A 55,401-nucleotide genomic window follows, 5' to 3' on the forward strand; every position below is an offset into this window, starting at 1 on the left:
GGAGGACGAGGCCCTGGAGGGCGTCGAGTACCGCGAGTCGCTCAAGCCTCTCCTGGAGGACCTGCCGCCCCGGGAGAAGCGGATCCTGCTGCTGCGTTTCTTCGGCAACATGACGCAGTCGCAGATCGCGCAGGAGGTCGGCATCTCGCAGATGCACGTCTCCCGTCTGCTGGCCCGCACGCTGGCGCAGCTCCGGGAGAAGCTCCTCGTCGAGGAGTAGGACCCGTCTTACGCCTCGCCGCGACGGCCGATGCCCAGGGCCTCGGTCGTCGCCGGGTTCACCAGCAGGACCAGGCCGGACACGGCGAGGACCGCGAGGGCGATGCCGGCCGGGATCATGGCGCTGTTCGCCTGGAGGAGCTGCCAGGCGACCGGCAGGGCCAGGATCTGGGTGATGATCGCCGGGCCGCGGCTCCATCCCCGGCGCAGCAGCAGGCCTCGTGCCGCGGCCCCCGGGATCAGACCGAGCGCGATCAGCGTCGCTCCGCCGGTGACCGCCTGGGTGAGGCTGTCGGGGTTTCCGGTGAGACCGGTCACGAGCACGTACACGCCCCCGATCACCAGCGCGAGGGCCTCGATCCCGGCCACCGCCGCGGCGGCGGTCAACCGGACAGGGCGGGAAGTCTGCTCCGTACTGCTCATACCTGGCAGGGTAGCCGGGGCCGGGTGGGGGCCTGTCCGGCAGGTGGCCACGACTGGGATCGGTACCGCCGGGTAGGTACGCTGGCGGTCATGCGCGCACTTCTTGTGGTCAATCCGGCAGCCACCACGACCAGTGCCCGCACGCGTGACGTACTCATCCACGCGCTCGCCAGCGAGATGAAGCTGGAGGCCGTCACCACCGAGTACCGCGGCCACGCCCGCGATCTCGGTCGCCGGGCCGCGGACTCCGAGGACATCGAGCTGGTCGTCGCCCTGGGCGGTGACGGCACCGTGAACGAGGTCGTGAACGGGCTGCTGCACGACGGGCCGGACCCCGACCGGCTGCCCGGTCTCGCGGTGGTCCCCGGTGGTTCCACCAATGTCTTCGCCCGCGCGCTCGGACTGCCCAACGACGCCGTCGAGGCGACCGGTGCGCTGCTCGACGCGCTCCGTGAGCGCCGGACACGCACAGTGAGCCTGGGGCTCGCCTCCGGGACCCCTGGGAGCGATGACGAGGCGGTGCCGGCCCGCTGGTTCACCTTCTGTGCCGGGTTCGGTTTCGACGCCGGTGTCATCGGGCGGGTCGAACAGCAGCGGGAACGCGGCAAGACGTCGACCCATGCCCTGTACCTGCGCCAGGCGTTCCGCCAGTTCCTCGGGGAGTCGAACCGGCGGCACGGAACGATCACCCTGGAGCGCCCCGGCGCGGACCCGGTCGAGGACCTGGTCCTGTCGATAATCTGCAACACCTCCCCCTGGACCTACCTGGGCAATCGCCCGGTGTACGCGTCTCCGGAGGCATCCTTCGAGACCGCTCTGGACGTCCTCGGACTGAGCCGTCTCTCGACCCCCGCGCTGGCCCGGTACGCCACCCAGCTGCTCACTTCGAGCCCCGAGCGCGGCCCTCATGGCAAGCACGCCCTGTCTCTGCACGATCTGACGGACTTCACCTTGCATTCGAAGGTTCCGCTCCCTCTGCAGATGGACGGAGACCACCTCGGACTGCGTACGAGCGTGACGTTCACAGGCGTTCGCCGTGCACTGCGTGTGATTGTGTGAGTGGAAGGGCCCAAAGTCCTTTCACTCGAACGTTTAGGCTGCCATCCACCCCTTAGAAGTACGGCTGTGACCTAGTCGACACCGAGGAATCAAAAAAAACTTTCCGGAAGGGGTTGTATCCGCTGCCGAGGTTTGCGAGTCTCTTCTTGGCGATCGGGACGGCCCGCAAGACCGGCCTCCACTGAGAGCCAGAACCCCTCCTCAGTCCAAGGACCACACCAGTTCAACTGGCAGTCGGCCCTTCACTTACGGGGGGATTCGTGAAAGCGTTCACATTCACAAGCAACCAGCTTATAACACCCTAGAGAGGTAGCAGCCATGGACTGGCGTCACAACGCCGTTTGTCGTGAGGAAGACCCCGAGCTGTTCTTCCCCATCGGCAACACCGGTCCTGCGCTGCTGCAGATCGAGGAAGCCAAGGCCGTCTGCCGCCGCTGCCCCGTCATGGAGCAGTGCCTGCAGTGGGCGCTCGAGTCCGGCCAGGACTCCGGCGTCTGGGGTGGCCTCAGCGAGGACGAGCGCCGCGCGATGAAGCGCCGTGCCGCTCGCAACCGGGCGCGCAACGCCAGCGCCTGAACACCCTGACAAGCCTGAGGCAAGCGGCGCGTACATCGCGTACGCAATCACCGCCCCCGAGCCGCAGCGCGCAGCAGTAACCCACAGCATTCGAGCCCCGGACCGATCTTCTCGGTCCGGGGCTCGCTGCTGTGCTCCGGCCGTGCCGGCCACGAACTCCGGCGGCGCCGCCTACGACCGCGGCGGCGCGGTCACTTCTGCGGCTGTACGGGGATGTCGAGGACGACCTTGGTCCCGCGCTCCGCGCCCGGCTGCATGTCGAAGGTGCCGCCGAGCTCCCCCTCGACCAGCGTCCGCACGATCTGCAGGCCGAGGTTGCCCGCCCGCTGCGGGTCGAAGCCCTCGGGCAGACCGCGGCCGTCGTCCCGGACCGTGATCAGCAGCCGGGCGTCGGCGCGGGGTTCGCCGCGGACGGCCGTGACCTCGACCGTGCCCTGCTCCCCCTGTGCGAAGGCGTGCTCCAGGGCGTTCTGCAGCACTTCGGTGAGAACCATGGACAGCGGGGTGGCGACCTCGGCGTCGAGGATGCCGAAGCGGCCGTTGCGCCGGCACGTCACCTTGCCCGGCGAGATCTCGGCGACCATCGCGATCACGCGGTCGGCGATCTCGTCGAACTCCACGCGCTCGTCCAGGTTCTGGGAGAGCGTCTCGTGCACGATGGCGATCGAACCGACCCTGCGTACGGCCTCGTTGAGGGCCTCGCGGCCCCGGTCGGAGTCCATCCGGCGCGCCTGGAGACGCAGCAGCGCGGCCACGGTCTGGAGGTTGTTCTTCACCCGGTGGTGGATCTCCCGGATGGTCGCGTCCTTGGTGATCAACTCGCGCTCGCGGCGGCGCAGTTCGGTGACGTCGCGGAGCAGTACGAGCGAACCGATGCGGGTGCCCTTGGGCTTGAGCGGGATCGCCCGCAGCTGGATCACTCCGCCGCTGCCCTCGACCTCGGCCTCGCGGGGGGCGTAGCCGGAGGCCAGTTTGACCAGGGCTTCGTCGACGGGGCCGCGGGAGGGGGCGAGTTCGGCGGTGATCTGGCCGAGGTGCTGACCGACGAGGTCGGCGGCGAGGCCGAGACGGTGGTACGCGGAGAGGGCGTTGGGCGAGGCGTACTGGACGATGCCGTCGGCGTCCAGGCGGATCAGGCCGTCGCCGGCGCGCGGCGAGGAGTCCATGTCGACGGCTTCCCCGGGGAAGGGGAAGGCGCCGGCGGCGATCATCTGGGCCAGGTCGGAGGCGGACTGGAGGTACGTGAGCTCCAGCCGGGACGGGGTCCGCACGGTGAGCAGGTTGGTGTTGCGGGCGATGACGCCGAGGACGCGGCCCTCGCGGCGGACGGGGATGGACTCGACCCGTACCGGGACCTCCTCGCGCCACTCGGGGTCGCCCTCGCGCACGATCCGGCCCTCGTCGAGGGCGGCGTCGAGGAGCGGGCGGCGGCCGCGCGGGACGAGGTGGCCGACCATGTCGTCCTGGTAGGAGGTGGGGCCGGTGTTGGGCCGCATCTGGGCGACGGAGACGTAACGGGTGCCGTCGAGGGTGGGGACCCAGAGGACGAGGTCGGCGAAGGAGAGGTCGGAGAGCAGCTGCCACTCCGAGACCAGCAGGTGCAGCCACTCGAGGTCGGACTCACTCAGAGCGGTGTGCTGGCGTACGAGGTCGTTCATGGAGGGCACAGGTGCGAGCGTACCTGCGGAATTGAGGCGCGATGAACCTGGATCTCGCGGCGTTCGTGTTGGAGGATGGGCCGGTGAACACCCCGCGCATGTGGATGGACAGACAAGAATGGTCTAGTCCACAATGGCAGGGCACATCACCATGAAGACCTCCGCCCTCCCCGCACAGGAGGGTGGACGAGGTACCCGGCGCTCTCTGCCCTGACTGCGCCGAGACCTCCCATACGGCCGCGGGACCGCATACCCCCGGCCGGGCAACTCCGGGCTGCGGTGCCGGACGGGTTGAGGGTCCCGTCGGGCGCCGCGGCCCGCGGGTGTTTCCGGGGGCGTTTCAGCTCGCGGCCGGTGCGGACGGCCAGGCCACCATCGCCGCCTCCGCCACCGCCTCGAGCTCCGCCCGGGTCGCCCCGTCGCGCGCCTGCTGGGACATGCCCTGGAGGACCGCTCCGTACAGCCGGGCCAGCGTGCCCGCCTCGGTGTCCGCAGACAGCTCGCCCGCGTCGACGCCCTGCCGGATCCGGGTCTCGAAGGACGCCAGGTTGCTGTTGCGTCGCTCACGCAGCGCCCTCTCGACCTCCGGGGTGGAGCAGTTGATCGCCGCGGAGATCATCAGGCAGCCGCGCGGGTGGGCCGGGTCGGTGAAGACCTCGGCCGCCTCCCCGAGCATCCGGGCGAACGCACCGCGCGCCGTCGGCTCCTGCTCGAAGGCCCGACCGCCGTACGCACCGTACGAGACGGCGTACGCCTCCACGACCTCCTCGAACAGCGCCTTCTTGTCGCCGAAGGCCGCGTAGAGGCTGGGCGCGCTGATGCCCATGGCGCGGGTGAGGTCGGCCACGGAGGTCGTCTCGTACCCGTGCTCCCAGAACGCCATCGTGGCCTGCTCCAGCGCCGTGAGGCGGTCGAAGGAGCGGGGGCGGCCGCGCGGTTTCGTCGTCATGGCGCCAATTCTATAGCGAGCGTTACGAAACGATGCTACGGTTCTTTCTGTAACGACCGCTAGGAAATTAGGGGGGCGCCCCATGAGCGCGCTCAAGGGGAAGACGGCACTGGTCACGGGCGGCAGCCGGGGCATCGGGCGGGGTGTCGCTGAGCGACTCGGCCGGGACGGGGCTCGGGTCGCGGTGCACTACGGAGTCAACGAGGCAGCGGCGAAGGAGACGGTCACGGCGATCGAGGCGGCCGGCGGCGAGGCGTTCGCGATCGGCCAGGAGCTGGGGGTACCGGGGGACGCGGCGGCACTCTGGGAGCGGTTCGACGCCCACGCGGACGGGCTCGACATCCTCGTCAACAACGCGGGGATCGGGGCCTCGCGGCCGTTCGCGACGATCGAGGAGGCGGAGTACGACCGGCTCTTCGCGGTCAACACGAAGGCCCCCTTCTTCCTGGCACGGCTCGGCGCCGACCGGATGCGCGACGGCGGCCGGATCGTCAACATCTCCACGGGCCTGAGCCGGGCGGCGATGATGCCGGACGCGATGGCGTACGCGATGTCGAAGGGTGCGCTCGACGTGTTCACGCGCTACCTGTCCAAGGTCCTCGGCGGGCGGGGCATCACGGTCAACGCGGTGGCACCGGGAATCGTGGACACGGACGTCAACGCGGACTGGCTGCGGGGGAACGACGAGGCATGGGCAGGCGCGGCGGCACTGTCGGCGCTCGGGAAGGTCGGCACCGCCGCGGACATAGCCGATGTCGTGGCCTTCCTGGCCTCGCACGACGGCCGCTGGGTGACGGGGCAGTGGATCGACGCCACGGGAGGCTCCATCGCCTGACCGGGGGCCGGTCCCCGGTGGCCGCGAGAGCCTCGCCGTTCGACGATGGGGAGGTCCCGTCCGCCCGCTGGAAGGGCCTGAGCAGACGCCCTCCGCTCTGCTAGATTGGGCTTTGATTGGTCTATACCACCAGGCCCCTCACCAGCCCCTCATCAGATCGGCAGGCAAAGCGTGGAAGTTGTCATCGTCCCGGACGCCACGGCAGGCGGAGAGCTCATCGCGGACGGCATCGCCGGCCTCCTGCGCCGCAAGCCCGACGCGCTGCTAGGCGTTGCCACGGGTTCGACTCCGCTGCCCATCTACGAGGCCCTGATCGCCCAGGTCAAGGCCGGTTCCGTGGACGCTTCGCGCGCCCGGATCGCTCAGCTCGACGAGTACGTCGGACTGCCCACGGGGCACCCGGAGTCGTACCGCTCCACCGTGCTGCGCCAGGTCGTGGAGCCGCTCGGACTCTCCGAGGACGCCTTCATGGGGCCCGACGGCGCGGCCGAGGACGTCCAGGCGGCGTGCGAGGACTACGACCGGGTGCTGAAGGACGCCGGCGGGGTGGACCTGCAGATCCTCGGCATCGGGACCGACGGGCACATCGGCTTCAACGAGCCGTGCTCCTCGCTCGCCTCCCGGACCCGGATCAAGACGCTCACCGAGCAGACCCGGGTCGACAACGCGCGCTTCTTCGACAACGACATCGAGCAGGTGCCGCACCACGTCATCACCCAGGGCATCGGCACCATCCTGGAGGCCCGCCACCTGGTCCTCCTGGCCACCGGCGAGGGCAAGGCCGACGCCGTGGCGGCGACCGTCGAGGGCCCGGTCGCCGCTCTCGTACCGGCCTCCGCGCTGCAGCTGCACCCGCACGCCACCGTCGTCGTGGACGAGGCCGCCGCGTCCAAGCTGAAGCTCGCGGACTACTTCCGCCACACCTTCGCCAACAAGCCCTCCTGGCAGGGCATCTAGGGCCACGCCCCCGTACGACGAAGGGGCCCGGCACCTGGTTCAGGTGCCGGGCCCCTCTCGTCGTACCGGTCTCAGACCCCGGCGATGGCCTCCGCCGCCGCCCGGCCGCAGACCCGTGCGGCGCCGTGCGTGGCGATGTGCAAGGCGCCACGGGGTGCCGCCCGGTTCAGGCCCATCTCCACCACGACCGTGTCGGGACGGGCCGCGAGGAGGCCGTCCAGGGCCTCGGCCATCCACGGGTGCCGGTGGGCATCTCGTACCACCGCGACGATCCGTCGCTCCCCCGCCGCGGCGAGGACCGCGTCCACCGCGGGCTTGTCGTACGCGCCCGTCCCGGTGCCCGGCAGCAGCCGCTCCAGCTCCGCCGCGACGCCCCACGGCGTCTCGTCGCCGACCGCGATGTTGGCGACCGGGGTGAAGGCGGCGACATAGGGAGCGCTGGTCATCGGCGTGTAGGGCCGCTCCCCCGTCGTCGTCCTCAGCGCCCGGCGGGCGGCGACCAGTCCGATCTCGGTGCCGGGCGCGGTCCCCTCCTGCACTGCCGCGCCCGGCCCCGATACAGCCCCCCTGGCCCGGTGCGCCTGGGTCCAGGCCGCCAGGGCGCGTACACGCGCCGCGGCGTCGGCCAGCCGCTCCTCGGGCAGTTCACCGGTCCGTACCGCGTCGACCAGCGCGTCGCGCAGCCGCAGTACGGTGCCCTCGTCGGCCAGCCCGCCGCCGACGCAGATGGCGTCGGCGCCCGCGGCGATCGCGAGGACGGATCCGCGCTCGATGCCGTACGTCGACGCGATGGCCTGCATCTCCATGCCGTCGGTGACGATCAGCCCCTGGAAGCCCAGCTCCTGGCGCAGCAGACCGGTCAGGATCTGCGGGCTCAGGGTCGCCGGACGGTCCGGGTCGAGCGCGGAGAGCAGGATATGCGCGCTCATCACCGCTTGGGTACCCGCGGCGATCGCGGCGCGGAAAGGTACCAGCTCACGGGCGTGCAGTGTGTCCAGATCCACATCGATCCGGGGCAGCGCATGGTGGGAGTCCACGTTGGTGTCGCCGTGCCCGGGGAAGTGCTTGGTGCAGGCGGCGACGCCGACGGCCTGGAGGCCCTCGACGTACGCCACGGTGTGCCGGGCGACCAGTTCGGGGCTCGGGCCGAAGGAGCGGACGCCGATGACGGGGTTCTCGACGTTGGAGTTCACGTCGGCCGAGGGCGCCCAGTTGAGGTCGACCCCGCACGCGGCGAGCCGGCGGCCGAGTTCCTCGGCTACGGCCCGGGTGAGGTGCACGTCGTCGACCGAGCCCAGCGCGTAGTTGCCGGGGAAGGAGGAGCCGTGCCGGACCTCCAGGCGCGTGACGTCGCCGCCCTCCTCGTCGATGGCGACGAGGACGTCGTCCCGCTCGGCCCGCAGCCGGGCGGTGAGCGCGGCGAGCTGCTCGGGAGAGGCGATGTTCCGGCCGAACAGACCGACGGAGGAGAGCCCCTCGCCGATCCTGCGGAGCAGCCAGTCGGGAGCGGTCGTGCCGACGAAGCCGGGCTGGAGGACGGTGAGCGCGTCGCGGGTCAGGGTGTCCGATGCGCTGACGAGAGTGGTCATGAGGCGGCGTTATCCCTTCACCGCGCCGGCCGTCAGGCCGGCGGCCATCTTGCGCTGGACAAGGAGGAAGAGGATCACGATGGGAACGGCCATCATCGTGGAGCCCGCCATCATCGGGGCGTACTCCGTGCCGTTCTTCGTGATGAAGTTGCCGAGCCAGACGGTGGCCGTCTGGTTCTGCTGGCTCATCAGCATCAGGGCGTAGAGGTACTCGTTCCACGCCTGGATGAAGCCGTAGACGGAGGTGGCGACCATGCCCGGGGCGAGCAGCGGGAAGACGACCCGGATGAAGGCGCCGGTGCGGGTGCAGCCGTCGACCTGCGCGGCCTCCTCCAGCTCCTTGGGGATGTTGACGATGAAGCCACGCAGCGTCCACACCGTGAAGGGCAGGATGAAGGTCAGGTAGGTGATGATCAGGCCGGTGATCCTGTCGTACTGGCCCAGGTCGTTGAGCATCAGGAAGACCGGGATGATCATCGCGACGAGCGGGACCATCTGGACGGCGAGGATGCCGACGATCACGATCTTGCGGCCGCGGAAGGCGAAGCGGGAGATGGCGAGCGCCGCCAGCATGCCGACGACGATGCCGATGACGACGACGACCGACGAGACGACGAGGCTGCGGGTGACCGGTCCCCAGAAGTCCGCGATCTCCAGCGCACGCTTGAAGTTCTCCAGCGTGAAGGTGGAGGGGAAGAAGTGCGGGTCGGGGTCGATGGCGTCCTTCGCAGGCTTGAACGCCGTGTTCACCATCCAGTAGACGGGGAAGCCGACGACGACGAAGACGAGGAGCCCGAGCAGGTTCCAGCCGAGCTTGCACGTGCGGCGGCGGGTGACGGCGGGGGCGGCGGTGGTCGTGGTCACTCCACCTCTCCGATCTTGAGCATCTGACGCATGTACACGGCGACCACTCCGAGCAGCAGCAGGACCGTGACGAGCGCGATCGCGGAGCCGGTGCCGTAGTCGTTGACGACGAACGCCTTGTCGAACGAGTACGTGGTGAGCAGCTGGAACTCCGCCTCGGGGTGGCCGTTGCGCATCACGTAGACCTGCGGGAAGACACCCATGTCCCAGATCACCGAGAGCGTCGTCAGCATGACGATGATCGGCTTGAGGATGGGCAGGGTGACGAAGCGGAAGACGCCCCAGGCTCCGGCGCCGTCGAGGCGGGCGGCCTCCTCGAGCTCCTTGGGGACCTGGGTGAGACCGGCGCTCAGGGTGATGACGACGAAGGGCACGGCGCCCCAGACGACGAGCAGCATGATCACGGCGAGACCCTGCGGGCCGCTGGCGAACCAGTTGTGGCCGATCATGTCGACGCCCGGCAGCCTGCTCAGCAGCCAGTTGAGAACGCCGTAGTCGGCGTCGAAGAGCCACTTGAAGATGGCGGTGGCGACGATGATGGGCATGCCCCAGCTCGCCACGAGCACGATGTTGATGAGGGCCTTGACCCAGCCGGAGACCTTCTGGAGCAGCAGCGCGATCATCATGCCGAGGACCATGGTGAGGACGACCGCGCCGGCCGTGAAGAGCACGGTGCGCAGGACGACGGTCCAGAACTCGCCGTCACCGAGGATCTTGGTGAAGTTGGCGAAGCCGGCCGACTCCGCCTCCTGGAAGCCCCAGAGCTGCGGCTGTCCGAAGTGCTGGAAGGAGAGGGTGACCAGGCGCAGGAGCGGATAGCCGAGCACCAGGAGCAGGACGAGCAGGCACGGCGCGAGCAGGAGCCAGGGGACTCCGCCTCCGCCGTTGGTGGGCTTCTTCCCCGGCTTCGGGGCACCGGCCCCCGGGCCGGCTGGTGGCGATTGCCGCACCGGCGGCACCTTCGCGGTGGTTGTGTCTGCGGCACTCATCCCGTGCTCCTCAGCGATCCCTCTCGTGGTACGGGAAGCAGGGCCCCGTCGCGGTGACGGGGCCCTGCCCATAGGTCACTTGGTGTTGATGACCTTGTCGATCGCGGCGTCCGCGTCCTTGGCGGCGGCCTCGACCGACTTCTTGCCGTTGGCGATGTCGATCAGCATCGTCTTGAGGATCTGGGCCTTCTCGACCTGGCCCCAGCCCGGAGCGGTCGGGACGAACCAGCTGGACTCGGCGGCCGTGGCCGCGACCGTGGTGGCCGGGTCGGCCTTCAGCGGGGCGAGCGCGGTCTTGTTGTTGGGCAGGTTGCCCTTGCCGACGAGGCCCTTCTGGCCCTCGGTGCCGGTGTAGGCGTTGATCCACTCGGCCGCGAGGCCCTGCGCCTTGGACTTGACCGGGATGGCCAGGTCGGAGCCGCCGAGGAAGACCGGGAGGTTCTTGCCGGACGGGCCGGGCATCACGAAGTTCTCGAGCTTGTCCTTGAGCCCGCCGACCTTGTCGCTCTTCGGGTCGGCCGCGGTGGCGCCTTCCCACGCGGCGGCGAAGATCGTGGCGGAGTTGCCCTGGCCGAAGACGACCGGGCGGTCCGCCTCGTCCTTGGTCTTGTCGCCGTGCATGTACTTGTCGACGATCGTCTTGTACTCGTTGAGGCCCTTGACGGACTCCGGCGAGGACAGGTTCGCCTTCCAGGTCTCGCCGTCCTGCTTGGCGATCGAGCCACCGGCGTCGAAGACGAAGGACATCGCGGCGTACCAGTCGGGCGACGGCTGGTACCAGGCGCTGAACTTGTCGCCCTTCTTCTTCTGGATGGCGTCGAGCGCGGCGGTCAGCTCGGCCCAGGTCTTCGGGGCCGCCTTGACGCCCGCCTCGGCGGCGACGTCCTTGCGCCACGTGCCGATACGGCCACCGGCGTAGTAGGGGACACCGTAGGTCTTGCCGTTGTAGGTGACCGAGTCCTTGAGGGCGTCCAGCCACTGGCCCGAGTTGTCGAACTTCGAGGCGTCGACCTCGGCGAAGGCACCCTTCGCCATGTAGCTGATCATCTCGGAGTTGCCCATCTCGACAACGTCCGGGGCCTTGTCCGTGGCGAGCACCGCGTCGAGCTTGGTGTTCTTGTCCGGCCAGCCGTAGTACTCGTGCTTGATCTTGACGCCCGGGTGCTTCTTGGTCACCGCGTCGTCGGCGGCCTTGACCAGCTCGGGCCAGTTGTTCTGGGCGTCGACCGTCAGCCAGACGGTGAGCTCCTTGGCGTCGCCGCCGGCGTTGTCCCCGCTCTTGTCGGAACCGCACGCAGCGATGCTGACCATGATGCCCGCGACGCCGATCGCCGCGATGAGCTTGCGCTTCACGCCACCCTCCTCAGGGATGCCTGCAACCCCCCCACCGCGCGAAGACATACGTCGAGTAGTGCTCGTGGGGCTGGGACCTGGTCTTTAATGGTTTAGACCAGTACCCGGAGCTTGGCCTAGACCTTTAGGGGTGTCAAGGGTGTATAAGAAGGGCAGTCGCGTCCGTTATCGGACCGACACCTGAGGGAGGGCGACGACCCGTGACCGGTCCGTGCCACCATGTGAGCCGCGACAGACGGAGGAGCCGGTGACGGCAGCAGCACAGGAGTCGGGAAGGCAGGCCATGGCCACGGACGCGGGCAGTAACGAGAAGGACAGCGGGGTCACCACCCGTACCGCGCGCGTGCCCAAGTACTACCGACTGAAGCGGCACTTGCTCGACATGACGGAGACCCTGCCGCCCGGCACACCGGTCCCGCCGGAGCGCACGCTCGCCGCCGAGTTCGACACCTCGCGCACCACCGTGCGCCAGGCACTGCAGGAGCTGGTCGTCGAGGGCCGGCTGGAACGGATCCAGGGCAAGGGCACCTTCGTGGCCAAGCCCAAGGTGTCCCAGGCACTCCAGCTCACCTCGTACACCGAGGACATGCGGGCGCAGGGCCTGGAGCCCACCTCGCAACTGCTCGACATCGGATACGTCACCGCCGACGACACACTCGCCGGCCTGCTCGACATCTCGCCCGGCGGGCGCGTCCTGCGGATCGAGCGGCTGCGACTCGCGAGCGGCGAACCGATGGCGATCGAGACCACGCACCTGTCGGCCAAGCGCTTCCCGGCGCTGCGCCGTTCACTGGTGAAGTACACCTCGCTCTACACGGCGCTCGCCGAGGTGTACGACGTGCATCTCGCCGAGGCCGAGGAGACCATCGAGACCTCCCTCGCCACCCCGCGCGAGGCCGGCCTGCTCGGTACGGACGTCGGCCTGCCGATGCTGATGCTCTCCCGCCACTCGCTGGACGCCCAGGGCGAGCCCGTGGAATGGGTCCGCTCGGTCTACCGCGGCGACCGATACAAGTTCGTTGCGCGACTCAAGCGACCCAACGGCTGACAAAAGGCCCCACAGCGTCCGTCCGTTATCCGGACGGGGGTTCCATGGAGCGGAACCGTCCCCTAGATTTCCTGCGCATTACACAGGTGATCAGCGAGGGGACGGTTCCGTCGTATGTCGGAAGAAACGCAGGGAAGACAACCAACCGTCACACCCGTGCGGGTCGTGGTGGCGCTCTGCCTCATCGCGCCGTTCGTGGCGATGCTCTGGGTGAGCTCGTACGCCAAGGTCGAGCCGACCTTCGTCGGCATCCCGTTCTTCTACTGGTACCAGATGGCCTGGGTCGTGATCTCGACCGCGCTCACCATGGTCGCCTACCAGCTGTGGCAGCGTGACCAGCGCGCCCGCAAGGGAGGTGCGTCGAAGTGACGGACGGCGTGAACGGCGTCGCACTCGCCGTCTTCATCTTCTTCTTCCTGGCCGTCACGGTCATGGGCTTCCTCGCCTCGCGCTGGCGCAAGGCCGAGAACGAGAACAGCCTCGACGAATGGGGCCTGGGCGGCCGCTCGTTCGGCACCTGGGTGACCTGGTTCCTGCTCGGCGGCGACCTCTACACCGCGTACACCTTCGTCGCCGTCCCGGCGGCCATCTACGCGGCGGGCGCGGCGGGCTTCTTCGCCGTCCCGTACACGATCCTCGTGTACCCGCTGATCTTCACCTTCCTGCCCCGCCTCTGGTCGGTGTCGCACAAGCACGGCTACGTCACCACCTCCGACTTCGTCCGCGGACGCTTCGGCTCCAAGGGTCTGTCGCTGGCGGTCGCCGTCACCGGCATCCTCGCCACCATGCCGTACATCGCGCTCCAGCTGGTCGGCATCCAGGCCGTCCTGGACGTGATGGGCGTGGGCGGCGGCGAGAACACGCACTGGTTCATCAAGGACCTGCCGCTGCTCATCGCCTTCGGTGTCCTCGCGGCGTACACCTACTCCTCGGGTCTGCGCGCCCCGGCGCTCATCGCCTTCGTCAAGGACACGCTGATCTACATCGTCATAGCGGTGGCGATCATCTACATCCCGATCAAGCTCGGCGGCTTCGACGAGATCTTCGCCAAGGCCGGCGAGGCGTACGCGACGATCAACCCGGCGACCGACAAGCCGCGCGGCGCGCTGGTGCCGGGCGAGATGGGCCAGTGGGGCTACGCGACGCTGGCGCTCGGCTCGGCGCTCGCGCTCTTCATGTACCCGCACTCCATCACGGCGACGCTCTCCTCGCGCAGCCGTGACGTGATCCGCCGCAACACCACGATCCTGCCGCTGTACTCGCTGATGCTGGGCCTGCTCGCGCTGCTCGGCTTCATGGCGATCGCCGCCGGCGTGAAGGTGACGAACGGCCAGCTCGCCATCCCGCAGCTGTTCGAGAACATGTTCCCGGACTGGTTCGCGGGCGTCGCCTTCGCCGCCATCGGCATCGGCGCCCTGGTGCCCGCCGCGATCATGTCGATCGCCGCCGCGAACCTCTTCACCCGCAACATCTACAAGGACTTCCTGAAGCCGGACGCCACTCCGGAGCAGGAGACCAAGGTGTCCAAGCTGGTGTCGCTCCTGGTGAAGGTCGGGGCACTGGCCTTCGTCCTCACCATGGACAAGACCGTGGCGATCAACTTCCAGCTGCTGGGCGGCATCTGGATCCTGCAGACCCTCCCGGCGCTGGTCGGCGGTCTGTTCACCCGCTGGTTCCACCGCTGGGCGCTGCTCGCCGGCTGGGCCGTCGGCATGGTCTACGGCACGGCGGCGGCGTACGGCGTGGCCAGCCCGACCCAGAAGCACTTCGGCGGCTCGTCCGCCGAGATCCCGGGCATCGGCGAGATCGGCTACATCGGCCTCACCGCCTTCGTGATCAACGTCGTCGTCACCGTCGTCCTGACCTTCGTCCTGAAGGCCGTGAAGGCGCCGGAGGGCGTCGACGAGACCTCGCCGTCGGACTACACGGCGGACGCGGGCGACCCGGGCGTCCAGACCGAGCTGCCCAAGGTCGGTGCCCCCACGCACTGACGCCGAGCTCGCACGGACATCGAGTTCGCACGGACATCGAGTTCGCACCGACACCGAGAAGCACGCGCGGGGCCCGGGATTCCGAACGGAACTCCCGGGCCCTTCGCCGTACCCGGGGCGGACTGCCGGAATGGCCCCTCTGACGCGCCAACGACACAACATGTGGGGGGTGCTTCGGGGAGCGCCCCCCACATGTATGCTCATCCTCGCTGTCCTCGCAGGGGAATCCGGTGGAAATCCGGAACTGTCCCGCAACGGTGTGGTTTCGACGTGCTTGTACGCCGACCGAGTCCGAAGACCTGTGGACAGCGCGCCCGGTCCGTCCGTTCCGGGTGCCACAGACGTCCGGGCCTCGCGGAGTGGGCCGTGGCGCGGCGCTGCCCTGCGTACGGGCGCCCGCCGCCCGCCTCCCCCGCCGGCCCCGAGCCGAGCGAGGGAGAGCCCCCACGTGACCATCGCGCCCGCCGATCCGGCCGCAGCGATCGAGAGCGACGGTAACGAGAGCGACGGACCCGGGACCGTGCTTCTGCGGACCCTGACCGACCTCACCGCCGACCTCCCCGACACCGACCCCGGCAAGGTCGCCGCCGCCGCGCTGCGCGGCCGCAACGCCGGTTCGGACGAGGCCGAGCTGCGCGAGCTGGCCACGGAGGCGGCCGCCGGTCTGATCGCCGAGGACCCCGCGTACTCCCGGCTCGCCGCCCGGCTCCTGACGATCACCATCGCCGACGAGGCGGCCGGCCAGGGCGCCGTCACCTTCTCCGCCTCGGTCGCCGTCGGGCACCACGAGGGCCTGATCGCCGACCGCACGGCCGCGTTCGTCGCCCTGCACGCCGAGCGGCTCGACACGCTGATCGACGCCGCGGCCGACGACCGCTTCGGCTACTTCGGTCTGCGCACCCTCTACTCGCGCTATCTGCTGCGCCATCCGATCACCCGCAAGGTGATCGAGACCCCGCAGCACTTCATGCTGCGCGTCGCCTCCGGCCTCGCCGAGGACGACAGCGTCCGCGCGCTGGACGAGGTCGCTGCGCTGTACGGGCTGATGAGCCGGCTCGACTACCTGCCCTCCTCCCCCACGCTCTTCAACTCCGGCACCCGCCACCCGCAGATGTCCTCCTGCTATCTGCTGGACTCCCCGCTGGACGAGCTGGACTCGATCTACGACCGCTACCACCAGGTCGCGCGCCTGTCGAAGCACGCGGGCGGCATCGGGCTCTCGTACTCCCGTATCCGCGCCCGCGGTTCGCTGATCCGGGGCACCAACGGGCACTCCAACGGCATCGTGCCGTTCCTGAAGACGCTGGACGCCTCGGTGGCCGCCGTGAACCAGGGCGGCCGGCGCAAGGGCGCGGCCGCGGTCTACCTGGAGACCTGGCACGCGGACATCGAGGAGTTCCTGGAGCTGCGCGACAACACCGGTGAGGACGCCCGGCGTACGCACAACCTCAACCTCGCGCACTGGATCCCCGACGAGTTCATGCGCCGCGTCAACGCCGACGCCGAGTGGTCGCTGTTCTCCCCGGCCGACGTGCCCGAACTGGTCGACCTGTGGGGCGACGAGTTCGACGCCGCGTACCGCAAGGCCGAGGCGTCGGGCCTGGCCCGCAAGACCATGCCCGCCCGCGACCTGTACGGCCGGATGATGCGGACCCTGGCGCAGACCGGCAACGGCTGGATGACCTTCAAGGACGCCTCGAACCGCACGGCCAACCAGACCGCCGAGCCGGGCCACACGGTCCACTCCTCCAACCTCTGCACGGAGATCCTGGAGGTCACGGACGACGGCGAGACGGCGGTCTGCAACCTGGGCTCGGTCAACCTCGGCGCGTTCGTGGACACGGCCACCGGGGACATCGACTGGGAGCGGCTCGACGCCACCGTCCGTACGGCCGTCACGTTCCTCGACCGGGTCGTGGACATCAACTTCTACCCGACCGAGCAGGCCGGCCGCTCCAACGCCCGCTGGCGCCCGGTGGGCCTGGGCGCGATGGGCCTCCAGGACGTCTTCTTCCAGCTGAAGCTGCCCTTCGACTCGGCGGAGGCGCGCGCGCTGTCCACCCGTATCGCCGAGCGGATCATGCTGGCGGCGTACGAGGCCTCGGCCGACCTGGCCGAGCGCAACGGCCCGCTCCCGGCCTGGGAGAAGACCCGCACGGCCCGCGGTGTGCTCCACCCCGACCACTACGACGTCGAACTGAACTGGCCCGAGCGCTGGTCGGCGCTGCGCGAGCGGATCGCCGCGGTCGGCATGCGCAACAGCCTGCTCCTCGCCATCGCGCCGACGGCGACCATCGCCTCGATCGCGGGCGTGTACGAGTGCATCGAGCCGCAGGTCTCCAACCTCTTCAAGCGCGAGACGCTCTCCGGCGAGTTCCTCCAGGTCAACTCGTACCTGGTCGACGAGCTGAAGAGGCTCGGCGTGTGGGACGCGCAGACCCGTGAGGCGCTGCGCGAGTCCAACGGCTCGGTGGCCGGCTTCACCTGGGTCCCGGCCGAGGTGCGCGAGCTGTACCGGACGGCGTGGGAGATCCCGCAGCGCGGCCTGATCGACATGGCGGCGGCCCGTACGCCGTTCCTCGACCAGAGCCAGTCCCTGAACCTCTTCCTCGAGACCCCCACCATCGGCAAGCTCTCGTCGATGTACGCGTACGCCTGGAAGCAGGGCCTGAAGACGACGTACTACCTGCGCTCCCGCCCGGCGACCCGGATCGCCCGCGCGGCCCAGGCGTCGACCGTGGCCGCCGCCCCGATCCCCGTGCAGGCGACTCCTGAAGAGGCCATCGCCTGCTCCCTCGAAAACCCCGAGTCCTGCGAGGCCTGCCAGTAATGAGTACCGAGAACAAGAACCTCCTCGACCCGGGCTTCGAGCTGACCCTGCGTCCGATGCGCTACCCGGACTTCTACGAGCGCTACCGGGACGCGATCAAGAACACCTGGACGGTGGAGGAGGTCGACCTCCACTCGGACGTCGCCGACCTCGCCAAGCTGACGCCGGGTGAGCAGCACATGATCGGCCGGCTGGTCGCGTTCTTCGCGACGGGCGACTCGATCGTGGCGAACAACCTCGTGCTGACGCTGTACAAGCACATCAACTCCCCCGAGGCGCGGCTGTACCTCTCGCGCCAGCTGTTCGAGGAGGCCGTGCACGTCCAGTTCTATCTGACGCTGCTCGACACCTACCTCCCCGACCCGGAGGACCGTGCCGCCGCGTTCGCGGCCGTCGAGAACATCCCCTCCATCCGCGAGAAGGCGCAGTTCTGCTTCAAGTGGATGGACTCGGTCGAGAAGATCGACCGCCTGGAGACCCAGGCCGACCGCCGCCGCTTCCTGCTGAACCTGATCTGCTTCGCCGCGTGCATCGAGGGCCTGTTCTTCTACGGCGCCTTCGCGTACGTGTACTGGTTCCGGTCCCGCGGCCTGCTGCACGGTCTGGCGACCGGCACCAACTGGGTCTTCCGCGACGAGACGATGCACATGAACTTCGCCTTCGAGGTCGTGGACACCGTCCGCAAGGAGGAGCCCGAGCTCTTCGACGACGCGCTGCAGCAGCAGGTCACCGACATGCTGAAGGAGGCCGTCGAGGCGGAGCTGCAGTTCGGCCGTGACCTGTGCGGCGACGGCCTGCCGGGCATGAACACGGAGTCGATGCGCGAGTACCTCCAGTGCGTCGCCGACCAGCGCCTCCAGCGCCTGGGCTTCGCCCCGGTCTACGGCTCCGAGAACCCGTTCGCGTTCATGGAGCTCCAGGGCGTCCAGGAGCTGACGAACTTCTTCGAGCGCCGGCCGTCCGCCTACCAGGTGGCGGTCGAGGGCTCGGTGGACCTGGACGAGGACTTCTAGTCCCTTCGCGTTCCAGGGAGTACGCGACGAAGGGCCCCGCTCCGGGGGAGGGGGCCCTTCGTCGTGTGCGAGAACGAGATCAGTCGTTCGGGACGGTCTCGTAGCGCGGGGTCCCCTCGGCCATCTGGCGGAGGGCTTCCTTGCGCTCGCGCTTGGAGAGCTTGTCGATGTACAGGAAGCCGTGCAGGTGGTCCGTCTCGTGCTGGAGGCAGCGGGCGAAGTAGCCGGTGCCGCGGACCTTGATCGGGTTGCCCTGGGCGTCCTGGCCGTGGACCTCGGCGTAGTCCGGGCGGGCCAGCGAGGCGTAGGCGGTCGGGACCGACAGGCAGCCCTCGTTGGAGTCGTCCAGAACACGACGGTCCGCCGGCAGGTCCTGGAGCACCGGGTTGACGACGACGCCGGTGTGCCGCACGCCCTCGTCGTCGGGGCAGTCGTAGACGAAGACCTTGAGGTCCACACCGATCTGGTTCGCGGCCAGGCCCACGCCCTCGGCCGCCTTCTGGCTGGCGAACATGTCGTCGATCAGCGCCGCGAGCTTGTCGTCGAACTCGGTGACGTCCTTGCACTCCCGGTGGAGCACCGGGTTGCCGACGACCGTGATCGGGCGCGCCGTGCCGCGCTCGCGGTGCGCGAGCTCACGCGCCTCGCAGTCCTCCGTGTCGACGACGAACCCGTCGTTGATCTGCTCGTCAGTCTCCTGCTGCGCCATTCCGCCGCACGCCTTCCTCAGAACCCCAGTCGATGGTCCCGTACAGCCTAAGGGCACGGTCCGGAGAGGGTCAGCAGACCTCTTCGAGATCCCGCCACTCACGGCTGTCGGGGCTGTCCGCCACCCAGCCGTCGAGGAGCCCGCGGACCAGGCCGACGGGCGCGGCGATACCGCACTCCCGTTCGGGGACCCAGAGCTCGCCGGGCGAGCGGTGGCCGAGGGGGCCGGGGTGGCCCGGTTCGCTGTGGTCGTGGGGGTCGAGGTGCTCGCCCTCGCCCTCGGCGCTGGGCATGGTCGACTCGGAGCAGGCGCGACAGAGCAGCCGGACCGACGAGGACCAGTCCTCGGCGGCGAATCCGGCGTCGGCGGCGAGCTGCTCCAGGGCGTCGCGGTCGGCCTCGGTGGCGGCCTCCAGGAGGACGACCCAGGTGGGGACGGGCGACGGGGCCCAGAGCTCGATCTCGTCGAAGACGGGGTACGAGGGGCCGGCGGTGGTGGTGCGCTCGCCGTTGGGCACGCCGTCGTGGAGGACGACCTCGCCCCAGCGCCGGCCGGAGGACGGCAGCGGGATGGAGAGCACCTCGATGCGGGCCGGATCGAGCCTGCGGCCCCACACGACCTCGGCCTCGCCCTCCGGGGAGAGCCGGACGGCGGCGCTGCCCAGCTCCATGCCGGCGGGCTCACCGGTGCCGGCGGAGGCTCCGGGCACCTTCAGCCCGTACGCCTGCCAGGCACGGCGGGCCAGCGGCCAGTCCTGGAGCGCGGTGGCCGCGATGCCGACGTTCCACCAGTCGGGGGCGCCGGTCTCCTTGTCGAGGAGCGCGACGGCGCGCAGTCCTGCGGCCCGTGCCTGCTCCCAGTCGTGCCGGAACTTGTGCAGCAGCGCCAGGTTGAACCAGGACTCCGAGAGCCAGGGCTCCAGATCCGCCGCGCGCGTCAGCAGCGCGCCCGCGTCCTCGTACCGGCCGTCGCCGATCAGCGTGAACGCGCGGTCGGTGGCCTGCCGCCACGAGGCGGAGGGCCGATGCCGTACCTTCCCGAAGATCCTCACGATTCCCGCCTGCCGGTCGCTTCACCCTCTTGTTCGCATCCAACCATGCCCGGTTGGACGCGCGCTCATTACCCATGGGTTACCCAGGTGGGACGGGGGCGATGCTCCCCTTCACCCCGCCCCTTGCCAGGACTCTCGCGAGGGATTCCACGACCTCGGGATGGTGGTCGCGGGCGGTGGACAGCCGCAGCCGTTCGAGAGCGGTGAGCGCCCCGCCGGCGCTGTCGCCCGCGAGGTCGTCGTAGGCGTTGACGGTGCGGACGATCCGGGCGGGCAGCGGTTGGTCGCGGTACGGATCGGCCTGCCGTTCCACGACGACGGCCACGGCCGCGGGGACGCCGGTCTGACGGACGACCGCGCCGCCCAGGAGCGCGATCCGGCGCTGTTCCTCGGCCGGGAGGAGGGCCGTGGCCCCCTCGGGGACGGGGTCGACGAGGGAGAGCTGGCCGATGTCGTGCATGAGCGCCGCGTACTCCAGGACGGTCAGCTCGGACCCGGAGAGTCCCAGCTCGCGCCCGACGGCGCCACTGAGCGCGGCGACGCGGTGGGCGTGGCCGGGCGGGGTGCAGCCGGCGATCTCGGTGGCGCGGGCGAGGGAGGCGATGGTCTGCCGGTTGGTGGTGCGCACGGCGGCGTACCGCCGGAACGAGACCTGGGTGAGCAGCAGCGGTACGCAGAAGACGGGCAGCGCCCAGAGCCCCGCGACGGCCACGCCGAGGGCCATGACGGCGCCGGTGGCGCAGACCGCGGAGCCGATGCCCAGCAGGGCCCGTACCTCTTCGCGCAGGAGGGGGCCGAACGGGAGGGGGGCGCTCCCCCTGGCTGCGCCGGGGGCTCCCCCACCCGTGCGCCTGGCGCGACGGGGGAGGGTGCGGGCGCGGAGCATCAGGGCGCCGAGCACGGCGTCGCACAGGGCGGTGAGGACGAGGAGAAGCAGCAGGTAGAGGGCGTAGGAGGGGCCCTGGCCGAGGTAGTGGGTGACGGCGCCGGAGTTGTAGAGCGGCTGGAAGCAGAGGGCGGCGAAGCCGACGGTGAGGATGCGCCGTGCGAGGTGGTCCAGTTCGGGGCCCTTGCCGCGGGCGATGTGCGGGACGATCCCGGCGAGCCCGCCCGCGACGGCGACGGCGACGATCTGGAGGACGCCGTGGGTGGTGGTGCTGCCCCCGTTCTCGCCGAGCATGGCGTACGCGAGGGCTCCCGCGGCGGCGAGCGGCGCGGGCTCCCTCTCCCCGGGCGGGGCGCCCCAGCGGGCGAGCTCGCCGAAGGCGATGAGGACGCCGAAGGCGAGGGCGTTGCCGGGCTCGTCGACCCCGTACCAGAGGGTGGCGGCGAACCCGGCGACGGTCAGGGCGAGCGCCGCCCCGTAGACCGTGCCGACGGTGACGGCCCCCGGCCTCACGGCGGGCCTCACGCCGTGCCCTGGGGGCGGGCGAGGGGCGGCTCGGGGGCGGTGTCGCGCCGCGCGACCGGCCTCGGCGTCGGAACCACCGGAGCCTCCGGAGCAACCGTGCCCGGGGGAGGGGGCTCGTCCGCCGTGACCCCGGTCTGCCAGCCGTGGCGGTCGAGGGCCCGCACCAGCGCCCGCACCATCCGCGGGTCGAAGTGCGTGCCCGCGCACCGCTCCAGCTCCGCCACGGCCTTCTCCACCGGCCGGGCCCTGCTGTACGACCGGGTCGACGTCATCGCGTCGAAGGCGTCGGCGACCGCCACCACCCGGGCGAACTCGGGAATCTGGCCGCCCCTGAGCCCGTACGGGTAGCCGCTGCCGTCCATCTTCTCGTGGTGGTGCAGGATCGCCGCCCGTGCCTCGCCCAGGAAGCCGATTCCCCGGATCATCTCGTGTCCGTACTCCGGGTGCAGTTCGATGATGCGGCGCTCCTCCGGGGTCAGCGGCCCGTCCTTCCTGAGGACCCGGGTGGGTACGCCGAGCTTCCCGACGTCGTGCAGGATCCCCGCGAAGCGGAGGATCTCCAGGCGCTCCTCCTCCATCCCGAGCTCACGGGCGATCAGCACGGAGGCGCGGCCGACGCGTTCGCTGTGCCCCCGGGTGTACGTGTCCTTGATGTCGACGGCCTGGACCAGGGCGCGGATCGTGGCCTGGTGCGCGGCGCGTTCGCGGTGGTACTGGGCGAAGACCCAGCAGGAGATGTACATCGGCAGCAGGACGAAGAGCGCGGCGACGGGTCCGTACGTGCTGCGCCACAGCACCGCCATCATCAGCCCGGCGAGGCCGTGCACCGCGTGCGGGGCGAGGGCCCGCAGGAACAGGCCGCGCCAGGCGGTGCGTGCTGCGAGGCCCTCGGCCGTCCACCGGATCCCGCCGTCGAGGGCGGTCAGGACCAGACAGAAGGTGAGCACGGCGACCCCGGCCGGCAGCAGGACGTACGGGAAGTCGGGGGTGTGCGCTCCGTGCCCGAGGACCTCTTCGCAGCTCAGGACGGTGGCGACGAGCGCGGCGGCCCAGACGGCGAGGACGAGCTGACCGGCCCGCCACACCCGACGCACCCCCGCCGGCCGCTGCTCGACGCGGGCGAGCAGCGCTCCGGGCAGCGCGGTGAGCGCGGCGGCGGAGGGCGGCAGGAGCAGGGCCGAGGTGAGCAGGACGGGAAAGAAGGAGCCGGCACCCATGGGCACGGAGCCGCCCAGGGCGCGGCCGAGCAGCGGGCAGCGGCCGGGCAGCTCGCACACGGCGTACAGGCCGGCGACGAGCGCGACGGTGCCCCACGGGGTCTGTGCGCCGGGGCGCAGGGCGGGCAGGCCGCACGCGGCGGCGCCGAGGAGGGCGCAACCGATGTACACCCGTGCCGCTCGCGGAATCGCCATCACGCCCATCACGCCTGTCACGCTAGCGAGTTGGGCGGCGGCTTCGGGCGGTCGGCAGCCGATTCGCACCATCGGGTGATACAAGCTGATGTATGCATGACGGCTGATATACGCACGCGAGCCGATGGACGCGTGAAAGGCCGCCGCGATCACCTCGCGGCGGCCTTTCACGCAGGATCGGCGGTCACTCCTGGGCGGTCGCCGTGATGTCCTGCTCGGGCACCAGCTGGCCCGAGCGGATGAGGTCGATCCGGCCCATCACCTTGGCCCGCAGATCGGTGGGCACGTCGTCACTGCCGCAGCAGCGCTTGACGAGCTTCTTCACCGCCTGCTCCAGGCCGTACTTCTCCAGGCACGGGGAGCACTCCTCGAAGTGCACCTCGAACTTGGTGCAGTCACTGTCGGGCATCTCATGGTCGAGGAACTCGTAGAGATGATCCAGGACCTCTGAGCAATCCGTCTCGTGCGGCTCTCCGCAGCTCATGAGCCCGAGCCTTTCAGATCGTTCGACGACTCTCCGGCGCCCGCGGGAACGAGCCCGCGGTCGCGAGCGTAGTCCTCGAGCATGCCGCGCAACTGGCGGCGGCCCCGGTGCAGTCGGGACATCACCGTACCGATGGGTGTACCCATGATGTCCGCGATCTCCTTGTACGCAAAGCCCTCTACATCCGCGAGGTAGACCGCGATGCGGAATTCCTCGGGGATCGCCTGAAGTGCTTCCTTCACGTCGGAGTCCGGCAGGTGGTCGAGGGCCTGTGACTCGGCGGACCGCAGCCCGGTCGACATGTGCGACTCGGCGCGGGCGAGCTGCCAGTCCTCGATCTCCTCAGCAGCGCTGCGCTGGGGCTCACGCTGCTTCTTGCGGTACGAGTTGATGAAGGTGTTGGTGAGGATGCGGTACAGCCACGCCTTCAGATTCGTACCCTCGCGGAACTGGTGGAACGAGCCGTACGCCTTGGCATACGTCTCCTGCACCAGGTCCTCGGCGTCTGCGGGGTTGCGCGTCATGCGCAGCGCGGCGGAGTACATCTGGTCGAGGTATCCGAGGGCGTCCCGCTCGAAGCGCGCGTTGCGCTCCTCGGTCGTCTCCTCGGGGCCGTCGTCGGTCCCTGTGTCGGTCCCAGTGACCGGACCCACCTCCTCCAGCGCTGCGGCGAACCCGAATGCGGACCCGCTCGATTCGGAGGATAGACGAGGAACCGCTCCGCCCGCCGCCCGAATAGGGGCCGTCTTGGGCGCGGGCAGCACTGTCCAGTCGAGGTCAGCGGCCTGCGCGCGCTCGGGGCAGATGGTCGAACCCATGCGACGGACTCCCTCTTCCTTGCTCTCACACCGACATGGGTCACAACCGTGGTCGACTGCTCCACATTCCCGCTCGCGTGCTCAGGATTCCCGGAGTGACGCGAGCCACGCGGTGACTTCCTCGACGATCAGACCGAGGGTCTGTTCCGGTGTGACGGGGGCGCGTTTGGCGACGGCGAAGCCGTGATCGCCGTACGGCACCTCGACGAATCCGTACCGCCCTTCGGGGAACTCCGCGGGCTTGCCGAAGGCGTCGTTGCCGCCCTGGACGACGAGCGTGGGCAGGCCCGTCCCGAGCAGTTCGTCGGCCCGGGACTTCTCCGGCTTGCCCGGCGGGTGCAGCGGGAAGCTCAGCGCGAGCACGGCGGTGGCGCCGAGCTCCTTCCCGGTCCGGCAGGCGACCCGGGCGCCCGCGCTGCGGCCCCCGGCGATCACGGGGAGGCCGGGCGCGGCGAGGGCGGGCCAGATCCCGCGCCACCCGGTGTCCAGGGTCTTCGGCGCGGGCGCCACCTTCTTCCCGGCGACCCGCCATGGCTGCTCGACGAGCGCCACGCTCACCCCGTGCGCGGGCAGCGCCCCGGCCAGGGCCTGGAGGTCCCGCGCCTCGATCCCACCGCCGGCCCCATGGCCGAGGGCCAGGACCGCCCACGGCTTCCTGCCGGGGTGCCAGGTGATCCGGGCGTCCCCGGCGTCGGTCGATACGTTCTCGCTCTTGGTCACGCGACCATCCTGCCGCGCGGGGCCGTCCGGGGCGGCGCTCAGAACAGCGTGCCGACCTCCGGGCCCTCCAGTTCCTTCAGGAGTTCCGGGCCGTTGTTGCGGACGTTGCTGACGGCCGTGGCCACCGGGTACGCCCGCATGAGGCCCTCCGGCGGGGCCGCCAGCAGCCCCCGCAGCTCCTCCACGTCCGTGCGGCGCGGGTCCAGCCACGCGTCCCAGCGGTCCGGGGTCAGCATCAGCGGCATCCGGGGGTGGATGTCCGCGAGCGAGCGGGGGCCTTCCGCCGGGGACACGCCCAGCGGCCCCGTCTCCGCCTCCGTGGTGATCACGGAGCAGGTCACCCACCAGGCCGACGGGTGGTCGTCCGGCAGCGTGCGGTCGCGCCAGAACTCGTAGAGTCCGGCCATCGCGAAGACCGAGCCGTCCGCCGGGGTCACGAAGTACGGCTGCTTCCGCGGCCGCTTCTTCTTCCCCTCGACCTCCAGGTCCCGCTCCCCCGAGCCGGTCACCCATTCGTAATAGCCGTCGGCCGGCAGGATGCAGCGCCGCGCGGAGAAGGCCCGCTTGAACGACGGCTTCTCGGCGACCGTCTCCGCCCGGGCGTTGATCATCCTGGCCGCGCCCTCCGGCGTCTTCGACCAGGACGGCACCAGGCCCCACTTCAGTCTCCGCAGCTGGCGAACCGGCCGCGGTGAATCCGCGTCCTTCAGAGGGCGTTCCAGAACCGCGTAGACCTCCTTGGTCGGGGCCACGTTCCAGTCGGGAGCCAGGGTCTCCTCGGGCTCCCACTTCTCGACCTCGAAGGCACCCACCAGGTCCTCGGGCCGACGACTCGCTGCATACCGTCCGCACATACGTGCCACACTGCCACGATCCCCGACCCCGCTGAGGAGCCGATCCAGAAAATGAACGAAGTCCTCGGCACGCAGCCCGCCCCGGAAGAGTGGCTGGTGATCGTCACCGGCGTGGCAGCCCTCCTCGTCACCGTCCCCCGCGCGATATGGCGGCTGTCCCGCAACGCCATCACCATCGCCCACGAGGGCGGCCACGGTCTGATCGCCCTCGTCACCGGCCGTCGGCTCGAGTCCATCCGGCTCCACTCGGACACCAGCGGGCTCACCGTCTCCCGCGGCCGCCCGACCGGCCTCGGCATGATCCTCACCGCTGCCGCCGGCTACACCGCCGCCCCGCTGCTCGGACTCGGCGGCGCCTGGCTGCTCGCCGACCACCGGATCACGCTCCTGCTCTGGCTGGCGACGGCGCTCCTGCTCGCCATGCTCGTGATGGTCCGCAACGCGTACGGGATCTTCACCGTGCTCCTCACGGGCGCCGCGTTCGTCCTGGTCTCCTGGCTGACGGGCCCGGACGTGCAGTCGGCGTTCGCGTACTCCTTCGTCTGGTTCCTGCTCGTCGGCGGGGTCCGGCCGGTCTTCGAACTCCAGCGCAAGAGGCGCCACGGAGGGGCGCCGGACTCGGACGCCGACCAGCTCGCCCGACTCACCCATGTGCACCCGGTGCTCTGGCTCTTCCTCTTCCACGCCGTGTCGATCTGTTCCCTGCTCGGCGGAGGGCGCTGGCTGCTGGGGCTGTAGTCGGTGCGGTCCCCACTAAAGTGAGGGCATGACCGATACCTCCTCGCACGCCGACCTGCAGACCGACCCCTGGCCCGCCCCGTACGCGAGCGGTCCCGTCGACGCGACCGTCACCGTGCCCGGATCGAAGTCGGTCACCAACCGTGGCCTGGTCCTCGCGGCGCTCGCCGCCGAGCCGGGCTGGCTGCGCCGCCCGCTGCGCTCCCGCGACACGCTCCTGATGGCCGAGGCGCTGCGCACGCTCGGCGTGAAGATCGAGGAGGGCGTGGGCCCGGACGGTACGGGCGAGGCGTGGCGGATCATCCCCGCCGGGCTGCGCGGCCCGGCGACCGTGGACGTCGGCAACGCCGGTACGGTCATGCGCTTCCTGCCGCCGGTCGCGGCCCTCGCCGACGGCCCGGTGCACTTCGACGGCGACGCCCGTTCCCACGAGCGTCCGCTGAACGGCGTGATCGACGCGCTGCGCGTGCTCGGCGCCCGGATCGACGACGACGGGCGCGGCGCGCTGCCGATGACGGTGCACGGCGGCGGGGCGCTCGACGGCGGCCCGGTGGAGATCGACGCCTCCTCGTCCTCGCAGTTCGTGAGCGCCCTGCTGCTCTCCGCGCCCCGCTTCAACCAGGGCGTGGAGGTACGGCACGTCGGCGCGAACCTGCCCTCCCTCCCCCACATCCGGATGACCGTCGACATGCTCCGTCTGGTCGGCGCGCAGGTCGACGAGCCGGAGACCGGTGGCGAGCCGAACGTCTGGCGGGTCTCTCCCTCCGCCCTGCTCGGCCGGGACCTGACCGTCGAGCCCGACCTGTCCAACGCCCAGCCGTTCCTGGCCGCGGCCCTGGTCACCGGTGGCCGGGTCACGGTCCCGGACTGGCCGGCCCGGACCACTCAGCCCGGTGACGCGCTGCGCGAGATCTTCACCGAGATGGGTGGCTCCTGCGAGCTGACCGAGGCGGGCCTCACCTTCACCGGCACGGGCCGGATCCACGGCATCGACGTCGACCTGAGCGAGGTCGGCGAGCTGACGCCCGGCATCGCGGCGGTCGCGGCGCTGGCCGACTCCCCCTCCACGCTGCGCGGCGTCGCCCATCTGCGGCTCCACGAGACGGACCGCCTGGCGGCCCTGACCAAGGAGATCAACGAGCTCGGCGGCGACGTGACGGAGACCGAGGACGGTCTGCACATCCGTCCGCGCCCGCTGCACGGCGGGGTCTTCCACACGTACCACGACCACCGCATGGCGACGGCCGGCGCGATCATCGGCCTCGCGGTCGAGGGCGTGGAGATCGAGAACGTGGCGACGACCGCCAAGACCTTGCCCGACTTCCCCAGGATGTGGACCGAAATGCTCGGAGTCTGAGGCATGCGGCGTTACGGGAAGCACACCGACGAGGACGACATCCGCCAGCGGCCCAACCGCAAGGGCAACCGTCCCCGCACCAACATCCGCCCGAAGCACGAGGACGCGGTCGAGGGCATGGTCCTCACCGTGGACCGGGGCCGGCTGACGTGTCTCGTCGACGACCGGGTCGTCCTGGCGATGAAGGCGCGCGAGCTGGGCCGCAAGGCCGCCGTCGTCGGCGACCGGGTCTCCCTCGTGGGCGATCTGTCCGGCGAGAAGGACACGCTGGCCCGGATCGTCCGGATCGGTGAGCGCAGCTCCGTACTCCGCCGTACGGCCGACGACGACGATCCTTTCGAGCGCGTCGTCGTCGCCAACGCCGACCAGCTGGCGATCGTCACCGCGCTCGCCGACCCCGAGCCCCGCCCGCGGCTGATCGACCGCTGTCTGGTCGCCGCGTACGACGGCGGGCTCTCCCCGCTCCTCGTCCTGACGAAGTCGGACCTGGCGCCGCCGGACGAGCTCCTGGAGATGTACGGCGCGCTCGGCGTGCCGCACGTGGTCACCACGCGCGACGAGTTCGTGGACGGGGTCGCCGCCGAGCGGGTGCACGAGCACCTCAAGGGGCGGACCACGGCGTTCGTCGGGCATTCCGGTGTCGGCAAGACGACCCTGGTCAACGCGCTGGTCCCGGCGGACCGGCGGCGGACCACGGGTGTGGTCAACGCGGTCACGGGCCGCGGCCGGCACACCACCACCTCGGCGCTCGCCCTGCCGCTCAACGACAAGGAGGGCGGCTGGGTGATCGACACCCCGGGCGTGCGGTCCTTCGGTCTGAACCACGTCGATCCGTCCCGGGTGATCCTCGCCTTCCCCGATCTCGTGCCCGGCACCGAGAACTGTCCGCGGGCCTGCAGCCACGACGAGCCGGACTGCGCGCTGGACACGTGGGTGGCCGAGGGCCATGCCGACCCGGCGCGGCTGCATTCGCTGCGGCGGCTTCTCTCCACCCGGGAGCGACGCGAAGGCGACTGAGTCGCGCACGTTTGCGGTCGGCTGCTGCTGGTAAGTGCATAATCGCACCAAGTGCGACGAAGCAGTCACCGACGGCGTGGGAGGCACTGACGATGGCGTGGCTGCTGGTGGTGGTCGCGGGGCTCCTCGAGACGGGCTTCGCGGTCTGCCTGAAGCTCTCGCACGGGTTCACCCGGTTCTGGCCGACGGTCGCCTTCGCGTGTTTCGCCCTCGGCAGCTTCGGTCTGCTGACGCTCGCCCTGCGCAAGCTGGACGTGGGTCCCGCGTACGCCGTGTGGACCGGCATCGGCGCGGCCGGGACGGCGATCTACGGAATGATCTTCCTCGGCGACCTGGTGTCGACCCTGAAGATCGTCTCGATCACGCTGGTGATCGTCGGCGTCATCGGCCTCCAGCTCTCCGGTTCGACCCACTGACCGTCCGCCGCCGACGGTCCGGGGGCGACGACGTACGACAGCGCGAGGCGCAGGACGACCTCGCACGATCGCAGCACCTCACCGTCGTCCCGCCCCAGCGCGCTCGCGGCCCGGTCCCGTGCGAGTCCCAGCAGGTCCGCGGGCGAGGGCACCCCGGCATCGGCGCGCCGCTGAGCGGGGACGGCGGAGGCGCGGGCTCCGGGCCGCGCCGGGCGGGGCGTGGGGAGCCGCTCGCCCCAGCAGCCGGTGAGCAGCGCGCGCAGCACCGGACGGGCGACGGCCTCGGCGACGGTCCACTCGGCGACGGCGGCGAGGTTCCGCGCGGGCGGGACGGGTCGGGCGAGGACCTGGTCCACACCATGGAGGTAGGCGTCGGCCTCGCGCCGTACCAGCGCGCGGGCCAGACCCTCCTTGCTGCCGAACTCGTTGTAGAGGGTCTGCCGCGAGACACCCGCGGCGGAGGCGACGTCGACCATCCGGACCGCGGACCAGGGCAGCCCCGCGAGGGCCGCCAGCGCGGCGTCCAACAGGGCCTCACGGGCAGTAGGCATCGTCGCCTCCCGGCCAGAACGGTTCTGCGCTCAGAGTTGACGGGCGGCCACGCACTGTCAAGGGCATCCGTCGGCCCACGTCCCTTCGAGGGATAGAGTTTCGACCATGGCCGATTACCACGATGATCTGCGTCTCGCCCATGTCCTCGCGGATGCCGCCGATGCGGCCACCATGGACCGGTTCAAGGCGCTCGACCTGAAAGTCGAGACCAAGCCGGACATGACGCCGGTCAGCGAGGCGGACAAGGCCGCCGAGGAGCTGATCCGCGGCCAGCTCCAGCGGGCACGGCCGCGTGACGCGATCCTCGGCGAGGAGTACGGCGTGGAGGGCACGGGCCCGCGCCGCTGGGTGATCGACCCGATCGACGGCACCAAGAACTATGTGCGCGGTGTGCCCGTCTGGGCGACCCTGATCGCGCTGATGGAGGCCGGCGACACCGGTTTCCAGCCGGTGGTGGGCGTGGTCTCGGCGCCGGCGCTCGGCCGGCGCTGGTGGGCCGCGAAGGGCGCGGGCGCGTACACGGGCCGCAGCCTGACCTCGGCGACCCGGATCCAGGTCTCGCAGGTCTCCGAGCTCGCCGACGCCTCCTTCGCGTACTCCTCGTTGAGCGGCTGGGAGGAGCGGGGCCGCCTCGACGGCTTCCTCGACCTCACGCGCGCGTGCTGGCGGACGCGGGCGTACGGCGACTTCTGGCCGTACATGATGGTCGCCGAGGGCTCGGTGGACGTCTGCGCCGAGCCGGAGCTGTCCCTCTGGGACATGGCGGCGACGGCGATCGTCGTCCAGGAGGCGGGCGGCACGTTCACCGGTCTCGACGGCCGGCACGGTCCGCACAGCGGCAACGCGGCGGCGTCGAACGGCCTGCTCCACGGCGAACTGCTGAGCTATCTGAACCAGAAGAGCTGACGCGCCCCCCTGCGGGCGCCTCGCGCGCCCCCTTGTTGAGTCCCGCCCCCGATGCCACTCTGAGAGTCCCCCCACTTGTGAACTTGTGAAACCGTTCTCGTTGAAGGCGGGAACGGTTCACGAAGGAGGTGGCTCTTTTCATGCTCGTCCGTGACGCCATGAGCACGGTGGTCCTCACCATCGGTCCCGCCCACACCCTCCGCCAGGCGGCCAGGCTGATGTCGGCGCGCCGCGTCGGCGCGGCGGTCGTCCTCGACACCGACGCCGGCGGCCTCGGCATCCTCACCGAACGCGACATCCTCAACTCGATCGGCGCCGACCAGAACCCCGACCACGAGACCGCGGGCTCCCACACCACGACCGACATCGTCTTCGCCGCCCCCACCTGGACCCTGGAGGAGGCGGCCTCGGCCATGTCGCACGGCGGCTTCCGACACCTCGTCGTCCTCGACGGCCGGGGACCGGTCGGCATCGTCTCCGTACGCGACATCATCCGCTGCTGGTCACCGGCCCACCGGCACGCGGCGCCCATGGCGAGCTGACACGGGAGCGGGCCGGACTTCCGTACGGAAGTCCGGCCCGCTCCTTCTCTCCAGCAAGCGCCCTCAGCCGCGCAGGGCCTGGACCGCGGTCTCGAGCCGCTTGCCGAAGTCACCGTCCGCCTTGCGGAAGTTGTCGATCGCCCGCTCGGCGATGTCGTCGCGCGACACCTTGGCGATGAAGCCCGCCAGGTTGTCGATCAGACGGCCCTTCTCGTCCTCCGACATCAGGCGGTAGAGGGTGCCCGCCTGCACGAAGTCGTCGTCCTCGGAGTGGGAGGGAGCCACGTGGTCGCCGGTGACGCCGGTGACCGGGGTGCCGACCCACAGCGGGCGGTCGGTCTGGTGCGGGCCGCCGAAGCTGTTCGGCTCGTAGTTCTTCGCGCCCTTGTGGCGGCCGTCGTACAGGAACCCGTCACGGGAGTTGGTGCGCGCCTCGGTGGCGTGCGGGCGGTTCACCGGCAGGTGGTCGGCGTTGATGCCGACGCGGTAGCGGTGGGCGTCGCCGTAGGCGAAGAGGCGGCCCTGCAGCATCTTGTCGGGCGAAGGGCCGATGCCCGGCACGAAGTGCGCGGGGCTGAAGATCGACTGCTCGACCTCGGCGAAGATGTTCTCCGGGTTGCGGTTGAGCTCCAGCTTGCCGATCTCGATCGGCGGGTAGTCCTCGTGCGGCCACACCTTGGTGAGGTCGAACGGGTTGAAGCGGTACGTCGCCGCGTCGGCCGCGGGCATGATCTGGACCTGCACGGTCCAGGTCGGGAAGTCGCCGCGCTCGATGGCCTCGCGCAGATCGCGCTGGTGGGAGTCGGGGTCCTCACCGGCGAGCCTGTTGGCCTCGTCCTGGGTGAGGTTCTTGATCCCCTGGTCGGTCTTGAAGTGGTACTTGACCCAGAAGACCTCGCCGGCCTCGTTGTTCCACTGGTAGGTGTGCGAGCCGTAGCCGTTCATGTGGCGGTACGAGGCGGGGATGCCGCGGTCGCCGAAGAGCCACGTCACCTGGTGGGTCGACTCCGGGGACAGGCCCCAGAAGTCCCAGACGTTGTCGGCCTCCTGCGAGCCCGTGTACGGGTCGCGCTTCTGGGTGTGGATGAAGTCGGGGAACTTGATGGCGTCCTTGATGAAGAACACCGGGGTGTTGTTGCCGACGAGGTCGTAATTGCCCTCCTCGGTGTAGAACTTCAGCGCCCAGCCGCGCGGGTCGCGTACCGCGTCGGCCGCACCGAGGTTGCCGGCGACGGTGGAGAAGCGCAGGAACGTCTCGGTCTGCTTGCCGACCTCGGAGAGGAACGCGGCGCGCGTCCACCGCGAGACGTCACGGGTGAGCGTGAAGGTGCCGTACGCGCCGGCGCCGCGGGCGTGGACCACGCGCTCCGGGATGCGCTCGCGGTTGAAGTGGGCGAGCTTCTCGAGGAGGAGCTGGTCCTGGACGAGGACGGGACCGCCGACGCCCGCCGTCTCGCTGTTCTGGTTGTCGGCCACCGGCGCGCCGGCCTCCGTGGTGAGCGGTCCCTGCGTCACGTGCGCCTCCTGCGTTGTCGCCTGCAAGCCCTGTCCTGGCCTGAGCCCGATCCTACAATGGACATTGTCTAAGTCAAGCAGCGTTCCAAAGTCACACCCGTTCGGGATCTTGGTCCCTCCACTGTTAGGCTGGCCCTTATGAGTGACCTGTTGGAACGACTGCGCGGCCGCGGCTGGCGAATGACCGCGCAGCGGCGCGTCGTCGCCGAGGTCCTCGACGGCGATCACGTCCATCTGACCGCCGACGAGGTACACGCCCGTGCCGTGGAGCGGCTGCCCGAGATCTCCCGGGCGACCGTCTACAACACGCTGGGCGAGATGGTCACGCTCGGTGAGGTCATGGAAGTGGCGACGGACGGCCGCGCCAAGCGGTACGACCCGAACGCCCACCGCCCGCACCAGCACCTGGTCTGCGGGCGCTGCGGCGCCATCCGTGACGTCCACCCCTCCGGCAACCCCCTGGCGGACCTCCCGGACACGGAGCGCTTCGGCTTCACGATCTCGGGGGTCGAGGTCACGTACCGGGGCATCTGCCCGAACTGCGCGGCCACGGCCTGAGACGACATGAGGAAGCCCCCACCGGAAGGTGGGGGCTTCCTCATGCTCCCTGTGCGCACATACGACGAAGGCCCGGATCCAGTGACTGGATCCGGGCCTTCGTTCGCTACTGAGTAGCGGGGACAGGATTTGAACCTGCGACCTCTGGGTTATGAGCCCAGCGAGCTACCGAGCTGCTCCACCCCGCGTCGGTGAACCCAACCTTACGGGACGCCCACGACCAGCGCAAATCCCTTAAGCAGTGAGCTCCTGGTGCAGCGCCTCGCTCAGCCGGGCCGCCCGCTCGGACACCTCCGCGGGCCCGAGCTCCACGGCCCTCGCGCACCAGCGCCGCCCCTCCGACAGCTCACCCCGCCGGGCAGCCAGAAGCGCGAGCCGGAGCGCGGCGCGTCCGTGGCCGGCGCGGGCGGCGCGGGTCCACCACAGCGCGGCCTCGCGCTCGCTGCCCTCGCGGGCGAGGAGCAGGCCGAGGTTGAAGGCGCCGTTACGGCTGCCTGCCTCGGCCGCCTCGCGGTACCAATGGGCCGCGTCCGCCACGTCACCGCGCGCCGCGGCGAGCATGCCCACCCGCACCTGGGCGCGCCGGTGGCCCTGCTGGGCGGCCCGCTCGTACCACTCCTCGCACTCGGTCTTCTCACCCGCGCTCGGAGCCCCGAGCGCGGGCGGGCCAGGGTCCGGCCGACGCGCGTCGAGCACGGAGGCGAGCCGGAACGCGGCCTCGGCGCTGCCGCCGCCCGCCGCGCACCGCAGATGCCGCTCGGCGGTCTGCTCGTCGCCGTCCCGCAGGCTGGCGATGCCGACCTGGAGGGCTGCCTCGGTGTGGCCCGCGGCGGCCGCGCGCTCGTACCAGCGCAGCGCCGACCGGTCGTCGTCGCGACCCGCGTAGAGAATGCCGAGATTGAAGGCGGCATCGACGCTGCCGGCCTCCGCGGCCTTGGAGAACCAGGGCTCGGCGCCGTCCGTGTCCCCGGCCTGGAGGAGGAGCACGGCCAGCGCGTTGGCGGCCTCGCGGTGGCCCGCGTAGGCGGCGCGGCGGTACCACTGCTCGGCGTGCTGGACACGGTCCTGGGCGGCGCAGAGCAGCCCGAGGTTGTACGCCCCGTTCACATCGCCCGCGTCCATGGCGGCGCGGTACCAGCGCTCGGCGGTCTGCTGCTCTCCGCGGGCGGCGTGCAGGGCGCCGAGCGCGTTGGCGGCGTTGCCGTCGCCGTCCTGGGCGGCGCGCAGCCACCACACGGCGGCGCTCTCCTCGTCACCGGCGTCGCGGAGCAGGAAGCCGAGCGCGCAGGCGGCCTTGGACTCGCCTTCCTTGGCCGAACTCAGGTACCAGCGGCCGGCCTCCTTGAGTTCGCCCCGCTTCTCCAGGATCGCCCCGAGGTGCAGCGCGGCACGCCGGTGCCCGCGGGCGGCGGCCTGCCGGAACCACTGCTCGGCCTCGGTGAGTTCGTCGACGGTCGCGGCGGCGGCGCCGGTGTCCGACTTCGCGACGTCGACCTCGGCGACATCGGCCCTGGCCGTGTCGGCCTTCGCGGTGTCGGCCTTCGCGGTGTCGTGGGCGAGCGCGTCGCGGGCCGAGAGACCGGAGGCGGACGGACCGCGGGTGGTCTCCTGGGCGCGCCGCTCCAGGGCGCGGGCGAGCCGGTACGCGGCCTCGCGGTGACCCCGCTCGGCGGCGGCCCGCAGCCAGCGCTCGGCGCCGACGTCGCTGCGGTGCTCCAGGAGGTCGGCGAGCGCGTAGGCGCCCAGGGCGTGGCCCTGCTCGGCGGACTGGCGCAGCCAGTACTCGGCGGCGGGCTCGTCGCCGCGCTCGCGGTGGTGGCGGCCGAGCGCGTGGGCGGCGGGCGCGGAGCCCGCGACGGCGGCGACCCGCCACCAGCCGGCGGCCTCGTCGGCGTATCCGCGCTGGTGCAGCAGGACACCCAGGTTGTTGGCGGCCGCGCGGTCCCCCTCGGCGGTGGCGCCGCGCAGGTACGGCTCCGCGCCGTCCAGGTCACCACGGCGCAGCAGCAGCGCGCCGAGCACGCTCATCGACGCGGCGTCGCCGCTCTCGGCGGCACGCCGGTGACGCGCCTCGGTCTCGGTCTCGTTCTCGGCGGTGGTGTCGACGGTCGCATCGACGGCCACCGCGGCCTCGATGATGTCGTCTGCGGCACTCTTGACGTGCCGCTGCACAAACCGCCCTGTCTCCAACAGAGTTGCCCTGTCCCCCATAAATTCCATCGTCGCACCACCCGCAACGCGCGTACACCTGGTATACCGCAGCCAGTGAGGTCACTTCAGCGTTTTGTCGACATGCCCACAGAGAGATAAGTCAAACACGACTCACCCCAACTCGCCCCATCCCCACCGCGCTTCGGGGCCCGGCGCGTCCCGCCGAACACGACAAGGGCCCGGATCCTGATGGATCCGGGCCCTTGTCTTCAGTAGCGGGGACAGGATTTGAACCTGCGACCTCTGGGTTATGAGCCCAGCGAGCTACCGAGCTGCTCCACCCCGCGTCGTTGTGTACTCAAGGTATCACGACGCGGAGTGGAGCTTTGACCAGGTCGGTCGACCGGTCAGCCGCTGGGCGGACTCGCGCTGGTCGACGGGGTCGCCCCGGGCTTCTGCTCGGCCGGCTTCTGGTCCGCCGGCTTCTGGTCGCTCGGGGTCAGCTTCGCGCCCGCGTCCGCCGCCCGGTCGAGCGCGTCCTGCAGGGCCTCCTGGGCCTTGCCGTACGCGGCCCAGTCACCCTTCTGGAGCGCGGCCTCGCCGTCGTCGTACGCCTTCTGCGCGTCCGCGATGGCCTGCTTCAGCGCCGCGTCGTTCGTGGTCGGCGTCGTCGGCGGCTTGGTGCCGGGCTGCTCCGGCTGCTGGGGCGGCGTCGCACCGTCCACCCCGAAGACCGCGTTCAGCGCCTCGGTGAGGTTGTCCTCGAACACCGTGGTGTCCTTGGTCGTGTCACCGTCCGGCTGGTCCGCGTCCACGTACGACACCGCGACCTTCTTCAGCAGCGGGTAGTGCGCGTTGCGGCCCTGGGCGTACACCGGCTCGACGTACAGGAACCCGCCGTCGAGCGGCACCGTCAGCAGGTTGCCGTACTGGATGTCGGAGTCGGCACCCTTCATGTCCCGGACGAAGGTCGCCACCGACGGCAGGCTGTTGAGCTTGTTCTGCACCTGCTCCGGTCCGGGGACCTCGGAGGTGACGCGCAACAGCCTTATGCGGCCGTAGTCCTTGCTGTCGGCGTCGGCGTCGACCGCCATGAAGCCGCCCAGGTTGGGCCGCCCGTTCGGGGTGAACGTCGTCGTCAGCGAGAACTGCTGCTGCTTGTCCCCGGGCATCTTCATGCTCAGGTAGTACGGCGGGACCGCGCTGCGGTCCTTGTTGGTCGGGTCGTCCGGCACCTGCCAGGCGTCCGAGCCGCTGTAGAACTGCGCCGGGTCCTTCACGTGGTACCGGGTGAGCAGCTCGCGCTGGACCTTGAACATGTCCTGCGGGTACCGCAGGTGCTGCATGAGGTCGGGGCTGATCGACTCACGCGACTGCACGGTGTCCGGGAACGCCTTCATCCAGGTCTTGAGGACCGGGTCTTCCTTGTCCCACTGGTACAGCGTGACCGTGCCGTCGTACGCGTCGACGGTGGCCTTCACCGAGTTGCGGATGTAGTTGACCTGGTTCTGCTGGGCGACCACCGCGCGCTGCTGGTTGCCGACCGTCAGCGCGTCGGCCGTGGACTCGCCCAGCGTGGTGCGCGAGGCGTACGGGTAGCCGTTCGTCGTCGTGTACGCGTCGACGATCCACTGGATCTTGCCGCCGACGACGGCCGGGTAGGCGTCGCCGTCGATGGTCAGCCAGGGTGCGACCGCCTCGACGCGCTCCTTGGGCGTGCGGTTGTAGAGGATCCGCGAGCCCTCGCCGATGGCCCCCGAGTAGAGGATCTGCGGCTCGCTGAACGCGACCGCGTAGGCGGCGCGGTTGAAGGTGTTGGAGAGGTTGACCCCGCTCTTGCCCTCGTAGCTGGTGGTCTTCTCGCCGTTCTCCTCGTAGTCCAGCTCCTTCTGCGGGCCGCCGACGATCGAGTACTGATCCGTCTTCTCGCCGTAGTAGACCCGCTGCTGGTACGGGCCGAGCATCCCCGTGGTCGGCAGGCCGGACTCGGTGAAGACCGGGGAGCCGTTGGCGTCCGTCTGCGTGCCCGCCGCCATGATCGCGCCATAGCCGTGGGTGTACGTGAAGTGGTCGTTGATCCAGTTCCGCTTCGGGATGCCCTTGATGTTGAGCTCACGCAGGCCGACGACGGTGTCCTTGCCCTGGTAGCGGTCGACGTCCAGGGTGGTCGGGAACTGGTAGTACTTCCGCTTCTGCTCCAGCTGCTGGAACGTCGGCGAGACGATGTTCGGGTCGATCAGCCGGTAGCTGGCCGCCGTGTCGGCGTTCGCGCGGAGCGTGTCCTTGGCCTTCACCGTGGACTTGCCGGAGTAGTTCTCCGGCTCGGTGGAGTCGATGGCGTACGCCTTGCGCGTCGCGTTGATGTTCTTCTGGATGTACGGCGCTTCCTTGGCCTGCTCGTTCGGCTGGACCTGGAACTTCTGCACGATGGCCGGGTACAGGCCGCCGATCAGGATCGCCGACAGGACCATGAGCCCGAAGCCGATCACCGGCAGCTGCCAGGTGCGGCGCCAGAGCGTCGCGAAGAACAGCACGGCGCAGATCGCGGCGATGCAGAAGAGGATCGTCTTCGCCGGCAGGTAGGCGTTGGCGTCGACGTACCGCAGACCCGTCCAGTTGCCGGCCGCCTTGAAGTCGCTGGACTTCACGGCGAGGCCGTACCGGTCGAGCCAGTACGCCACGGCCTTCAGCGAGACGAAGACGCCGAGCAGCACCGAGAGGTGGCCGGTCGCCGCGGCGGTGGCGCGTGCACCGGGGCTGGTCACGCGCAGTCCGCCGTACAGATAGTGCGTCAGCGCGGCGGCGACCAGCGAGAGGACGGTGGCGGCGAAGCCGAAGGCGAGCAGGAAGCGGTACCAGGGCAGGTCGAAGGCGTAGAACGCCACGTCCAGCTGGAACTGCGGGTCCTTCTGGCCGAACGGGACGCCGTTCACCCACATCAGCCAGGTCCGCCACTGGCCGGAGGCCGAGGCACCGGCGATCAGACCCACCAGAGCGGTGATCGCGAGGAGCACCCACTTCTTGTAGGGGGCCAGGCCCATCCGGTACCGGTCGAGGCTCTGCTGCTCCAGCGACATCGCACTGAGCGGCGGCCGCAGCCGGTGCGCCAGCCAGATGTTGAATCCGACGGCGAGCCCCATCAGCAGACCGAAGACGGCGAACAGGCCGATCTTGGTCCACAGGGTGGTGGTGAACACGGACGAGTAATTGACCGAGCGGTACCAGAGCCAGTCCGTCCAGAACCCGGCGAACATGACGAACACCATGGCCAGGACGGCCAGCACGCCCAGCGTCATGAGCAGCGTGCGGGCCCGCCGGGACGGCCGGCCGACTCTGATCCTTGGCCCGGACGGGCCTCCGCCGCCTCCGCGGTCCGGCATCTGGAAAGCCAACGTGCGCCCCTCGAGGTTGATGCGTCGATAAGCAGGCTCCGCGATCGTAGAGCCCACTGGTGCAACTTACTGAGGCTTTACCTAGTTCCCGTCTTCGGGGGCGAAGGAGGCAGGATATGGGTCATGTCCAACGTTTCCCCCTCCGGCACCCCCATGGCCGCGAGCCCCCTCACCCGCGCGGTGCTCGAGATCGACGAGTACGCCTCCGGCCTCGGCTGGGACCGGCCGGCCCGGCTCTTCGCCCTCGTCGACACCGCCCGCCTGCGCGCCCAGGAGCCGGGACTCGCCTCCCAGCTCGGCCTCGAAGGCGCGGAAGCCGCCGCCTTCACCCCCATCGAGCAGGAGGAGCTGCCCAAGGGAAAGCCCCTCGACGAGTTCCTCGGCACGATCGCCTGGCCCGACGCCGTGGCCGGCTGCGCGCTGACGGTGGAGCGGCTCATGCTGCCGCCGTCGGCCGAGGCGTCCGTGCCGGACGGCTTGGACGAGGCCGCTCTGGCGAAGTGGGTGGCCCGGCACCCGGACCGCCAGGAGGTCCGGATGACCGTGGCGGTGCTCCGTGACGGCGCCCGCGAGGCGGCCATCCGGCTGCGCGAGAAGGACTCCCCGAACGAGGTGCTGACCGGCGCGGACCTGGTGCCGGGGCTCGCGGACGCCCTGGCGGCGACGTTCGAGTCCTGAGAAGTACGCGAAAAGAAGGGGGCGCCCCGGTCGATGACCGGGGCGCCCCCTTTCCTTCGTGCGTCTTCCTTCGTGCGTCTCAGCTCTTCGAGCAGCTCGGCAGGCTCTTCGTGTCGCCCTTGCGGAGCTTCTCCAGCGACTTCGTCGCGTCGTCGATGGTGTCCACCCTGATGAGGGTGAGGCCGTCGGGGATGTCGGAGGCGGCGGCCTCGCAGTTGTCGGCCGGGGTGAGGAAGTACCGGGCGCCCGCGTCGCGCGCGCCGACCAGCTTCATCTCGATACCGCCGATCGGGCCGACCTTGCCCTTGTCGTCGATGGTTCCCGTACCGGCGATGAACTTGCCGTCGGTGAGGCTCCCGGGCGTCAGCTTGTCGACGATGCCGAGCGCGAACATCAGACCGGCGCTCGGCCCGCCGACGTCGGCGAGCTTGATGTCGATCGTGAACGGGAAGACATGGTCGGTGCCGGCCTGGATGCCGACGATCGCCCGGTCGCCCTCCTCGGACTTCACGGTGGTGATCGTGACCTTCTCGGTGGCGGTGGGCTCCTTGCGGGCCTTCTCGGCCTCCGCCGCCTCCTTGGCGGGGACGATGGTGAACTCGACCGTCTCGCCGGGCTTGCGCTTGGTGACCTGCTTGGCGACGTCCCCCGGCTCCTTCACGGGGACGCCGTCGACGGACTTGATGACGTCCCCGGCGTGCAGCTTGCCCTGGGCGGGGCTGTCCTTCACGACGGTGGCGACGACGACCCGGGTGGTCACCGGGATGTTCAGCTCGTCGAGGGCGGCGACCTTGGCGCTCTCCTGCGACTGGCTGAACTCCTCGGCGTTCTCCTGGCTCGACTCCTCCTCGGTCTTGCCGTCCGGGTAGAGGGTCTCCTTGGGAACCACGACGTTGTCGTGGGCGAGCCAGCCGTAGACGGCCTCGACCATGTTCATCCGGTAGTCCGCGCTGGTGACGCGGACCGTCGTCATGTTGAGGTGCCCGTCGGTGGGGTACGTCTGGTGACCGGAGATCTGGAGGACGGGCTCTCCATCGGCCTCGCCGAGGGTGTTGACCGTCGGGCCGGGGCTCATCTCCGCGTACGGCACCGGAACCAGGACGCCCACACAGAGCAGAGTGATCAGGACCAGGGTGGAGGCGAGCATCGTCGCAGTGCGGCGTGGCATGGAACGACAGTACGGGACCGGTCTGTGAGTGCACCTGTGGGGCGGGTCCGTACGAGCCGGCCGGCGGTGGGAGGTCAGCCGGAGACTTGGCTACTGCGTACGCCGGACGCGGAGGCGGCCGGAGCCATCTGAGGGTCGGTACCTGCAATACCGGAATGAGAACGCTCCATCGCGTCCCGGAACCGCGCGTAGCCGGCGAGCTCGGCCACGTCCCCGATGGTCTTGTTCCTCTGGGCCCAGCTTCCCCATATCGCCGCGCCGACAACTGCGAAAAGCGGAATCAGCAACCAAGCAAGCGCTGCCATCCCGACCTCCCATCCCCATGAGCGACCGCAACCGACCGTGACCCGGCCGATCAGCAGACTAACGATCTGCAGCTTCAACGCTGCTGCCAGGGGGGCGGTTACGCAAATCGGGGCGTTCGGCTACACGGCGTCGGCGCGGCGCCTTGCCACCACCGGAGCGGGCGCCTCGACAGGCGCCGACGTAGGCGGCCGCTCAGCAGGCTCCGACCCTCCCCCAGACTCCGTCCGGGCGACCCCCAGACCTGGCGGGCCGGCCGCTCAGCAGGCGCCTACCCACTCCTCGGTGCCGTCGGAGAAGGTCTGGTGCTTCCAGATGGGGACCTCGTGCTTGAGGTCGTCGATCAGCTTGCGGCAGGCCTCGAAGGCCTCGCCGCGGTGGGGGCAGGAGACCGCGACGACGACCGCGAGATCGCCGACCTGCAGATCGCCCACCCGGTGGACGGCCGCCAGTGCGCGGACCGGGTAGTCGGCGACGACCTTCTCGGCGACGCGGCGCAGCTCGGCCTCGGCGGAGGGGTGGCAGGAGTACCCGAGCGCGTCGACGTCCGCACCGCCGTCGTGGTTGCGCACGGTGCCCACGAAGAGCGTCGTGCCCCCGGCCGCGTCGTCGCCGACGGCCCGGAAGACCTCGTCGACCGAGAGCGGGGTGTCGCGGATCGCGAGCAGCTTGATCGGATCGGCGGCGGTCCGCTCGCCGGGGTGATCGTAGGTACGTGCCATGCGCCCATGGTGCCGTACCGCACGGACGTACCGGAATAGCGCTTTCGACCGGTGGACAGGACCCTCCGTAGGAGGGTCCTACATGCCGCGCCGCTTCCGCATCTGCCGGACCAGCGCCGCCGTGCCCAGCAGCGCCACCGTCGCACCGGCCGCACCCGCCGCCGTCGCGTCCTTGCGGCCGAGCCTGCGGCCCGCGACCGTGTGCCGGCCCTCGACCTCCTCCAGGAGCGCGGCGAGAACCTCCTCGTTGGTCCACCGCGGCCGCCAGCCCGCGTCGTGCAGCCGTCCCACGCTGACCACCCACGGGTGCATCGTGTACGCCAGGTCTCCCGCCGGGGACGGCGTGAGGCCGATCCGGTGCAGCCGGGCCGCCGCGCCGAGGGCGACCGCCGAAGGCAGCTCCATGCGCCGGATCCCGGAGAGCTCCTCGACCTCCTCCTGCTCCAGCCATCCGTCGCAGCCGACCGCGAACTCCCCGTCGACCTTCTCCAGGGCCGCGTACTCCAGCGCGCTGACCAGGTCCTCGACGTGGCAGAACTGCCAGGTCGGGCGCGAGCCGGCGACGACGAGCAGCCGCGGCGACTCGAAGTAGCGGGTCAGGGCGGTGTCCGTGCCGCCGACCAGGACCGCGGGCCTGACCACGGTGACGTGCAGCCCGGGGTGGGCGCGGGGCGCGCGGCGGCCCAGCCGCTCGATCTCCAGCATGTCGCCGACGCCGGTGGCCTCCGCGGTCGCCCGCAGTTCGGCGTCCTCGGAGAGCGGGATGTCGTTGTCGGGCAGCGCGCCGTAGACCATCGCGGAGGTGCAGAGCACCACCCGGTGCACGCCGGCCGCCGCTGCGGCGGTCAGCACGGTCTGTGTGCCGCGCACGTTGTAGGCCGTTCGGGCGGCGGCGTCCGACTCCAGGTCGAGGTCGACGGCGAGGTGCACGACCACGTCGGCGCCCCGCAGCTTCTCGGCGATCGCCGGGTCGCGGACGTCGAGGATGTGCCACTGCGCCTCGGAGACCTCGCCCCGGCGCTCGTCGATCGCGATGACCTGCTTGATCTCATCGGAGGCGGCAAGGCGCCTGGTCAGCAGGTCGCCGACTCCGGAAGCGGCGCCGGTGACCGCGACCACGGGGCCGCGCCCGGGGGACCGGGTCGAGATGTTTCGCGCTGCGCGAACCTGAGGATCTGGGGAACTCACCGGGCGTCTCCAGCGGTTGTCTTCAGTACGTACACGAATGACGCGTACGTACCAGGTGGCGTCCATCCTGCCGCAGGCCACGGCCCGGCGGAGCACCGAGCCCATATCCGGCCCGGATGTCTACGCTGGTGGTGTGTAGCGGGCAGTCGCCGTCGGCAGGAAGCCGGCGGCCCTACGAGCCGAGGAAACCTGTGAGTGACACCCCATTCGGATTCGGCCTTCCGCCGGAGGAGCCGGAGAACGGCGACGAGGGCAAGAAGAAGGACCCCGCCGGAGGTGGCCAGGGGTCCGGTGGCCAGGGCGGCGACAACCCGTTCGGGGCCAATCCGTTCGGCTTCGGCGGTCTGCCGGGCATGGGCGGTCTGCCGGGCATGGGCGGCCCCGGCGGGGCGGACAATCCGTTCGCCGCGATGTTCGGCTCGCTGAACCCCAACGACCTGGGCGCGGCCTTCCAGCAGCTCGGCCAGATGCTCTCGTACGAGGGCGGACCCGTGAACTGGGACATGGCCAAGCAGATCGCCCGCCAGGTGGTCGCCCAGGGCACGTCCGACGGCACCAAGGACGCCAGCGTGGGTCCGGCGGAGAAGGCGGCGGTCGAGGAGGCCGTGCGCCTGGCCGACCTGTGGCTGGACGGCGTGACCTCGCTGCCCTCGGGTGCGAGCACGGCCGTGGCGTGGAGCCGCGCGGAGTGGGTCGAGGCGACGCTGCCGGCCTGGCAGCAGCTGGTCGACCCGGTCGCCGAGCGGGTCGGCGCGGCGATGGGCGATGTGCTGCCCGAGGAGATGCAGGCCATGGCGGGCCCGCTGATCGGCATGATGCGCTCCATGGGTGGCGCCATGTTCGGTCAGCAGATCGGGCAGGCCGTCGGTGCGCTCGCGGGCGAGGTCGTCGGTTCGACCGATGTCGGTCTGCCGCTCGGTCCGGCCGGCAAGGCGGCGCTGCTGCCGCTGAACATCGAGACGTTCGGCAAGGACCTGGGTGTCCCGAAGGACGAGGTGCGGCTGTACCTGGCCCTGCGCGAGGCCGCCCACCAGCGGCTCTTCGCCCATGTGCCGTGGCTGCGCTCGCATCTGTTCGGCGCGGTCGAGGGCTATGCCCGGGGGATCAAGGTCGACACGTCGAAGCTGGAGGAGGCGGTGGGTCAGCTGGACCCGACGCACCCGGAGCAGCTGCAGGAGGCGTTGCAGCAGGGCATGTTCCAGCCCGAGGACACGCCGGAGCAGAAGGCCGCTCTGGCCCGTCTGGAGACGGCGCTCGCGCTGGTCGAGGGCTGGGTGGACGCGGTGGTCCACGAGGCCGCGAAGTCCCGGCTCACCTCGGCGGACGCGCTGCGCGAGACGCTGCGCAGGCGCCGGGCGAGCGGCGGTCCGGCCGAGCAGACCTTCGCGACGCTCATCGGTCTCGAGCTGCGTCCGCGCCGGCTGCGGGACGCCTCGCGGCTGTGGGCCTCGCTCACGGACGCGCGCGGTGTCGACGGCCGCGACGACCTGTGGGAGCACCCGGACATGCTGCCGACGGCATCGGACCTGGACGACCCGGACGGCTTCGTCCACCGCGAGCACCTCGACTTCTCGGAGATCGACAAGATGCTGGGCGAGGCCGCGCAGCGGGACGGCGACGACGAGGGCAAGGACGACAGCGCCAAGTGAGCCTGCACGACGACGCCGTACTCGTACTGAAGGCATACGGCCCCGCCGGACCGGACGGGGCGCAGGAAGAGCTGCGCCAGACGTATCTGGACCATCTCGCGGCGCACGAGGACGGGATGTGGAAGGCCTGCGAGGCCGGCCATCTGACGGCCAGCGCGCTGGTGGTGGATCCCGAGCGCGAGCGGGTGCTGCTGACGCTGCACAAGAAGCTCGGCATGTGGTTGCAGATGGGCGGCCACTGCGAGCCGGGTGACACGACGCTGGCCGAGGCGGCCCTGCGGGAGGCGACGGAGGAGTCCGGCATCCCCGGTCTGACGCTGCTGTCCGGCGGCCCGGTACGCCTCGACCGGCATCCGATCCCGGCGCCGTGCCACTGGCATCTGGATGTGCAGTACGCGGCGGCGGCACCGGCCGACGCGGTGGAGGCCATCAGCGAGGAGTCGCTGGACCTGCGGTGGTTCGCGTACGACGAGGTGGCGTCCGTGGCCGACACCTCGGTGGTACGGCTGCTGGAGGACACCCGCGCCCGGCTGTAGGCACGGAGACACGGGTAAGGGGCGGCCTCCCAGGAGGCCGCCCCTTACGCACGCTCAGTTCCAGGCGTTGTTCTGGTTCTGGGCGTGCGAACCGTGCTGACCGGCGCCGAACTGGGCGGCGATGCCCTGGCCGATGGCCGCGTTCTGCGGCGGCATGACCTCGCTGGGCTGGACGAGGGCGAAGCCCTGTCCGAGGAAGCTGAGCTCCCAGCCCTCACCCGTGTTGCCACGGCGGCGACGGATGCTGGAGTTCGTCGTCTGCGACTGCATCTGCACCCGCAGCCCGGTGGACCAGGCGACGATCGCGTCCGCGTCGACGTTGACGTACTTGTCCGGCGTGACCTGCATCATCAGCGGCTGACCGGAGGTCATGAGGGCGACCTTGCCGCGGCCGGAGATGTTGAGCTGGTACTTGCCGGAGCCGGAGATGCCGTACTGGCTGTCCACGGCGATGACCTCGGTGTGCAGGGTCGAGTCCAGCGCCAGGACGTAGGCGCTGTCGACGGTCATGCCCTCCTGCTCGACCTCCACGACGTGGATGTACTGGGCGAGGTTGGCGAAGTAGACCGTGCCCTGGCCGGAGCAGCGCATGAGGTCGAGGCCCTCACCCGTCCGGGCCTGGGCGCGGCGCTGCGTGGGCGTCTGGTACTCGCCGTCGAAGTCGACGAGCCCCTGGTAGGCGACCATGGCGCCCTTGCGGGCGAGGATGTCGTCCGAGCCGGTCAGAGCGACCCGCAGCAGCTGCGGGTTCTGGATGACGTACCGTTCCTGGCTCTGCTGCTCGGCGTAGTTGAAAAGCGGGCTCTGCATGGTGTGTTCTCGCTCCCCCTCAGCCCCGGATCCGCAGGCGGTCGGTGCTGTCCTCGCTCGGCTGTACGACGACGATGCCCTGGCCGGAGAAGGCCATCTGGTACGCCTCGCCGCTGCCCCGTCCGATCAGGGAGGAGGCCTTGAAGCTGCGCTTGCCCTTGACCTTGAGCGCCGGCGACCAGGCGACGAGCGCGTCGGGGTCGACGTACGTCTCGTCCTCGCCGCGGCCGCAGTCGACGACGATCGGCGTGCCACGCGAGGTCAGGGCGACCCAGCCGGTGCCCGCGATCTCGACGTTGAACAGGCCCTGGCCGGCGAACTTGGCGAGGCCCTTGACCTTCTCGACGCCCCACTGGAGGTGGGCGTCGAAGGCAAGGACGTTGGTGCCGTTGACGGAGAGCGAGTCGTTCTGAAGGTTGATCACGACGACGTCCGCGCCGTAGTCGGCGAGGTAGAGCAGACCGTCGCCGGAGCACTTCATGATGGGCGCGCCCTCGCCGGTGAACCACTGCTGGGCGACCTGACGGGCGGCGGGCGGGTTGGGCTCGTAGGTGACGAAGCCCTCGTAGGCGACCATCGAACCGGTGCGCGCGTAGAGGTCCTGGCCGGAGGCCATGGCGACCTTGAGCATCGTGCGCCCGTGGTTCTCCATCCGGGCCGCCATGGGGGTCGGGGCGAAGCCCGCGAGTTGCTGGTTCATTTCTTCGGGCTCCCTCAGACCTCGTACGGCTGGACGACGATGAAGTTGCCGGGGGCGCCCCGGAACTGGAGGTTGACGGTCTCTCCGCTGTGTCCGGGGTACGCGTTGCGGCGCAGCCGGACCTGGCTGGAGAGGATCACCTGTGACGCGGACGACCAGGCGACGACGGCGTTGCAGTCGGCGAAGGTGGTCGGCGTGACGGGCAGGACGACCGGGGTGCCGTGCGTCTTGACGACGACCGTGCCGGTGCCCTGGAACTGCATGGTGAACAGGGCGCCGCCGGGGATGCCGTGGCCCTCGATCCTCCGTACTTCGTACTGAAGGGACTCGTCGAAGGCGAGCACGTTCTCGGCGGAGACGCAGATGCCGTCGCCCTGGAGCTCGATCGGGTGGAGGTGGGCGCCCTCCTCCGCGAGGAAGACCTGGCCGCGGCCGGTACAGCGCATCAGCTGCATTTCCTGGCCGGTGGCGTTGCCGACGATCCGGCCGGTGAAACCGGCGCCCTTGTGGCTGAAGTCGACCTTGCCCTGGTACATGACCATGCTGCCCTGGCGGGCGAGGACGGGAAGGCCGCCCATCTGCAGGTCGACCCGCATGAGCTGCTGGTTCTGCGGGGTCCAGCGGGCGCCGGTCGCGGTCTCCTTGTACGGCTGCAGCGCGGCGGCGAGTCCGGCGCCGGTGGCCGGGACGCCCTGGGGGACGCCCATCTGGCCCGGGGGCATGCCCGGAGGCGTACCGGGGGGCTGCTGGCCGAACTGGGGCTGACCGTACGGGGCGGCAGGAGCGGGCTGACCGTACGGGGCCGGGGCGGGCTGGCCGTACGGCTGGCCCTGGCCCGGGACCTGCCCGAACTGCGGCTGCTGGGGCGGCTGCGGCTGGCCGTAGGGCGCCGGAGCCGGGGCGGGCGGCGCCATGGGCGCGGCCATGGTGGGGGCCGCGTGCATCGGCTGGACCGGGGCCTGCGGTGCGGGCGCCGGAGCCGGCGCGGGCGCGGCGGGCGCACCGAACGCGGGCGGAGCGGCGGCCTGCGGGGGCGGGCCGAAGCCCGGGGATCCCTGCGGAGCCTGGGCCGCGGGCTGCTCCTCGGCGACCTCGCCGCCGAAGTTCTTCAACAGCGCGTCGAGGCCGCCGTCGAAGCCCTGTCCGATGGCCGCGAACCGCCAGACGTCCTTGAGGTAGAAGTCGCCGAGCATGACCGCGCGCTCGGTGGAGAACTCGGCGCCCGTGAACGGGTAGCGGACGACCTCTTCACCGCCCGCCACGATGCGGATGTAGCCGGGGCCGATCTGCGACATCTGGCCGGCACCGTCGATGGTCGCGGTGAACGACAGCTTGTGGATGTTCGCCGGGATCCGGTCGAGCGTGACGCGGAAGGACTCGGTGTCGCCCGACTGCGCGCCGAGCAGCTGAATGGACTCCTCGGGCGACTTCGGCTGGTTGAAGAAGATGAAGTACCGGTCGTCCGAGAGCTGCTCGTTGGCGTCGAGGCCGAAGCAGCTGATGTCGAAGGTCAGTCCGGGCGCGGCGATCTGCACCCCCACGTACAGATCGGTCCCCGGTGTCAGATCACTGATCTTGGCCTTGTGGCCGCGTTGGAATTCCCTGGCCATGCGTAACGACCGTCCCCCATCCCGAAATGTGAATGCGTCGCGCCAGGCTAACGGCTGAACCTGACATTGAGCCAAGCTGGTACGTATTCGGTACAGGATTGACGAGGTGGGCTACTCGCCGCGTGCGCCGGGCAGATGGGGCAGACGGTCCGCCGCGACCACGCCCTCGAGGTATCCCCGGGCCCGTTCGGTGCGCGGATACGCCTCCAGGAGCCGCCAGAACCGGGGGCCGTGCCCCGGCACCAGAAGATGGGCCAGTTCGTGCACGAGCACGTAGTCGACGACGTACTCGGGCATGCCCTGGAGCCGGTGCGAGAGGCGGATGCTGCCCTCCGACGGGGTGCACGAGCCCCAGCGGGTGTTCTGGTTGGTCACCCAGCGGACCGATGTCGGCCGTGCCCGGCCGCCGAAGTACTGCTCCGACAACCGCTCGGCGCGCTCGGTGAGTTCGCTGTCGCCGAGGAGCCGCTTGCTCTCCTGGGCGGCCAGCTTGTCCAGCATGACCGTCACCCAGCGCTGCTCCTCCGCCTCGGACATCCGGGCCGGGATGAGAACGATGGTCCGGTCGCCCTCACGGTAGGCGGAGACGGTTCTCCTCCGCCGGGAGCTTCTGCGGACCTCGACCGCACTCGTCCCCGAGCCGCGGGGCGGTTTGCTTGTCACGCTGCGCTGTGGGTCGGCGGGCACGGGCCCGACGTTACCCGCTGTCAGCATGGGAAGTCCCGCCTCCGGGACGGTTCGGCCGTGATCCCGTCACACCGTGCACCATTTGAATGATTAATACCCCGCCCCTGTGGACAACTTTCGGCGTCAGCCTCGACTCCCGGGCAATCTGAGAACGGCCGGAGGGGAACGGCCGAGCGCGAGGAAGACGACCGATCAAGATCACGGGGGCGGAAATGCATCCGATGCTGAAACCGGCGCTGCGGCGCGCCTGGCGAGATCTGCAGAGCGTGCAGTTCGGGGCCACTCGGGCGCATGCGGTGGTGGTGGGCCCGGTCGACACGACCACCGGCAGCCTGCTGCGGCTGCTCGACGGCACCCGGGGCATGGAGCGGCTGCGGGGCGAGGCCCGTGCGCTGGGGTTGCCGGACGGGCTCTTCGAGCGGCTCCTCGGCCGGCTGGCGGAGGCGGGTCTGATCGCGGACGGCTCGGCCGGGCGGCCCGGGAAGGCCGGTGCCGCGACGTCCGCGGACGGCGCGCTCGATCCGCTCCGGGCCGATCTCGCCTCACTCTCCGTGATCGACCCGGAGCCGGACGGGGCGTTACGGCGGCTGGCCGCCCGGCGTGCCCTGTGCGTCCAGGTCCGGGGCGCGGGGCGGGTCGGCGCGGCGGTCGCCGCTCTGCTCTCGGCGTCCGGCGTGGGCCGGGTGGAGGTGCTGGACTCCGGATCGGTGGAGCCGTGGGAGGTGTCGCCGGGCGGGCTGCCTGCCGAGGCGGTGGGCGAGCGCAGGGCCGCGGCGGCGCGGCGGCTCGTGGGGCGGTCGGCCCCGGGTGGACGGGCGCCACGGACGACACGAAGCGAGTCGGCCGAGAAGGGGCACGAGCCCGGACTCTCACTCGTCGTGGTGACACCGAGGGACGGCCTCGCCGCCTACCTCCCGGATCCGGCCCTCGCCGAGAGCTGGATCACCACGGGCACTCCGCATCTCTACGCGGGGGTGCTGGAGGCCACCGGGTTCGTCGGACCGCTGGTGCTGCCGGGCGGGACGGCTTGCGCGGGGTGCGTACAGGAGGAGCGGACGGACCGGGAGCCGATGTGGCCCCGGATGCTGGCGCAGTGGCGCTCGGGTGCGGCGGAGGCCCTGCCGGCCTGTGATCTGGGTCTCGCGACGGCGGTGGCCGGATTGGCCGCGGCCCATGCGCTGGCCTTCCTGGACGGGGAGTTGCCCGCAAGCGTCGGGGCACGTTTCGAGGCCTCGCTGCCTCTCCTGGAGTGGCGGGCGGAGCGGATGAGGCCGCATGCGGGATGTTCGTGCGGCGCCTTACGTCGCGGAGAGGGGGAGCATGACGCGGAGGCTCCGACCCCGCACGACACAATGGCGGGGTAACGGCCCTGTGCGGCACGGCAGTCTGGGATTTGGAGGGGCGTATGTCTGATCTTCCCCGGAAGGCGGTCACCCGGACCGCCAGGTTGGCCGCGTTGCCCCTGGGCTTCGCAGGACGGGCCACCTGGGGTCTGGGCAAGCGGATCGGCGGCAAGTCCGCCGAGATCGTCGCGCGCGAACTGCAACAGCGCACGGCCGAGCAGCTGTTCAAGGTGCTCGGGGAACTCAAGGGCGGGGCGATGAAGTTCGGGCAGGCGCTGTCCGTCTTCGAGTCGGCGCTGCCCGAGGAGGTGGCGGGCCCCTACCGGGCGGCGCTCACCAAGCTCCAGGAGGCGGCGCCTCCGATGCCGACCCGCACGGTGCACGGGGTGCTGGCGGAGCGGCTCGGCGAGGAGTGGCGTGAGCTGTTCCTGGAGTTCGAGGACAAGCCCGCGGCGGCGGCCTCCATCGGGCAGGTGCACCGGGCGGTGTGGCACGACGGCCGCGAGGTCGCGGTGAAGGTGCAGTACCCGGGGGCGGGCGAGGCGCTCCTCTCGGATCTGACGCAGCTGAGCCGGTTCGCCAGGCTGCTCGGCCCGCTGATCCCCGGCATGGACATCAAGCCGCTGATCACCGAGTTGCGCGACCGGGTCTCGGAGGAGTTGGACTACGGCCTGGAGGCCGAGGCCCAGCGGGAGCACGCCGAGGAGTTCGCGGACGATCCCGATGTGGTGGTGCCGCAGGTCGTGCACCAGTGCGACCAGATCCTGGTGACGGAGTGGATCGACGGGATCCCGCTGTCCGAGGTGATCGCGGACGGCACCGAGGAGCAGCGGGACCGGGCCGGCCAGCTGCTGGCGCGCTTCCTCTTCTCCGGGCCCGCCCGCACGGGGCTGCTCCACGCCGATCCTCACCCGGGCAACTTCCGGCTGCTGCCCGGCGGTGACGACGAGGAGGGTCCGGAGAGCTGGCGGCTCGGGGTACTGGACTTCGGCACCGTGGACCGGTTGCCGGGCGGCCTGCCGGAGACGATCGGCACCTGTCTGCGGCTCACCCTGGAGGGCGACGCCGAGACGGTCTACGAGCTGCTGCGCGAGGAGGGGTTCGTCAAGGAGACCATCGATCTCGACCCGGACGCCGTGCTCGAGTACCTGCTGCCGATCATCGAGCCGGCCGAGGCCGAGGTCTTCGGCTTCAGCCGGGGGTGGATGAGGAACCAGGCCGCGCGCATCGCCGACCTCCGCTCCCCCGCGCACCAACTGGGCAAGCAGCTCAACCTGCCGCCGTCGTATCTGCTGATACACCGGGTGACCCTGAGCACGATCGGCGTGCTCTGTCAGCTGAACGCGACGGTGCGGCTGCGCGACGAACTGGAGGAGTGGCTGCCCGGCTTCGTCGCGACGGACACCCCCTAGAGCGGCGCCGTCACCACCAGGAGGAGTCGAGGCGGCCCTCGATGGACCGGATGTTCTCGCGGGCGCAGGTCTCGCAGAGGTAGAGGCGGGCGCCGTTCTCCACCGAGCAGGTCCACGTCACCGGGAGCTCCTCGGCGGTCCTGCCGCAGCGGGCGCAGACGATGGGCTCCTCGGGGGGCCGGGCGTCGTTCACCCTCCTGACGATAGTCCGGCGGCGCCTCGGCCGCGCCGCAACGCACCGCGGGGGCCGGTCCGTTCGGACCGGCCCCCGCGAGGTTCTTCGGGTCAGTGCATGACGGCCATGGCCAGCGCGCGGCGGGCGCGCAGGGAGACGCGCTCGGCGCGCCGCTGCATCCGCCGGGCGGCGACCAGGCGCAGGGCCTGGCGTTCCGCGTCGGCTTCCCGCAGGCGGTCGTGCATATGAGCACGGGCCAGGGCTTCTGGGATGAGTTGCATCTCACGGGTCCTGTTCTGACGCGAGGCGTTCGCGCCGGTGATGGAAACGTCTGGGGTCGCGGAGCCGGAGGGCTCGCTCGTGGAAGAGGTCATCGGGGCCTGCTTCTGGGGATCGTGCGTGAGGGGTCGGTCGATGGTTCCGGTGACGTTCATGCCGCGACCGGGTTCTTGCGCGGGCGACCACGCGGCCGCTTGCGGGCGACGACGACTCCCTGGACGAACAGCTCGCCGCCCCAGACGCCCCACGGCTCACGCCGCTCCTGTGCGCCGGCGAGGCAGGCCTCCATCAGCGGGCAGGTACGGCAGAGGGACTTGGCGTACTCGACATCGGCCGGGGACTCGGCGAAGAAGACCTCCGGGTCGTACGAGCGGCAGGGGACGGGTACGCCGAGGTTCTCGATGGCGTCGTCGAGCGCGGTGAGCGCGGTGAGGGGGGTCAAGGTGGAGTCCTCCGTGAGGCCGGGCGGGGGGATCGTTTCGGAAGGCGGTACGGACGGGGCGTGCGCTTCGAGTTGCACGGGTGGCTTTCCTCGTCTGGTCGTTCCGGCCTGTTGGCCGGGGTTTCGGCTGGTACCGGGTGTTGCTTGGTCCCGAGGCCCCTTCGCTCCGTCGTCCCCGTTCGGGGAAAACAGAAGGGCCGCGGATCCCGGGTGGGGTTCCGCGGCCCTGAAGGCGCCGGCCTGATCGAGATCAGGCTGGATCACTCCAGGGTTCGAGCCCACGGAAGGCCCACATCGTGTGGTGCTGCGTCGTCTGCTGCTTGGTTCCGGCACCGGTCGCCGCAAAGCCATAGGCCGTGGCCTTGACTGCTGCTACTCCTGCTTCCAGTGCCTTGGTCGGTCGCTCATTGCGCTCCATGACGGGAAGACCCGCCGGGGCGGCCGCCGGCCGCAGGGAGGCGAGGGCCAGGCCGGCGCCGGACAGACCGGTGCCAGGAAGACCGCTGCCAATGAACGCCGAGCCGGAGAGGCCGAGCGAGCAGGCGGAGACGACCGAGCGATCGGTCATTTTGTCGGTGCTGACGAAGCTGACGTTGGTGCTGTTGATGTTGCTGATCACTGGAATCGCCTCCTCTCGGCGTCTCGGAGGGCTCGGGGTGAGCCGGACCCTCATGTTCATTTGGACAAGTACAGCACGAAAGCAGGGCTTCGAAGAAGCCGCTGTTTCCGTGGTTAAGAACCTATGGGGCTTGACGGGGGGTGCGCAAACTATTTTTTCGACGAGTTTTCGTCAGTCCTCCTCGTCGTCTCCTCCAGGCTCCCCACCTGGCTCTTCGCCCGCGCAGATGGCGAGGACGTCGGCGCCGAAGCGGTCGAGCTTGCGGGCGCCGACCCCGGAGATGCCGACGAGTTCCCCGTCGCTGGACGGCACGCACTCGGCGATCGCCATCAGCGTCTTGTCGGTGAACACACAGTACGCGGGCTGCCCGAGCTGCTTGGCCTGGTCGGAGCGCCAGTCGCGCAGCCGCTCGTAGAGCGCCTCGTCCATGTCGGAGGGGCAGTCCTCGCAGCGCATCAGCTTCATCTCGCCGGCTTCGGTGAGCGTGGCTCCGCAGACGCGGCAGAGCGACGGTCCGCGGCGCTTGCGCCGGGCGGCGCTGCCCCGCTCGACGGAGCCGCCGCCGCCCGCGCCGCCCGCGCCGAGGGCGCCGGATCCGGGACGCAGCCCCTTGAGGAAGCGGGTGGGGCGACGGGAGGCGCGGCCGCCCGGGGAGCGCGAGAGCGCCCAGGAGAGCGAGAGGTGGAGGCGGGCGCGGGTGACCCCGACGTACAGCAGGCGCCGCTCCTCCTCGACCTGCTCGTCGGTCTTGGCGTAGGTGATCGGCATCATGCCCTCGGTGAGGCCGACCAGGAAGACGGCGTCCCACTCCAGGCCCTTGGCCGCGTGCAGGGAGGCGAGGGTGACGCCCTGGACGGTCGGGGCGTGCTGGGCGGCGGCCCGCTCGTCGAGCTCGGCGACCAGGTCGGAGAGGCCGGCGCCGGGCTTGGCCCGGGCGAAGTCCTCGGCGAGGCGCACCAGCGCGGCGAGGGACTCCCAGCGGTCGCGGACGGCGCCCGAGCCGGCGGGCGGTTCGGTGGTCCAGCCCTTGGTGGAGAGCACGGCGCGGACCTGGGAGGGCAGGTCCTCCGCGTCGTCGAGGAGGGAGTCGTTCCCCCCGGCGCGGGCGGCGCCGCGCAGTGCGATGCCGGCCTCCCGTACCTCCTGGCGCTCGAAGAAGCGCTCGGCGCCGCGCAGCTGGTACGGCACGCCGGCGTCGGCGAGGGCCTGCTCGTAGACCTCGGACTGGGCGTTGATGCGGTAGAGCACGGCGATCTCGCCGGCCGGGACGCCGGCGGCGATCAGGTCGCGGATGCGGCGGGCGGTGCCCTCGGCCTCGGCGGGCTCGTCGGCGTACTCGGCGTAGACGGGCTCGGGTCCCGGGTCGCGCTGGGAGATCAGCTCCAGGCGGTGCTCGGCGGCCCGGCCGCGGGCCTGGCTGAGCAGTCCGTTGGCGAGGTGGACGACCTGGGGGGTGGAGCGGTAGTCCCGGACGAGCTTGACCACCGTGGCGTTCGGGTGCCGGGTGCGGAAGTTCAGCAGGTGGTCGGGGGTCGCGCCGGTGAAGGAGTAGATGGTCTGGCTGGCGTCGCCGACGACGCAGAGGCTGTCGCGGTCGCCGAGCCACAGGTCGAGGAGCCGCTGCTGGAGCGGGGAGACGTCCTGGTACTCGTCCACCACGAAGTGCTGGTACTGGCCGCGGATCTGGTCGGCGATGTCATGCCGGTCCTGGAGGATGCCGACCGTGAGCAGCAGCACGTCCTCGAAGTCGATCACCGAGCGGTCGCGCTTGAGCTGTTCGTACATGGCGTAGATCTGACCGATCTCGGCCGGGTCGCGGGGGGCCTCCCGGACCGACTTGGCGACCACCGCCGGATAGTCGGCGGGGACGGTCTGGGTGACCTTGGCCCACTCGATCTCGCCGGTGACGTCGCGCAGCTCGTTGCGGTCGAGCCGGACGCGGCAGCGCGCGGCGGACTCGGCGACGAGCTGGATCTTGCGCTCCAGGAGCCGGGGAAGATCGCCACCGACGACTTTCGGCCAGAAGTACTGGAGCTGACGCAGGGCGGCGGAGTGGAAGGTGCGGGCCTGGACGCCGCCCGCGCCGAGCTCCCGCAGACGGCCGCGCATCTCTCCGGCGGCCCG

Annotated in this window: 54 protein-coding genes, 2 tRNA genes and 1 riboswitch (2 of these 57 only partly in view); of the genes, 22 read left to right on the forward strand and 34 right to left on the reverse strand. The window is 70.6% G+C overall.

The features are described from left to right. Positions 1-220 carry the final stretch of an RNA polymerase sigma factor SigF gene (locus tag ABZ939_RS08125; protein WP_361850570.1) on the forward strand. It extends 686 nt beyond the left edge of the window, so only the last 220 of its 906 coding nucleotides appear in the window; its start codon lies off the left edge, out of view; it ends in the stop codon at positions 218-220. Positions 221-228: 8 nt separating this feature from the next. On the opposite strand, the gene ABZ939_RS08130 is transcribed toward ABZ939_RS08125, so the two are convergent. After that, a complete protein-coding gene (locus tag ABZ939_RS08130) occupies positions 229-642 on the reverse strand; it encodes a hypothetical protein (protein ID WP_361850572.1) in 414 nt (137 codons plus the stop codon). Between the two features lie 90 nt (positions 643-732). Between ABZ939_RS08130 and ABZ939_RS08135 the strand changes: the two genes are divergently transcribed. Together ABZ939_RS08135 and ABZ939_RS08140 are read left to right on the forward strand one after the other, a co-directional pair. Then, on the forward strand, positions 733-1,701 hold the full coding sequence (locus tag ABZ939_RS08135) for a diacylglycerol kinase family protein (protein WP_361850574.1): 969 nt from the start codon (positions 733-735) through the stop codon (positions 1,699-1,701). 318 nt (positions 1,702-2,019) lie between these two features. Continuing rightward, positions 2,020-2,277 carry a WhiB family transcriptional regulator gene (locus ABZ939_RS08140; protein WP_003953983.1) on the forward strand — a complete coding sequence of 86 codons (258 nt, stop codon included), beginning with the start codon at positions 2,020-2,022 and terminating at the stop codon, positions 2,275-2,277. Positions 2,278-2,468: 191 nt separating this feature from the next. Here ABZ939_RS08140 and ABZ939_RS08145 read toward each other — a convergent pair whose 3' ends face one another. Beyond that, complete coding sequence (locus ABZ939_RS08145) at positions 2,469-3,935, reverse strand: PAS domain-containing sensor histidine kinase (protein WP_361850720.1); 1,467 nt, start codon at positions 3,933-3,935, stop codon at positions 2,469-2,471. A 340-nt stretch (positions 3,936-4,275) separates the two neighbouring features. Beyond that, the gene (locus ABZ939_RS08150) at positions 4,276-4,884 is read right to left on the reverse strand and encodes a TetR/AcrR family transcriptional regulator (RefSeq protein ID WP_361850576.1); all 609 of its coding nucleotides are present in this window, start codon (positions 4,882-4,884) and stop codon (positions 4,276-4,278) included. 82 nt (positions 4,885-4,966) lie between these two features. Here ABZ939_RS08150 and ABZ939_RS08155 point away from each other — a divergent pair, with 82 nt between their 5' ends. Further along, on the forward strand, positions 4,967-5,719 hold the full coding sequence (locus tag ABZ939_RS08155; protein WP_361850578.1) for an SDR family oxidoreductase: 753 nt from the start codon (positions 4,967-4,969) through the stop codon (positions 5,717-5,719). 171 nt (positions 5,720-5,890) lie between these two features. Continuing rightward, entirely contained in the window at positions 5,891-6,676 is a 786-nt protein-coding gene (nagB, locus tag ABZ939_RS08160) for a glucosamine-6-phosphate deaminase (RefSeq protein WP_361850580.1), read from the forward strand. Positions 6,677-6,747: 71 nt separating this feature from the next. Here nagB and ABZ939_RS08165 read toward each other — a convergent pair whose 3' ends face one another. The 4 genes from ABZ939_RS08165 to ABZ939_RS08180 form a co-directional block, all read right to left on the reverse strand. Beyond that, the gene (locus tag ABZ939_RS08165) at positions 6,748-8,265 is read right to left on the reverse strand and encodes a glycoside hydrolase family 3 N-terminal domain-containing protein (protein WP_361850582.1); all 1,518 of its coding nucleotides are present in this window, start codon (positions 8,263-8,265) and stop codon (positions 6,748-6,750) included. A gap of 9 nt (positions 8,266-8,274) precedes the next feature. Beyond that, positions 8,275-9,129, reverse strand: a complete 855-nt coding sequence (locus ABZ939_RS08170) for a carbohydrate ABC transporter permease (RefSeq protein WP_361850584.1) — start codon at positions 9,127-9,129, stop codon at positions 8,275-8,277. Further along, on the reverse strand, positions 9,126-10,118 hold the full coding sequence (locus tag ABZ939_RS08175; RefSeq protein ID WP_361850586.1) for a sugar ABC transporter permease: 993 nt from the start codon (positions 10,116-10,118) through the stop codon (positions 9,126-9,128). The genes ABZ939_RS08170 and ABZ939_RS08175 overlap by 4 nt, the downstream gene beginning before the upstream one ends. Positions 10,119-10,193: 75 nt before the next feature. Further along, on the reverse strand, positions 10,194-11,471 hold the full coding sequence (locus ABZ939_RS08180) for an extracellular solute-binding protein (protein WP_361850588.1): 1,278 nt from the start codon (positions 11,469-11,471) through the stop codon (positions 10,194-10,196). A gap of 283 nt (positions 11,472-11,754) precedes the next feature. Between ABZ939_RS08180 and ABZ939_RS08185 the strand changes: the two genes are divergently transcribed. From ABZ939_RS08185 to ABZ939_RS08205, 5 genes are all read left to right on the forward strand, one after another. Further along, positions 11,755-12,519 (forward strand): GntR family transcriptional regulator, encoded by a 765-nt coding sequence (locus tag ABZ939_RS08185; protein WP_361850722.1) that lies wholly within the window; start codon positions 11,755-11,757, stop codon positions 12,517-12,519. A 114-nt stretch (positions 12,520-12,633) separates the two neighbouring features. Then, the gene (locus ABZ939_RS08190; protein ID WP_361850590.1) at positions 12,634-12,888 is read left to right on the forward strand and encodes a DUF3311 domain-containing protein; all 255 of its coding nucleotides are present in this window, start codon (positions 12,634-12,636) and stop codon (positions 12,886-12,888) included. Further along, complete coding sequence (gene mctP / locus ABZ939_RS08195) at positions 12,885-14,510, forward strand: monocarboxylate uptake permease MctP (protein ID WP_361850592.1); 1,626 nt, start codon at positions 12,885-12,887, stop codon at positions 14,508-14,510. Before ABZ939_RS08190 ends, mctP begins: the two co-directional genes overlap by 4 nt. A 221-nt stretch (positions 14,511-14,731) precedes the next feature. After that, positions 14,732-14,810: riboswitch (cobalamin riboswitch) on the forward strand. 148 nt (positions 14,811-14,958) lie between these two features. Continuing rightward, positions 14,959-17,340, forward strand: coding sequence for a ribonucleoside-diphosphate reductase subunit alpha (locus ABZ939_RS08200; RefSeq protein WP_361850594.1), 2,382 nt, complete (start codon positions 14,959-14,961; stop codon positions 17,338-17,340). Continuing rightward, on the forward strand, positions 17,340-18,353 hold the full coding sequence (locus ABZ939_RS08205) for a ribonucleotide-diphosphate reductase subunit beta (protein ID WP_361850596.1): 1,014 nt from the start codon (positions 17,340-17,342) through the stop codon (positions 18,351-18,353). Before ABZ939_RS08200 ends, ABZ939_RS08205 begins: the two co-directional genes overlap by 1 nt. Positions 18,354-18,432: 79 nt before the next feature. Here ABZ939_RS08205 and def read toward each other — a convergent pair whose 3' ends face one another. The 8 genes from def to ABZ939_RS08245 all read right to left on the reverse strand — a co-directional run bounded on the left by def (position 18,433) and on the right by ABZ939_RS08245 (position 25,812). Continuing rightward, the gene (gene def / locus ABZ939_RS08210) at positions 18,433-19,062 is read right to left on the reverse strand and encodes a peptide deformylase (RefSeq protein WP_361850598.1); all 630 of its coding nucleotides are present in this window, start codon (positions 19,060-19,062) and stop codon (positions 18,433-18,435) included. Positions 19,063-19,132: 70 nt separating this feature from the next. Further along, entirely contained in the window at positions 19,133-20,113 is a 981-nt protein-coding gene (locus ABZ939_RS08215; protein ID WP_215065589.1) for a hypothetical protein, read from the reverse strand. A 79-nt stretch (positions 20,114-20,192) separates the two neighbouring features. Beyond that, positions 20,193-21,524, reverse strand: coding sequence for a metal-dependent phosphohydrolase (locus ABZ939_RS08220; protein WP_361850600.1), 1,332 nt, complete (start codon positions 21,522-21,524; stop codon positions 20,193-20,195). After that, positions 21,521-22,945, reverse strand: a complete 1,425-nt coding sequence (locus ABZ939_RS08225) for an HD-GYP domain-containing protein (RefSeq protein ID WP_361850724.1) — start codon at positions 22,943-22,945, stop codon at positions 21,521-21,523. The genes ABZ939_RS08220 and ABZ939_RS08225 overlap by 4 nt, the downstream gene beginning before the upstream one ends. A 175-nt stretch (positions 22,946-23,120) precedes the next feature. Then, a complete protein-coding gene (gene rsrA / locus ABZ939_RS08230) occupies positions 23,121-23,420 on the reverse strand; it encodes a mycothiol system anti-sigma-R factor (RefSeq protein WP_361850602.1) in 300 nt (99 codons plus the stop codon). After that, complete coding sequence (locus ABZ939_RS08235; protein ID WP_030207302.1) at positions 23,417-24,073, reverse strand: sigma-70 family RNA polymerase sigma factor; 657 nt, start codon at positions 24,071-24,073, stop codon at positions 23,417-23,419. Before ABZ939_RS08235 ends, rsrA begins: the two co-directional genes overlap by 4 nt. Positions 24,074-24,319: 246 nt before the next feature. Beyond that, on the reverse strand, positions 24,320-24,958 hold the full coding sequence (locus tag ABZ939_RS08240; protein ID WP_361850604.1) for an alpha/beta family hydrolase: 639 nt from the start codon (positions 24,956-24,958) through the stop codon (positions 24,320-24,322). A gap of 38 nt (positions 24,959-24,996) precedes the next feature. Beyond that, positions 24,997-25,812 (reverse strand): SOS response-associated peptidase, encoded by an 816-nt coding sequence (locus ABZ939_RS08245; protein ID WP_361850606.1) that lies wholly within the window; start codon positions 25,810-25,812, stop codon positions 24,997-24,999. Between the two features lie 51 nt (positions 25,813-25,863). Here ABZ939_RS08245 and ABZ939_RS08250 point away from each other — a divergent pair, with 51 nt between their 5' ends. The 4 genes from ABZ939_RS08250 (at position 25,864) to ABZ939_RS08265 (ending at position 29,340) form a co-directional block, all read left to right on the forward strand. Next, positions 25,864-26,550: a M50 family metallopeptidase gene (locus ABZ939_RS08250; RefSeq protein WP_361850608.1), complete on the forward strand. Its 687-nt coding sequence runs from the start codon at positions 25,864-25,866 to the stop codon at positions 26,548-26,550. A gap of 28 nt (positions 26,551-26,578) precedes the next feature. Further along, positions 26,579-27,907 carry a 3-phosphoshikimate 1-carboxyvinyltransferase gene (gene aroA / locus ABZ939_RS08255; RefSeq protein WP_361850610.1) on the forward strand — a complete coding sequence of 443 codons (1,329 nt, stop codon included), beginning with the start codon at positions 26,579-26,581 and terminating at the stop codon, positions 27,905-27,907. Between the two features lie 3 nt (positions 27,908-27,910). Beyond that, a complete protein-coding gene (rsgA, locus tag ABZ939_RS08260; RefSeq protein ID WP_361850612.1) occupies positions 27,911-28,924 on the forward strand; it encodes a ribosome small subunit-dependent GTPase A in 1,014 nt (337 codons plus the stop codon). A 92-nt stretch (positions 28,925-29,016) separates the two neighbouring features. Beyond that, positions 29,017-29,340 carry a multidrug efflux SMR transporter gene (locus tag ABZ939_RS08265; RefSeq protein WP_361850614.1) on the forward strand — a complete coding sequence of 108 codons (324 nt, stop codon included), beginning with the start codon at positions 29,017-29,019 and terminating at the stop codon, positions 29,338-29,340. Here the strand turns inward: ABZ939_RS08265 and ABZ939_RS08270 are convergent. Further along, positions 29,232-29,891, reverse strand: a complete 660-nt coding sequence (locus tag ABZ939_RS08270) for a TetR/AcrR family transcriptional regulator (RefSeq protein WP_361850616.1) — start codon at positions 29,889-29,891, stop codon at positions 29,232-29,234. The two genes, ABZ939_RS08265 and ABZ939_RS08270, sit on opposite strands and share 109 nt — an antisense overlap. 106 nt (positions 29,892-29,997) lie before the next feature. Between ABZ939_RS08270 and hisN the strand changes: the two genes are divergently transcribed. Both hisN and ABZ939_RS08280 read left to right on the forward strand, forming a co-directional pair. Beyond that, on the forward strand, positions 29,998-30,798 hold the full coding sequence (gene hisN / locus ABZ939_RS08275) for a histidinol-phosphatase (RefSeq protein WP_361850618.1): 801 nt from the start codon (positions 29,998-30,000) through the stop codon (positions 30,796-30,798). A gap of 140 nt (positions 30,799-30,938) precedes the next feature. Then, the gene (locus ABZ939_RS08280; protein WP_361850620.1) at positions 30,939-31,340 is read left to right on the forward strand and encodes a CBS domain-containing protein; all 402 of its coding nucleotides are present in this window, start codon (positions 30,939-30,941) and stop codon (positions 31,338-31,340) included. A 63-nt stretch (positions 31,341-31,403) separates the two neighbouring features. Here the strand turns inward: ABZ939_RS08280 and ABZ939_RS08285 are convergent, their stop codons facing one another. Next, positions 31,404-32,855 (reverse strand): catalase, encoded by a 1,452-nt coding sequence (locus ABZ939_RS08285; protein WP_361850622.1) that lies wholly within the window; start codon positions 32,853-32,855, stop codon positions 31,404-31,406. 138 nt (positions 32,856-32,993) lie between these two features. On the opposite strand from ABZ939_RS08285, the gene ABZ939_RS08290 reads away from it, so the two are divergent. Further along, positions 32,994-33,413, forward strand: coding sequence for a Fur family transcriptional regulator (locus tag ABZ939_RS08290; protein ID WP_361850624.1), 420 nt, complete (start codon positions 32,994-32,996; stop codon positions 33,411-33,413). A gap of 114 nt (positions 33,414-33,527) precedes the next feature. Here the strand turns inward: ABZ939_RS08290 and ABZ939_RS08295 are convergent. The 4 genes from ABZ939_RS08295 to ABZ939_RS08310 all read right to left on the reverse strand — a co-directional run bounded on the left by ABZ939_RS08295 (position 33,528) and on the right by ABZ939_RS08310 (position 38,944). Beyond that, a tRNA-Met gene (locus ABZ939_RS08295) sits at positions 33,528-33,601 on the reverse strand. Positions 33,602-33,647: 46 nt separating this feature from the next. Continuing rightward, a complete protein-coding gene (locus tag ABZ939_RS08300; RefSeq protein WP_361850626.1) occupies positions 33,648-35,633 on the reverse strand; it encodes a tetratricopeptide repeat protein in 1,986 nt (661 codons plus the stop codon). Positions 35,634-35,837: 204 nt separating this feature from the next. Further along, positions 35,838-35,911, reverse strand: a tRNA-Met gene (locus tag ABZ939_RS08305). Positions 35,912-35,971: 60 nt separating this feature from the next. After that, a complete protein-coding gene (locus ABZ939_RS08310) occupies positions 35,972-38,944 on the reverse strand; it encodes a UPF0182 family protein (RefSeq protein ID WP_361850628.1) in 2,973 nt (990 codons plus the stop codon). 135 nt (positions 38,945-39,079) lie between these two features. Here ABZ939_RS08310 and ABZ939_RS08315 point away from each other — a divergent pair, with 135 nt between their 5' ends. Continuing rightward, positions 39,080-39,634, forward strand: coding sequence for a PPA1309 family protein (locus tag ABZ939_RS08315; RefSeq protein ID WP_361850630.1), 555 nt, complete (start codon positions 39,080-39,082; stop codon positions 39,632-39,634). A 79-nt stretch (positions 39,635-39,713) separates the two neighbouring features. Here the strand turns inward: ABZ939_RS08315 and ABZ939_RS08320 are convergent, their stop codons facing one another. From ABZ939_RS08320 to ABZ939_RS08335, 4 genes are all read right to left on the reverse strand, one after another. Next, positions 39,714-40,802, reverse strand: a complete 1,089-nt coding sequence (locus ABZ939_RS08320) for a PDZ domain-containing protein (protein WP_361850632.1) — start codon at positions 40,800-40,802, stop codon at positions 39,714-39,716. A 74-nt stretch (positions 40,803-40,876) separates the two neighbouring features. Next, positions 40,877-41,107: a hypothetical protein gene (locus ABZ939_RS08325; protein ID WP_361850727.1), complete on the reverse strand. Its 231-nt coding sequence runs from the start codon at positions 41,105-41,107 to the stop codon at positions 40,877-40,879. Positions 41,108-41,365: 258 nt separating this feature from the next. Beyond that, positions 41,366-41,827 (reverse strand): molybdenum cofactor biosynthesis protein MoaE, encoded by a 462-nt coding sequence (locus ABZ939_RS08330; RefSeq protein ID WP_361850634.1) that lies wholly within the window; start codon positions 41,825-41,827, stop codon positions 41,366-41,368. A gap of 78 nt (positions 41,828-41,905) precedes the next feature. Further along, complete coding sequence (locus ABZ939_RS08335; protein WP_361850636.1) at positions 41,906-43,015, reverse strand: SDR family oxidoreductase; 1,110 nt, start codon at positions 43,013-43,015, stop codon at positions 41,906-41,908. A 191-nt stretch (positions 43,016-43,206) separates the two neighbouring features. Between ABZ939_RS08335 and ABZ939_RS08340 the strand changes: the two genes are divergently transcribed. Continuing rightward, entirely contained in the window at positions 43,207-44,664 is a 1,458-nt protein-coding gene (locus ABZ939_RS08340; protein ID WP_361850638.1) for a zinc-dependent metalloprotease, read from the forward strand. After that, the gene (locus tag ABZ939_RS08345; RefSeq protein ID WP_361850640.1) at positions 44,661-45,200 is read left to right on the forward strand and encodes an NUDIX hydrolase; all 540 of its coding nucleotides are present in this window, start codon (positions 44,661-44,663) and stop codon (positions 45,198-45,200) included. The genes ABZ939_RS08340 and ABZ939_RS08345 overlap by 4 nt, the downstream gene beginning before the upstream one ends. 54 nt (positions 45,201-45,254) lie before the next feature. On the opposite strand, the gene ABZ939_RS08350 is transcribed toward ABZ939_RS08345, so the two are convergent. The 4 genes from ABZ939_RS08350 to ABZ939_RS08365 form a co-directional block, all read right to left on the reverse strand. Beyond that, positions 45,255-46,010 (reverse strand): AIM24 family protein, encoded by a 756-nt coding sequence (locus ABZ939_RS08350; protein WP_361850642.1) that lies wholly within the window; start codon positions 46,008-46,010, stop codon positions 45,255-45,257. Between the two features lie 19 nt (positions 46,011-46,029). Further along, entirely contained in the window at positions 46,030-46,710 is a 681-nt protein-coding gene (locus ABZ939_RS08355; protein ID WP_361850644.1) for an AIM24 family protein, read from the reverse strand. A gap of 14 nt (positions 46,711-46,724) precedes the next feature. After that, a complete protein-coding gene (locus ABZ939_RS08360) occupies positions 46,725-48,320 on the reverse strand; it encodes a TerD family protein (protein ID WP_361850646.1) in 1,596 nt (531 codons plus the stop codon). A gap of 111 nt (positions 48,321-48,431) precedes the next feature. After that, a complete protein-coding gene (locus ABZ939_RS08365; protein ID WP_361850648.1) occupies positions 48,432-49,007 on the reverse strand; it encodes a M48 family metallopeptidase in 576 nt (191 codons plus the stop codon). Positions 49,008-49,219: 212 nt separating this feature from the next. On the opposite strand from ABZ939_RS08365, the gene ABZ939_RS08370 reads away from it, so the two are divergent. Together ABZ939_RS08370 and ABZ939_RS08375 are read left to right on the forward strand one after the other, a co-directional pair. Beyond that, positions 49,220-50,371: a ThiF family adenylyltransferase gene (locus ABZ939_RS08370; protein ID WP_361850650.1), complete on the forward strand. Its 1,152-nt coding sequence runs from the start codon at positions 49,220-49,222 to the stop codon at positions 50,369-50,371. 41 nt (positions 50,372-50,412) lie between these two features. Continuing rightward, entirely contained in the window at positions 50,413-51,762 is a 1,350-nt protein-coding gene (locus ABZ939_RS08375; protein WP_361850652.1) for an AarF/ABC1/UbiB kinase family protein, read from the forward strand. Between the two features lie 10 nt (positions 51,763-51,772). Here the strand turns inward: ABZ939_RS08375 and ABZ939_RS08380 are convergent, their stop codons facing one another. The 5 genes from ABZ939_RS08380 to ABZ939_RS08400 form a co-directional block, all read right to left on the reverse strand. Further along, positions 51,773-51,955 (reverse strand): hypothetical protein, encoded by a 183-nt coding sequence (locus ABZ939_RS08380; RefSeq protein WP_361850654.1) that lies wholly within the window; start codon positions 51,953-51,955, stop codon positions 51,773-51,775. A gap of 92 nt (positions 51,956-52,047) precedes the next feature. Then, complete coding sequence (locus ABZ939_RS08385) at positions 52,048-52,371, reverse strand: hypothetical protein (protein WP_361850656.1); 324 nt, start codon at positions 52,369-52,371, stop codon at positions 52,048-52,050. Beyond that, entirely contained in the window at positions 52,368-52,736 is a 369-nt protein-coding gene (locus ABZ939_RS08390; RefSeq protein WP_260228985.1) for a WhiB family transcriptional regulator, read from the reverse strand. Before ABZ939_RS08390 ends, ABZ939_RS08385 begins: the two co-directional genes overlap by 4 nt. 172 nt (positions 52,737-52,908) lie before the next feature. Beyond that, positions 52,909-53,265, reverse strand: coding sequence for a hypothetical protein (locus tag ABZ939_RS08395; protein ID WP_361850729.1), 357 nt, complete (start codon positions 53,263-53,265; stop codon positions 52,909-52,911). A 183-nt stretch (positions 53,266-53,448) separates the two neighbouring features. Then, positions 53,449-55,401: the 3' portion of an ATP-dependent DNA helicase UvrD2 gene (locus tag ABZ939_RS08400; protein WP_361850659.1), read on the reverse strand. It continues 234 nt past the right edge of the window; only the last 1,953 of its 2,187 coding nucleotides appear in the window; its start codon lies beyond the right edge, outside the window; its stop codon occupies positions 53,449-53,451.

The sequence above is a fragment of the Streptomyces sp. NPDC046712 genome, assembly GCF_040645695.1.
Lineage (GTDB): Bacteria > Actinomycetota > Actinomycetes > Streptomycetales > Streptomycetaceae > Streptomyces.

What these genes read in the sequence shown, in the direction of transcription:
- ABZ939_RS08130 (WP_361850572.1), bottom strand. Translation starts at nt 642, where the DNA reads ATGAGCAGTACGGAGCAGACTTCCCGCCCTGTCCGGTTGACCGCCGCC.
- ABZ939_RS08135 (WP_361850574.1), top strand. Translation starts at nt 733, where the DNA reads ATGCGCGCACTTCTTGTGGTCAATCCGGCAGCCACCACGACCAGTGCC.
- ABZ939_RS08140 (WP_003953983.1), top strand. Translation starts at nt 2,020, where the DNA reads ATGGACTGGCGTCACAACGCCGTTTGTCGTGAGGAAGACCCCGAGCTG.
- ABZ939_RS08145 (WP_361850720.1), bottom strand. Translation starts at nt 3,935, where the DNA reads ATGAACGACCTCGTACGCCAGCACACCGCTCTGAGTGAGTCCGACCTC.
- ABZ939_RS08150 (WP_361850576.1), bottom strand. Translation starts at nt 4,884, where the DNA reads ATGACGACGAAACCGCGCGGCCGCCCCCGCTCCTTCGACCGCCTCACG.
- ABZ939_RS08155 (WP_361850578.1), top strand. Translation starts at nt 4,967, where the DNA reads ATGAGCGCGCTCAAGGGGAAGACGGCACTGGTCACGGGCGGCAGCCGG.
- ABZ939_RS08165 (WP_361850582.1), bottom strand. Translation starts at nt 8,265, where the DNA reads ATGACCACTCTCGTCAGCGCATCGGACACCCTGACCCGCGACGCGCTC.
- ABZ939_RS08175 (WP_361850586.1), bottom strand. Translation starts at nt 10,118, where the DNA reads ATGAGTGCCGCAGACACAACCACCGCGAAGGTGCCGCCGGTGCGGCAA.
- ABZ939_RS08185 (WP_361850722.1), top strand. Translation starts at nt 11,755, where the DNA reads ATGGCCACGGACGCGGGCAGTAACGAGAAGGACAGCGGGGTCACCACC.
- ABZ939_RS08190 (WP_361850590.1), top strand. Translation starts at nt 12,634, where the DNA reads ATGTCGGAAGAAACGCAGGGAAGACAACCAACCGTCACACCCGTGCGG.
- ABZ939_RS08205 (WP_361850596.1), top strand. Translation starts at nt 17,340, where the DNA reads ATGAGTACCGAGAACAAGAACCTCCTCGACCCGGGCTTCGAGCTGACC.
- def (WP_361850598.1), bottom strand. Translation starts at nt 19,062, where the DNA reads ATGGCGCAGCAGGAGACTGACGAGCAGATCAACGACGGGTTCGTCGTC.
- ABZ939_RS08225 (WP_361850724.1), bottom strand. Translation starts at nt 22,945, where the DNA reads ATGGGCGTGATGGCGATTCCGCGAGCGGCACGGGTGTACATCGGTTGC.
- rsrA (WP_361850602.1), bottom strand. Translation starts at nt 23,420, where the DNA reads ATGAGCTGCGGAGAGCCGCACGAGACGGATTGCTCAGAGGTCCTGGAT.
- ABZ939_RS08245 (WP_361850606.1), bottom strand. Translation starts at nt 25,812, where the DNA reads ATGTGCGGACGGTATGCAGCGAGTCGTCGGCCCGAGGACCTGGTGGGT.
- ABZ939_RS08250 (WP_361850608.1), top strand. Translation starts at nt 25,864, where the DNA reads ATGAACGAAGTCCTCGGCACGCAGCCCGCCCCGGAAGAGTGGCTGGTG.
- aroA (WP_361850610.1), top strand. Translation starts at nt 26,579, where the DNA reads ATGACCGATACCTCCTCGCACGCCGACCTGCAGACCGACCCCTGGCCC.
- rsgA (WP_361850612.1), top strand. Translation starts at nt 27,911, where the DNA reads ATGCGGCGTTACGGGAAGCACACCGACGAGGACGACATCCGCCAGCGG.
- ABZ939_RS08265 (WP_361850614.1), top strand. Translation starts at nt 29,017, where the DNA reads ATGGCGTGGCTGCTGGTGGTGGTCGCGGGGCTCCTCGAGACGGGCTTC.
- ABZ939_RS08270 (WP_361850616.1), bottom strand. Translation starts at nt 29,891, where the DNA reads ATGCCTACTGCCCGTGAGGCCCTGTTGGACGCCGCGCTGGCGGCCCTC.
- hisN (WP_361850618.1), top strand. Translation starts at nt 29,998, where the DNA reads ATGGCCGATTACCACGATGATCTGCGTCTCGCCCATGTCCTCGCGGAT.
- ABZ939_RS08280 (WP_361850620.1), top strand. Translation starts at nt 30,939, where the DNA reads ATGCTCGTCCGTGACGCCATGAGCACGGTGGTCCTCACCATCGGTCCC.
- ABZ939_RS08290 (WP_361850624.1), top strand. Translation starts at nt 32,994, where the DNA reads ATGAGTGACCTGTTGGAACGACTGCGCGGCCGCGGCTGGCGAATGACC.
- ABZ939_RS08300 (WP_361850626.1), bottom strand. Translation starts at nt 35,633, where the DNA reads ATGGAATTTATGGGGGACAGGGCAACTCTGTTGGAGACAGGGCGGTTT.
- ABZ939_RS08310 (WP_361850628.1), bottom strand. Translation starts at nt 38,944, where the DNA reads ATGCCGGACCGCGGAGGCGGCGGAGGCCCGTCCGGGCCAAGGATCAGA.
- ABZ939_RS08315 (WP_361850630.1), top strand. Translation starts at nt 39,080, where the DNA reads ATGTCCAACGTTTCCCCCTCCGGCACCCCCATGGCCGCGAGCCCCCTC.
- ABZ939_RS08320 (WP_361850632.1), bottom strand. Translation starts at nt 40,802, where the DNA reads ATGCCACGCCGCACTGCGACGATGCTCGCCTCCACCCTGGTCCTGATC.
- ABZ939_RS08325 (WP_361850727.1), bottom strand. Translation starts at nt 41,107, where the DNA reads ATGGCAGCGCTTGCTTGGTTGCTGATTCCGCTTTTCGCAGTTGTCGGC.
- ABZ939_RS08330 (WP_361850634.1), bottom strand. Translation starts at nt 41,827, where the DNA reads ATGGCACGTACCTACGATCACCCCGGCGAGCGGACCGCCGCCGATCCG.
- ABZ939_RS08350 (WP_361850642.1), bottom strand. Translation starts at nt 46,010, where the DNA reads ATGCAGAGCCCGCTTTTCAACTACGCCGAGCAGCAGAGCCAGGAACGG.
- ABZ939_RS08355 (WP_361850644.1), bottom strand. Translation starts at nt 46,710, where the DNA reads ATGAACCAGCAACTCGCGGGCTTCGCCCCGACCCCCATGGCGGCCCGG.
- ABZ939_RS08360 (WP_361850646.1), bottom strand. Translation starts at nt 48,320, where the DNA reads ATGGCCAGGGAATTCCAACGCGGCCACAAGGCCAAGATCAGTGATCTG.
- ABZ939_RS08370 (WP_361850650.1), top strand. Translation starts at nt 49,220, where the DNA reads ATGCATCCGATGCTGAAACCGGCGCTGCGGCGCGCCTGGCGAGATCTG.
- ABZ939_RS08375 (WP_361850652.1), top strand. Translation starts at nt 50,413, where the DNA reads ATGTCTGATCTTCCCCGGAAGGCGGTCACCCGGACCGCCAGGTTGGCC.
- ABZ939_RS08385 (WP_361850656.1), bottom strand. Translation starts at nt 52,371, where the DNA reads ATGAACGTCACCGGAACCATCGACCGACCCCTCACGCACGATCCCCAG.